Origin of the sequence: Komagataeibacter oboediens, assembly GCF_003207815.1 — a bacterium.
Taxonomy (GTDB): domain Bacteria; phylum Pseudomonadota; class Alphaproteobacteria; order Acetobacterales; family Acetobacteraceae; genus Komagataeibacter; species Komagataeibacter oboediens.
On sequence record NZ_NKTX01000023.1, the window covers coordinates 1 to 41,743 of the forward strand.

The following is a 41,743-nucleotide window of genomic DNA, read 5'->3' on the forward strand; positions in this document are numbered from 1 at the left end:
CGCACCCGGCCGAGGCTATGTAGAGCATCGCATTGACCACCTCGCGCATATCCGTCGTGCGAGGGCGACCGCCCCGTTTCGCAGGGGGCACAAATGGCATGATCAAAGCCCATTCCCCGTCCATCATATCCGATGGATATCGCAGTCCTTCCCGGCTATGTTCACGTCGGGCAATACCAGTCCATGTCACCATTCACTCCATCTCTTCGTAAAGACGGATGAATCACAACAGGCTGGTATTGTTCAAAAACTTTCGGATCAGGCTCTGAGGTACCCGGCAGCGCGCAGCCTGTCCATCACCCCCATCAGCGTGCCGTAATCCACCGCCCTGTCGGCACGCAGGAAAATCCGTTCGTCGCGGTTGCCCCGGCTGGCGGCCTCAAGGGCTGGTGCCAGTCCGTCCATGGTCACGTCGTCCTCGCCCACCGCAAGGCCGTGATCGGCCTTCACGGTCAGGAACACCGGATCATCCGGGCGCGGCGCGGGCTGCTGGGTGGATGACGGCAGGTCCACCGGCACGTTCACCGTGGTCAGCGGGGCCGTAACCATGAATATGACAAGCAGGACCAGCATCACGTCAATGAATGGCGTGACATTGATCCCGCTGGCTTCATGCGGGCTGTCATCGGCGTGGCGGATACGGGTGGCCATGATCGCGCCCCCTATTCCGCCGCCGCAAGGGCGTTGTCCGCCCGCGCGTCAAGCCGCACGACACGCCCCTGCCCCATCCGCGCCCGCCCCAGATCGCGTGAGACCAGGCGCATGACCAGAGCCGTCAGGTCCGCCACCTGCGCACGACATGCCGCTGTCTGGCGGGCAAGGTGGTTGTAGATCACCACCGCCGGAATGGCGGCGACCAGCCCGAGTGCTGTCGCCAGCAGGGCCTCGGCAATGCCGGGGGCCACGACGGCCAGGCTGGTCGCCCTGCTGGCCGCAATGCCGGTAAACGAGGTCATGATGCCCCACACCGTACCGAACAGTCCGATGAAGGGCGAGGTCGCCCCGATGGTGGCCAGAACGCCAGTGCCGCGCAGCAGCCTGCGCCCCTCGGCCGCTTCCAGCCGTTCAAGATGCAGGGCGATGCGTTCCTTTACCCCTTCGCCATCATCATGAATGTCGGCGGAACGGTGACGCTCGGTTTCGGCGGCCATGACCAGCGCGTGGGCGATGGAGGTATTCTCACGGGTCCATTCCTCGCCCAGATCAAGGGTATTGGCGTCCTCCAGCGCGTTTTCCGCCGCCCGCAGCCGGACACGCATGCGCAGCAGTTCGGCCGACTTGGCCACGAAAATGGTCCATGTCAGCACGCTTGCCGCCCCCAGCAGCAGCATCACGCACCGGACGACGGGACCGGCATTGAGGAACATGTCCCACGGGGAAAACGGAATCGGGGTCATGCACGACCTCCTGTACACTGCGGGTTTGCCATCGTGCCCGCGCGCGGCGGGCGGTCGGCAGGGTGAAGGAAAAGGCAGGCGCGCCCACGGGCGCGCCGTCCCGGCCGGGGGGCGTTGGCCATCTGCCACGACAACAGCATCGGCACTCCGGTTACGCACACCGCCCGATGCCGGGACAGTGCGGGAAGGACTGGCCCATCGGGGTGAGGCACCGGCGATGGAGGGTATGGGTTCGGGTGACTAAATAATGCGTATGATAATTATTCGCAATATAATTCCACACGAACTGCGCAACATATCATTGCACGGCCCCATCCCCGCCAGACGCACCGTCCACACGGCAGGCATTGGAGGTTTTTTTCCAGACAGACTTCATACCCTGCCGATCAGGGGCGGCCCCCGCACCGCAGGTCAGGCAGGCCATGGACAATGGATCGGCCATCGGGGGCGCCCTGCCCCACGCCGGTCATCATGGCCCGATCGCACCAGACAGCATTATGGCCCACCGCATGCGGCAGGCCATCAATGACCGGGTTATAAAAAGAAAGGGATATACCGATGCCGCCCATCCGAGGCGGACCAGCCCGACCGCACACCGCAACGTGGCGGTCTGGCCGTTCCCGTCATCCGGCACGGCAGGGACACCGGGTGGCCCCGCGTGGTCGTGGTCCGATCGGGATCAGGCACAAAGGACAGGCAGCCGTGATCGCACTGCCGCCTGTCCGGTCATGCCATTCAGAAGGATGTCGAGACCGTTCCGATCATGGAGAAGTTCGCCATCGGGTAGTAAAGCGGCGATCCGCCACTGGCAATCCGGTTGCCGTTCAGGCCGTAGGTCGGGTGCGCGTTGGTGGAGAAGCTGTAAACACCCGCCGCCTTGTACGTGCCCGTCAGGTTGGTGAAGTTAAGCTGGAACGTCGGGGACTGCGCGCGCCAGATCTTGGGGAAATGGTACCCGAGGGACAGCGTATCCGTGTAGTAGTGGCTCATGTATTCATCATTCATGAACGACGAATACTGACGGCCTGTATAATGCAGGCTGAAGTTCATGAAGAACGGCCCCTCATTATAGGTCGTCCCGATGCTGAACATCACCTTTGGCGTCATGACCGGCGTGTTGCCCTTGGTCCGCAGGTAGTCCATCTGGCCATTTTCCGCCGCTGCCGGCAGGTTGTTGTCCATGGTGGCATGCAGGTATTCAAACGACACATATGGCCTGAAACGGTGCAGCAGCGGGCGCGTGGACAGCATCACGTCAACACCACGTATGGTTTCGCCACCGGCATTGACGGTTTCACTAACCGCGTCATTGTTGGACGTATAGGTATTGAGTGTCAGCAGCCGGTTGGTGATGTTGAAGTTGTACAGGCTGACATCGGCGATCAGGAACTTGCCGGAATAACGGTAGCCCAGTTCTTCCTTGATGGAATACTGCGGTTTCACGTTTGCACCCGATGTCGTCATCGCACCGCTGGTCAGGCTGTAGCGAGTCACCAGTCCTTCGGGCGACGGCGCACGGAAATCACCTTCCGCGTTGACATAGATCTGGTGGTACGGCGTCAGGTTCCACGACCACGAAAAACGCGGCATGGGCGACACGAAATTGCTGGTCATCCTGCTGTTCGATCCCGGCAGGTAGCTCTGCCCGGTCAGTTCTTCGGTAAAGATCTTGAAGCCTGCGGTCACGGACATCTTGTGGTTCAGGAAATACTGCGTGTCTTCCACGAAACCGGTGTGCGAGCGATACGTGCCCAGGTAATTCGTGGCGTAATAGATCGAACCATCCGACAGGTGGTAATAGGTGGATGTATCGTTATCCGCGTACTGCCCGGACGTGACCTGGTTCATTTTCTGGACCGGGGTCTTGAGGGAATAGGAACTCTGTTCGTACCAGTAGCCGATCTGCCCCTCGTTGTTCTTCAGGTGCCAGTGCAGGGTGCTGACCACGCCGCCCTGCTGGTTGAGGGAGATGGCCGGCTCCGACACGTCCTGATAGGCGCTGGTCACCGCACCATCCCCGTTCAGGTCAACCGCCACCGGCTCTGACCCGGAATAGGTGTGGCCCTCCTGCAGGCGCGCCGCCGTATTCAGCGTAAAGGCCGAACGTTCGTAATACGGCACGATGCTGAGTGACAGCTGGTGGTTCAGGCGCAGCTTGACCGGCAGCGAGGTGTAGAACGTGTCCTTGTCATTGCCGTGCACGCCATAATAGCTCTGCGGGGAACTGGGGATCGGATCGGCATCGTAGTTGAGCGGGATGCTCGGCTTGGTCCCGTTCATGTCGGCTTCCAGGTTCGCCATGGTCGGGAAACGGTTCTGGAAGTTGTGGCTGTGATTGTAGCCCAGGAAGAAGTCGATCGTGCTGCCGTCGTTGAACTTCTTCTGCAGGCGGTAATCCAGATGCTTGCGGTCGCTGATGCCCGACCCGCGCCACGCTTCCGCACGGGTATGGGACAGGGAGATGTAGCTGGTGACACCAGAATGCCCGATCTCGCCCGAATCAACGCGCAGGAATTCGCGCGAGGTATCAAAGGTGCCGTAGCTGCCTGAAATCATGCCGCCGAATTTTTCCGACGGTGCGCGCGTGGTCACTTCCAGCGAACCGGCCGCAGCGGAGTTGAGCGGCGCACCAACCGAAGTGGAGCCTGGCGACATGGATTCCGCAGCGATATTGTTGCTGTCCACATAGTTCTGGATGAAGCCGGTCGCTGACGATGTGGAGCCGTTGGAAATCGGCATGCCGTTGATCAGCACGCCAATATCATTGTCGTTCAGGCCACGGCTGCTGATCGCGCCGCCATCAATGCCGCTGGGGTCGGACGATGACACGTTGACGCTGGGCAGGTTGCGGATCAGGTCCAGCGGCGCGCTGGTCGGGCTCTGCATCGCGATATAGTCCTGCGTCACCGTCTGGACTGCGTGCGCCGCCGTTTCCCGGCGCATCATGCCGCCGCCGGGCGCGCTGTTGCGCTGGGCCGTAACGCTGATGCTTTCGGGGTGGTCAGGGGACTGCGTCGTCTTGGCACTGGTGTCCGTGGTGGCGGCACCCTTCTTTACCACGCGGGCGTGGGATGTGGGGGTGACCGACGGGGCCTGCTGTGCGGAGGCGGTTTCCATGGCACCCAGTCCGCCGAGGACCGTTGCCATGACCAGACAGCTTTTTCTGCTCCGCAGGGCACGGGCCAGGGTGGACTTGGTGGCGTTCGGACGGAAGAGCACATGAAACGGCATTGGCAACGTATCCTAGCAGGGCGTCAACGTTCCGACATCGTTTCAAAAACGGACCCGTTGATAAAGGGGCCGCGACTGGGGAAATTATCAACCTGATGTTGATAGTCCCGCCTCAGGCCGGGCGAGTCCGCCGCAGAAGGCCCGCCGCCAGCAGCAGCGAAACCAGCGCCAGAACGGCCAGCGCCGAGACATAGAGCATGGGAATGCTCTCCAGCCCCGTATGCGCGATCAGCGCGGCATTGACCAGCGGCGCCAGGCTGCCGAACACCACAACACCCGATGAATACCCGATCGCAAGCCCCCGCCCCCGGCTCCCGCGCGGAAACAGCAGGCTGATGAAGCCATCCAGCACCGCGAAATACATCAGCGCCGCCATGTTGAACACCAGCGGCATCGCCAGCAGCGCATAGGAATGACGGTGCAGGACAGAAAATGCAAGCCATGGCAGGATCATCATGATCACGCACCCCAGCGCGGGCGGGCGTATGTCGTGGGTGCGATCGAAATAACTGGCCAGCTTCCACCGCAGCGGCGTGAACACCAGCTGCACCGCGTATGTGGTCAGGCTGACGACATAGACGGTGCGGGTTTCGATATGGAAATGATGCCGCGCGTAATACGGCATGTAGATCCCCAGATAGGTAATGCCGCTGCCAAGGGAAATCATGCCCGCGACCAGCAGAATACGGATGATGGTGCCCGGTCCGACAAACGGGGCTGCAACGACCGGCCCGGCGGGCGATGGCAGTGAAAGCAGCCGCCGGCGCAGCACCAGCCCGGCCATGCCCGCGCAGATTCCGCCCAGTGTCGCAATGCGGAAGCCGTAGCCGTCAAACGCGGCGGGCGGCAGCACCACGCTGAGGGCAAGCGCCATGGCGGCAGCCAGGAAGGAGGCAAGGATCTGCCCGATAGGCTGCCAGCTTGCCGCGCGGGCTTCGTGGTGGGGCGAATTCTCGATCAGGCACGACGTGGCGCTGCTGAACTCCCCCCCCAGGGAAAACCCGTGCAGCAGCCGCGCGCCAATAATGGCCACGGGCGCCAGCACGCCAATCGTGTCGTAGCCCGGCGTCAGCGCAAGCAGCAGGCTGCCCAGCGTCATCAGCCGGATGCACAGGATCATGGTCGGCAGCCGCCCCCTGCGGTCGGCATAGGTACCCAGGACCACCGCCCCCAGCGGGCGGCCGACCATGGTCAGGCCGAACGTGGCCAGCACCAGCGCCAGTGGCGAGAACGCCAGCCCGGTGGGAAAGAATGTCTGGGCGATGGAGCCGGAAAAATAGGCATATATAACAAAGTCATAATATTCGATCACACTTCCGATGACGCAGGCACAGATCACCAGCCAGCGACCGGGGACGGAACTGCCCATTTCAGGAAGAGGACGTGCCAAGATGGCTGATCATGAAGTCAATGAACGACCGCAGGGTCGGCGCATTGTACCGTTCCCTGTGGTACAGCAGATAGATGGGCCGCGACGGCAGCGCGTATTCCGGCAGCAGCGCCTGAAGCTGCCCGTTATGCAGGTCGGCCTGCACCACGTCCTCGGGCAGCATGGCCACCCCCAGCCCCGCCAGCGTGGCGCGGTGCATGGCCTGCGTGTTGTTGAACAGCATCCGCCGCTTCATGGGCACGATCACCTGCCCCTCGGCTCCCTCCAGCCGCCATTCGCGCTGCCCCCATGCCTGCGGCGACGTGGCGGAATAGGCAAAGGCCAGCCCGTCATGGGTGGCAAGCTGGTGGGGGTTCACAATTTCCTCGTGACAGGCGACGTAGGCAGGCGCGGCGCACAGGGTCATGCGGTAATCGCCCAGCCTGCGGCAGATCAGCGATGAAGGTTCCGGCGTGCCCAGCCGGATGGCCACGTCGAACTTGTCGCGCGTCAGGTCCATTGCGCGCGCGCTCAGCACCACCTCGATATCCACGGACGGGTGCCGCGCCAGATAACGGGCAATGCACGGCGTGACACTTTCAATGCCATAGGTAATGGGCGTTGTTATGCGCAGTGTCCCCGCCGGGCTGTCCTGCGCCGCCTGCGCCAGTTCCTTCGTTTCATCCACAAGACGGAGGATTTCCTTGCATTTGTCAAAATACAGGGCACCAAACGGGGTCAGGCTCTGCCGTCGGGTGGTGCGGCGCAACAGGGTGCTGCCCAGTTGTTCCTCCAGCACGCGCACGTAATTTCCCACCATGGTGGACGAAATGCCACACCGTTCGGCGGCGGCTGTCATGCTGCCGGTCTCGACAACGGCGACGAAGATGGAAATGGCCTGAAAAACGTTCATTATGAACCAACAATTGATAATCTTCTTACCGTAAGCGCATTTATCGGCCCACGTAAAGTTTGTAACGGTAAAGGTACGATATTTTGGTTCAGAGTATGAAAGTTGCTGATTCCAATATGCAAGCATCTGCCGCCCGTCCGTCTCCTTTCATCCGTTCGCAAAAAAAACGTCTTGTCGCCAGCGCGGTGGGTGCGGTCATGCTGATTATTGGCTCAGGCACCCCGGGCCGGGCGCAGGATACGGGCGACACCGCCCGGGCGCGCCATTTCATGGTGGCAACCGCCAACCCGATGGCGTCCCATGCCGCATCTGTCGTGCTGGAACATGGCGGCAACGCGGTTGATGCCGCCATCGCGGGCCAGATGGTGCTGGCCGTGGTCGAACCGCAGGCATCGGGCCTTGGTGGCGGGTCTGCCATCATGTACTGGGACAAGGGCAGCAGGAAGCTCGACTTTTACGACGGGCTGGCCAGCGCCCCGGCCAGTGTGCCGCAGGACTACGCGCATGATGCGTCGGGCCAGCGCCTGCCCACCGATGCGCTGGAACGCAGCGGCCGGGTGGTCGCGGTGCCGGGCACGCTGCGCACGCTGGCCCTGCTGCATGCCCGTTACGGCAGGCTGCCGTGGGCGGACCTGTTTACCGACGCCATCCGGCTGGCGCGTGACGGGTTTCCCCTGCCGGGCTACCTGCACCTTGTCCTGACCGAACGCCCCGAACTGTCTCGCCTGCCCGCCTTCGCGCAGTATTTTGACGACAGGGGACACCCCCTGCCACAGGCCACCACGCTGCATAACGAAGCCCTGGCGCAGACGCTGGAGCACGTGGCGAAAGATGGTGCGGAATACCTGTATAAACCCGAATTCGCCACCAAGATCGGGGCCGCCGTCGCCACCTGGGCGTATCCCGGCAAAATCGTGCCGTCGGACCTTGCCGGTTACCGGGTGCGCGAACGCGCGCCGCTGTGCATTACCGCGTTTGGACGCCGGATCTGTTCCGCTGCCCCGCCGGTGGCGGGTGGCCTGTCTGTCCTGCAGCAGCTGGCCATACTGGACCGCCTGAACATAGGCCACTACGCCCCCGGCAGCGTGGAGGCGGCCCACCTGCTGCTGGAGGCATCGCGTCTGGCGGAAGCCGACCGGCGCAAATACGCGGCCGACCCCGATTTCGTGCCCGTGGCGACGGCGCAACTGCTTGATCCCGCCTATCTGGACAGCCGGGCGGCACTGGTGTCCGACAGCCGCGCAATGGACAGGGTCGCGCCGGGCACGCTGACGCAGCATGCCTTCGCACAGCCGGTATCCGATGCGATGACCGTTCCCGCCACCACGCATCTGGCCATACGTGACAGCAAGGGCAACGCGCTGTCCTTCACCACCACCATCAACCTGAATTTCGGCGCGGATATCATTGTCGATGGCGTGGTGCTGAATAACGCCATCACCAATTTCGCGACCCGTCCGGTGGTTGATGGCCAGACGGTGGCCAACATCGCGGCACCGGGCAAGCGACCGATCACCACCATGGCCCCGACCATTGTATTCGGCAAGGATGGCCAGCCGGAAGTCATCATTGGCGCCGGTGGCGGCGCGCGCATCATTGATTCGGTCGTGCAGACGCTGGTGGGCTATCTGGCATGGGGGCAGAATATCCGCACCGCCATTGAACAGCCGCGCATCGGGGCACAGAACCGTGGCCAGGAACTGGAACGCGGAACCGCCGCCGCGGGGCTGGAGAAATCCCTGCGCGACATGGGGCACAAGCCCAAAATCGCGGTCATGAATGCAGCGGTGCAGGCCATTACGGTCGGGCCGGACGGCATGCAGGGCTGGGGCGACCCCCATCGCGACGGCGTGGCGATGGGCCAGTAACGCCACCGGCCCGCACGCACGGCTGACCACCCCCTCCCCCGTCATCGGACAGGATCATAGGATCCGGTGCAGGGGAATGCAGATCCACCCGAAATAGACGGACATCCTGACATCTTAAACAGGATGTCCGTCTGTTCAGGTCTGTACCAGATGCCTTTAGCGGTGGGAGCAGGGAAAGTATCCTGTCCAGATCCGGCCTGCGCGTGGCCCTGAATAATGTGACGGCATGGGGCCGGACCAATAAAGGGCGGCAACTCATCCGCACGAATGTGCCCCGTCCAGTCGTGGCCCGGACTGGCCGTCGAGAGGTTCAGGCAGGGGACGGCAGCCATCTGTTCATGACCGACATATTCATCAAAACGGCCCCAGCCCCGTTACCCGGACTGGACATATATCAGGACATGGGCAGAACCGGGACAGCGCCGGGTGGCAGAAAGTCTGTGATGACAGACCCGTGCGCAACGGATGAGACTGTTCGAAAAAAAACCATTGGAAAAACAGGAAGAAGTCTTGGGTATCGCCTCTTCCAAAAAGGCGACGTCTTCCGACACTTCCTGAAAAAGCATCAACAGCATCTGCCTTATGATTGCTGGATATTTTCCGGACGGGTTTTGCAAACACTCCCCGATGCCGTGTAACCGGGCTGCCCCCATGGGGCCGCGGCCGATTTCCACACGGTGCAGAATTCCAATACCGGTACGCATAAAAAAACCGGGGCCGCATTACACGGCCCCGGTCGGGATCGGTCACAACAGGACGGATACCCTCAGTTCACGTTATCCAGTGCGTAAACCACCAGGTCATCCGTCACCGGCGTCATCATGAAGTGGTGGCCACCGGCCATGATGGCGACGTACTGCTTGCCCTTGTATTCATACGTCATGGGCGTCGCCTGTCCGCCACCGGGCAGGACATCGTTCCACACCTCGCGTCCGGTATGGATGTCGAAGGCGTGGATCATGTTGTCCGTCGTCGCGGCAACAAAGATCAGGCCACCGGCGGTAATGACCGGGCCGCCATTGTTGGGCGTGCCAATGGTCAGCGGCAGGTGTGTGGGCAGGCCGAACGGGCCGTTGGCACGCGCGCTGCCCAGCGGGTGCTGCCACAGCACCTTCTGCGTGTGCATGTCGATGGCGGTAATCATGCCATAGGGCGGGCGGTTGCACATCATGCCCGTATATTCATCCCAGAACGGGGAGACCACGATGCCATACGGTGTTTCCGCCATGGCCCCTGCCCCTTCGGCACCGCCGCCACCGGGCTTGTAGTTGGGGTCATCCACCGGCATCAGTCCCAGCTTGTCCGCCTTCTTGCGGCTGACCAGCTGGTCATACATGGGCGTGTTGTTCCAGTTGGCGATCAGGATGCCGGTCTTTTCATCATAGGCCACGCTGCCCCAGTCGGACCCGCCGTTATAGCCGGGATATTCCAGCCACGGCTTGTCGATGCTGGGCGGGGTGAACTCACCCACATAATGCGCACGGCGGTATTTCAGGCGGCAGTACAGCTGATCGATGGGGGACATGCCCCACATGTCAGCTTCCTTCAGCGGTGCGAAGCCCAGACGCGGCATGCCAACCGACCACGGCTGCGTCGGGGCGCGCGTATCGCCCGGTACCATGCCCGGCGATGGCGCGGGCCGTTCTTCCACCGGCAGCACCGGCTCACCCGTGCGGCGGTCCAGCACGAAGGTCTGACCACGCTTGGTCGGCATGATCAGCGCCGGAACGCTACTGCCATCAGGCTTGGTGAAGTCCATGAGTGTCGGCTGCGACCCGATGTCGTAATCCCACACGTCCTTGTGCACGGTCTGGAACACCCAGCGCGGCTCACCCGTTTTCACGTCGATCGCGACAACGGCGGAAGACACCTTGTTTTCTTCAGGCGACCGCATGGCGCTGTAATAATCGGCGGCGGAATTGCCGGTCGGCACGTAAACCAGACCCAGCGCATTGTCGCCAATCATCGCGGCCCAGGAATTGGGGGTGCCACGGCTGTAATGTTCGCCTTCCTTCGGTTCGCCATGTTCATGCGGACGGTTGACGTCCCATGCCCACAGGAAGCGACCGGTTTCGGCGTCGTAGCCACGGATCACGCCCGACGGTGCCCAGCGGCGCTGGCCATCGAGGACTTCCTGGTTGGTGATGATCGCGCCATTGACGATCGGCGGCGGCGCGGTTTCGGCCACGAAACCGGGCACGGACTCACCCATCCCCTTCATCAGGTTGACCATGCCGTGCCAGCCAAAGCCCTCGCACACCTTGCCGTCCTCGCTGTCCACCTCGATCAGGCGTTCATCCAGCGTGGCTTCAAGGATACGGTGGTGGCAGTGCTCGCCTTCCGGCACGGTGGAGGACGTGTAGTACACAACCGCCTTACACGCCGCCGTATAGGGAATGCTGTCGTATTTTTCATTGGCGTGGAAGTGCCAGACTTCCTTGCCCGTGGCGGGGTCGATGCGCATCATGTCGTTCATGGCCGAACACATGTACAGCCCGTCCCCGACCTTGATGGGCGTGGTCTCGGCAGCCCACTTGTTCACCTGCCCCGGCGCGGGCTTGCTGCCGGTATGGTAGATGAACGCACGCTTCAGATGGCCGACATTGGACGGCGTGATCTGGTCCAGCGGCGAGTAGCGCGTGGCCCTGTCATCACGGCCATAGCCGGGCCAGTCATCATGCGCGGGGTTGGCCGTGACCTGCTCGACCATCGGCGTGGCCTCGCTGGGTTCGGCGGGCGGGCCGTCGGGAATGTTGGCGGCATTCACGCCGGGCGCCTGCGGCGCGTTGGGCGACGGAGGCGAAAATGCATCCTGCGGCGGCGTGGGCGTGCCGGGGGATACGGTGGCGTTGCCATTGCCCGGCGGCTGGTCGGCGGGGGGTACCTGCGCCAGTGCGGAGACTCCGGCAGTACCGGCAATAATGGTGGCGCCCAGCAGCAGGGTGCGCAGGATCGGGGTATGGTTGGACATCATGCGACCTCCCGCACATGGGTTGTGCGTGCCTGTTCCGCACGCCGCAGCACCGGCAGGCACAGCGCCACGCCAATGGCCAGCAGGGTGGGACCGAACACGCGCGGCAGCAGCCCCCAGCCGTCCAGTCCGACCTCCCAGAATGCCCACAGCCATGTAAAGGCGCATGCCCCCAGATACAGCAGGCCACCGGCCGGACGGCCCATGGCCATCAGCACGCCGGCCACCGTAACCACCAGACCGCAGACAACGTAGTAAAGCGAGCCACCAAGGAACGCGAGTTCCGCGCCCATATAGACCAGTGGCAGGCCGAGCAGGATGATGATGACCGCAAGTAATAGCGTCGCCCATCCTGCGGCGCTGTGCGGTTTCATGAAAGCAGACATAATGGATGTTCCTCCAGTATCATGAGGCGGAGGCTAGTCCCGCGCCCGTTAAACGCGAAAAAACGAAATCGCGAGGTTGGTCACGACTTTATTACTATTGTTTCAGAACTATAAGTATTCCGCCACAAAATGGCTGTTGCCATGTCGGATCGTGAATCCAGACCTGCCACGGTTGCAGACAAAATGTTTTTTTTACTTCCCGATGACCAGATCGGGAACCATTACGGATGCAGCCCGCGCGGGTGCGGCCAGATACAGCCCCGCCTCCGCCGCCACCCGCAGCGCACGCGCCGTTGGCGCCGATACCGCCACCAGTCCCGGCATACCCGCCATGATCGCCTTATGCGCCATTTCATACGAACACCGGCTGGTAATCACGCAGAACCCGCGCCCGAAATCCACCCCGTCGCGCAGGCCCGCCCCCACCAGCTTGTCCAGCGCGTTGTGGCGGCCGACATCCTCACGCACATGCATGATTTCGCCATCAGGCGCGCACCACGCGGCGGCATGCAGCATGCGCGCGCGGGCATTGAGCACCTGCCGTCCCGGCAGCGCCGCCAGCGCACGGCCCATCGCCATCAGGTCGGGCGGCGCGTCAGGCACCGTGCGGCGCGGGCGGTCCAGCACGTCACGCGCATCCGTGCCGCACACGCCACAGCTGGTGCGCCCCGTCATCGCCCGCCGCCCGCGCGCCAGCAGCCGGTGAAAGGACGGGCCGTCTATGCGCATCTCCACCGCCGCATGATCGTCCTCCGCCCGGACCGTGACATCTTTCAGCGCCGCAAGGTCGGGAATGATCCCTTCGGTCAGGGCAAAACCCGTGGCAAAGTCACGCAGGTCCAGTGGCGTCGCCATCATCACCCCATGCGCCATGCCGTTGAAGGACAGGGTCACGGGGGTTTCCTCGGCAATGTCCAGCGTGCGCCGGGTGGCTGGCGCGCCGGGCGCATGCACCGTCATGGCGCAGGGTACGATGGCGGGCGGCAGGGGTCGGGTCATGGCATGGTCCTTCGTCCGCCATGGCGGATCACGACGGGCCGCCTGCGCCCGGCGCGAAATGGCGGGGCAACAGGTCGCCGCATGGCGGCTGTCATGACGTCAGTCACGTACATATTGCCGGGCCATGACGTAATCGTCCGGCGTATTGATGTTCATGAACGGGTCCGGCCCACCGGGCGGTACGACAAACGCCACCCCACGCGCGCCCAGCGCCTCGGCCAGCGTGCGCACGCGGGTCACCTCGCGCCGGGTGGCGGGCGTCATGTGGCCCAGTTGCCTGGCCAGCAGGTCGCGGCAGCCCGCCGGCCATGCCGCAACAAGGCTGTGCCGTTGCCCGCCGCTGACGGCAAAGGACGGCGCGGGCAGCAGGCGGGACACAAGGTCGGCAGGGATGAACGGCGTATCGCCCGGCACCGTCACCAGCACGTCACACCCCTGCCCCGCCGCCCAGTCCAGCCCGGCCAGCACGCCAGCCAGCGGCCCCACGCCTGCAACCGTATCGGCCAGAACCGGCAGGCCATGGGCCGCAAACCGCGCCGGGTCGCCATTGGCGCTCAGCGCAATGGCGGCACAGCACGGACGCAGGCGGGCAACGATACGCCCAAGGCAGGTCTCGCCCCCCAGCACCAGAAGCGGCTTGTCACCACCGCCCATGCGCTGCGCCATGCCTCCTGCCATGACCAGGCCGGCCACGCGTGGCGGCTGCGCCCCGTGCATCACTGCCCGCATTGCGCATGGCGGCCCGGGGCCGTACCCTGCGCCGGTCTATTGGCCAGTCCATTCAGGAGGTGCGTTTCATGTCCCATCCACCACGGCAGGCGGTGATCGGCATAACCGGGCGCAGCGGGTCGGGCAAGACGCACCTGCTGTCGCGCCTGCTGCCGGTGCTGCGCGCGCGCGGGCTGGCTGTGTCCACCATCAAGCATACACATCATGATATCGACATGGACCGGCCGGGCAAGGATTCCTGGCTGCACCGCAACGCGGGTGCGGCCGAAGTGATGCTGGCGACGCCGGGCCGGTGGGTACTGCAGCATGAATGTACGGACGCGCCCCCGTCGCTGACGGACCTGCTGGCGTGCATGCGACGCACCGACCTGGTGGTGGTTGAAGGGTTTCACGCCACCACGCCCGCCTGTATCGAGGTCTATCGTCCCGCCACCGGTAAGGAACCGCTGTTCCGCCATCAGGACAACATCATCGCCATCGCGACGGATACACCCCACGACCCTGCCCTGCCCGCGCACCTGCCGGTGCTGGATGTGAACGATGCCGGGGCCATTGCCGATTTCGCATGGCGGCATGCCTGTTCTGTCGTGCTGGACTGAAGGGAGCATTGTCTCATCCGGAAGTCATATTCAGGGGTTCAGGAATTACTTTTTCATCAAAGGCAGCGTTCGCGGGAGCGTTTTGAAAACAGCTTCACCAGAAACGCCACCCGGCTGTCACGCCCGATCGGGGACATGACCTACATATCAGCGCGAAGCGGCATACCCCATGCAGGCTGCCCCGCCCGGATCGGGCTGTCCTGCGTTACGGCCAGCAGCGCATCCGCGCGGGAAAAGGCGATGATGTCAGACGCCCCTACCGTTGGCACGCGCCGGCACAGCCAGCCCTGCGGCCCCGGATGCAGGCTGACGGGAATGAACAGCGTTACCCCCGGTGGCGCATCCGCCGTGAAATCGGCCGTGGCGCATACACCGGGCCGTGGCATGTCCTGCCCCATGATCGTCCGCAAATAGGGCCACACGAACATCAATGCGCAGATGGCCGCAGCCCCCGGGTTGCCGGGCAGGCAGAATATGGTCTGGCCATCGTGTTCCAGCACCGTCAGCGGACGGCCGGGCCGGATCGCAACGCCCCGGAACATCACCCGCGCGCCCGCATCGCGCAGAATATCCAGCATATGGTCCGTATCCCCGACCGATATGCCGCCAGTGGTCACCATGACATCGGCACCGCGCCGCGCGGCATGCAGGCAGGCGGCCTGCCGTGCCACGTTATCGGTGGGGGCGGCATGGGTGGTCACGCGCGCACCGATGCCTGTCAGCATGGATGCCAGCATGGGGGCGTTTGAATCAGGGCACGCGCCCGGCGCATCCGCCGCCAGTTCCGCACCATTGGACACGACCGAGACGCGCGGCCTGCGGATGACCGCGACATCGCCCACGCCCTGACTGGACAGAAGGGCGACATGCCGCCAGTCCAGACGCTGACCGGCAGCCACAAGCCGCGTGCCTGACGCGAATTCCTCCCCCTGCCTGCGGATGTTTGCCCCGGATGCGGGCAACGGCGCCGCCGGGGCAACGTTCCCGTCCACAACCGCCATGCGCTCGGCAGCCATGACACAGTCCGCACCCGCCGGGATGCGCGCACCGGTCAGGATGGCGCGCGCATGACCCGGTGGAAGGGGTATCGCCGCATCCCCCGCCACCGTCCGGCCCGCGACCGGCAGCCGGCCATGCGCCACCATGGCGTCATGTGCAAAGGCATAGCCGTCCATGGCAGAAATATCGGCAGGCGGGCGACAGGTCCGCGCCATGATGTCGGCCGCCGCCACCCGTCCCGTCGCCTGCGCCACCGGCACGCGGGTTGCGGGGGGCATGACCCGCGCGGCACGATCGCGCACCAGCCGCAGGGCGGTGGCGTAATCCACCTGCCGCGCGAAACTGTTGGTTTTCATGATCGGACCGGGTTCAGGCCGGTTCGGGCTGGGCTGCGGGCGCGGCGGCGGTCACGCGCACCGGTATGGACTTGGCAGCGGGCGTTCCGGCGATCTGGTCAAAATGCGACAGTGGCAGCAGTGGGTTGAGTTCGGGATAATACCCCGCAATCGACCCGCGTGGCATGGGGTACGGCATCACCATCAACCCGTCCACCCGGCGCTGCGTGCCATCGGTGCTGATGGTTTCAAGGTCGGCCATCGCCCCGTCCACCAGACCGCGTGCCGCCATATCGTCTTTATTCATGAAGACGACCATGCGGGTGTTGTACACGCCCCGGTAACGGTCATTATTGGTATAGACCGTGGTATTATACTGGTCGTGCGACCGGATGGTGGACAGGCGCAGCATGTCCGGGCCGCCTATGGGCGTGTCCTCGTCCAGTCCGTCAAAGAGCAGGAAATTGGCCTTGCCCGTTGGCGTATTCCATATCCGCTGGCGTGGCGGCACCGGCAGCGAAAAGCCCTTGCCCTGACGGATGCGCGTGTTGAAATCCGCATACAGGTCGGGATAGACCTGCGCGATCCTGTCGCGGATCAGGTCGTAATCATCGACAAAGCCTTCCCAGTCGATCGTGCTGTCCGGCAGGGTGGCGCGCGCCATGCGGCAGACGATCTCGATTTCCGAACGCAGGTCGGGGCTGGTGGGATGCAGCACCCCGTGCGAGCGCGTAACGCCGGACATCGCATCCTCGGTGGTCACGAACTGCGGGCCGGTTTTCTGCATGTCGATTTCGGACCGCGCAATGACCGGCAGGATCAGCGCGTCACGTCCATGCACCAGGTGCCCGCGATTGAGCTTGGTGGCGATGCCCACGGTCAGGTCCAGCCGCGCCATCGCTTCATACGCCACGGGCGTATCGGGAATGGCGTGGATGAAGTTGCCACCCATGCCAATGAACACCCTGGCCGTACCATCAATCATGGCCTGCACGGATTCAATGACATGGTGCCCATGTTCGCGCGGCGGGCTGAAGCCGAACGCCGCCTGAAGCCGGTCGAGGTAGATGGATGTCGGCTTTTCATCAATACCGACCGTGCGGTCGCCCTGCACGTTGGAATGGCCGCGCACGGGGCAGATACCGGCTCCGTCCTTGCCAAAATTACCGCGCAGCATCAGCAGGTTGGCGATCTGGTGGATTACGCGCGATCCCTGCTGGTGCTGTGTCACGCCCATGCCGAAGCAGATGATGGTGGCGTTGGAGGCGGCATAGATCCCCGCCACCCGGCGGATCTGTTCTTCCGACAGGCCCGAGGTGGCGACGATATCGGGCCACCGTGTCGCCTCGATATCCGCCTTCAGCGCCGCAAACCCGTCGGTATGTTCGGTAATGAAGGCATGGTCCAGCACGGCCGGCTCGCCCTTGGCGGCGGCATCTTCATCCATCTGGAACAGGGTTTTCATCACACCCTTGAGGAACGCGACATCACCACCAATGCGCACGTGACAGAACTCGCTGGCGATGGGTGTTGACCCGAAGGTCGCCATCTTGATCGGGTCCTGCGGTTCGGTAAAGCGGATCAGCGCACGTTCAGGCATGGGGTTGACGGCAACGATCGGCGCGCCGCGCTTACGCGCATGCACCAGTTCGGTCATCATGCGCGGGCTGTTGGTGCCGGTGTTCTGGCCAATGATGAAAATGGCCTCGGCATGGGCAAAGTCCTTCATCTGCACCGTGCCCTTGCCGATACCGATGGACATGGGCAGGCCACGGCTGGTCGGCTCGTGGCACATGTTGGAACAGTCGGGGAAGTTGTTGGTGCCAAACGCGCGGACAAACACGGAATACAGGAACGCCGCCTCGTTGGAGGTCCGGCCGGAGGTATAGAATTCCGCCTGGTCCGGATGATCGAGCCCGCGCAGGTGGCGTCCGATCATGGCATAGGCTTCGTCCCAGGTGCATGGCACGTAATGGTCGGTCGCGGCGTCATAGCGCATGGGCTGGGTCAGGCGGCCCTGCTCCTCCAGCCAGTGATCGCTGCGGGACATAAGGTCGGTTACGGTATGGGCGGCAAAGAAGTCCGCGCCAACCTTGCGCTTCGTCGCCTCGAACGCCAGCGCCTTGGCCCCGTTTTCACAGAACTCCAGTGTCTTTTCACGGTCGGGGTCGGGCCATGCGCAGCTTGGGCACTTGAACCCGTCCGGGTGGTTCATGGCCAGCAGCGCGCGCGACCCCTTGGCCAGCACGCTCTGTTCCATCAGCACCCGTGCGGTGGCGTTCGCCGCCCCCCATCCACCGGCGGGATGGGTATAGGGTTTGAATTCCGGTTTGTCAGACATGGCAACCTCCCCGTGTGTGCACGCAGGAAACCGCCCCAATCGCCGTATTGCAATCGCAAACGGCAAGATTTTACCATAAATAACAGAGATTTATATGATCATAACCGCAGATTATCAGGTGTAGATACCCATCCGGTCTGTCATCTGTATATAACCGAATATAGTTATGGACGTCCATAGTCCTGTCATGACGGTCAGACTAGATATTGCGCGGCATGATGTCGTGCAGCGTGGTCTGGTCCAGAACCCCCATGAAGGCATCCAGCGACCGCGACAGCAGGTGCCGCAGGCGACAGATGTCCGCCAGCACGCAATGCTGTCCGTTTTCAGGCTGGCACGACACGATGGCCTGCATGTCGGCTTCCATCAGGCGCACGATATCCCCGATGATGATGTCCTGTGGTATGCGCGGCAGGTGCAACCCGCCGGACCGGCCCCTGCGCGCCTCCACAATTCCGCTGTTGGACAGACGGTTGACCACCTTGACCAGATGGTTGTGGGAAATGCCATGATGGGTGGAGATTTCATGCACGGACACGCGTCGGCCTTCATTGCAGGCAAGATAGACAAGCACGCGGATGGCATAATCGGTATGAAGGGTCAGGCGCATGACGGGGTGTTCACGGCCTCCCTGTCCCGGTAGCTGTCGCATATGCCTGTCGCGGCGATGGCGCGGTTCCCTGCTCTGATGGCGGGCACGGCCCCGTATTGTAACATGCGGCGCATGGGTATCCTGTGATCAGACATGGTGACGATATAAAACAAGTATTAAAAAAAGACCGGATCGGTACACACTGCAACCTAAAAGTGTGCTGCCACACTCCCCATAAATAATTTTTATTGTGTTATAAATATAAGTTATACGTTTCCCGTAATAATTTAAGGAAATCATCTTATTGATTCAGGTTCTTTATGCGGAAAATAAATAAAACCCTCTTTTATTATTTTTCATTGAATCAATGTTTCTTCTGCCCGGTTAACATATCATGCAGCGTCACGCCGTCCAAAACTGCCATGAATGCACCGATAGACCGCGTGATCACCCCGCGCAGGCGGCAGGTATCCGCCAGAATACACGGCTGTCCCTTGCCCGGTATGCATGGCACGATGGCCGCCGGCAGGTCGGCTTCCATCAACCGCACGACATCGCCAATCAGTATATTCTGCGCCGCCCCTGCCAGCTCCAGCCCGCCACTGCGCCCACGCCGCGCCAGGACGATGCCATTGCTGGACAGGCGATTGACGACCTTCACAAGGTGCGTTTGCGAAATCCCGTGAACATCGGCAATTTCCTGAATCGCAACCCGTCTGCCCGGGTTCTGTCCCAGGTAGATCAGGATGCGAATGGAATAATCGGTATAAAGTGTCAGGCGCATGGCACCTCATGACGCCTGCAGCGCGACTTCGGTATGATCTGGCGCAAGGATATGTTCCGCCAGCACAAGATTTGCTGCCGAAATGGGTGGAGAAATGTAGAAACCCTGAATCCGGTCAACATTCATCGCAACCAGGATGTCCATCTGCTCCTTTGTTTCCACCCCGCTTACGGTCACGCTCAGGCCAAAGGCATGGGCCAGTCCCGTCAGGTGGGCGATCACGTCACGCGCCTGCTGGCTGTGTTCAAGGTCGCACACCAGCCGGCGCGATATCTTGGCCTGCGTGAAACGGATGTCACGCAGCACCGCAATCGGCAGCGTCGCCAGCCCGAAATCATCCAGCGTCAGCTGGAACCCCAGATCAGCCAGTTCCTGCAACCGCAGCAGCACCCTGTCCGACCGGCGTCCCGCCAGCACGCTTTCGGATATTTCCAGCACGTAATCGCTGGCGTCGCCGCCCTGCCGCTTGATCTCGGCTTCAAGATCATTCTGGAACCCGACATTGAGCAGATCGAGCCGTGACAGGTTGATGGTCAGGTTGGGATAGGTGGACAGGCTGGAATTCCACAGCCGCATGTCATTCTGGAATGACTTGACCAGACGCGGGCTCATGGCCTGCGCGAGTGCTGCGTCAAGGAACACGTCGCGGAAGCTTTCCGCCGCCAGCAGTCCCCGCAGCGGGTGGTGCCAGCGCAGCAGGGCCTCGATCTGGTCGCACCGGCCGGTCTCAAGGTTCAGGATCGGCTGGTAATACAGTTCGAACTGGTCCTTCTCCACCCCTTCGCGCGCATCGGTCAGGATCTGCGCGCGTTCCAGCGCATGCTGGTGCAGGGTGATGTCGAACATGCGCGCCTGGTGACCACCGGCGCGCTTGGCGGCATACAGCGCGATATCGGCGTTTTTCTGCAGCGATTCCGCGCTTTCCTGACTGGCGACGGGGCTTATGCCGATGCTGCCGGACACATTGACCACGGTATTGCCGACCTCGATCGGCGCTTCAAGGATAGCCAGCAGCCGTTCCAGAATGGCCGTAAGCTGCGTGGTGCGCAGTGTGTGGTTGAGGATAAGCGCGAATTCGTCCCCACCCAGCCGGCATACCGCATCCTGCGGGCTGACCAGTTCCTGCAGCCGCCGCGAAATGACCTTCAGCACCACATCGCCCGCATGGTGGCCATGGATGTCGTTGATCTGCTTGAACCCGTCGAGGTCAAACATCACCAGCATGATTTCACGGGTGATGTTGCGGGCCTTTTCCTCTACCGCTGCCTGCAGCATGGTGTTGAAGCCGCCACGGTTGAACAGCCCCGTCAGCGGGTCGGTCGCCGCCAGCGACTTCAGCCGGTCACGGGTGTTCATAAGTTCCGTGATCTCGAAACGGGTCGCGACATAGCCCTCGATCGCACCCAGCGAGTTGTGCTTGGGCATGATGGTCGTCGCCACCCAGTACAGCGTGCCGTCCTTGGCGCGGTTACAGATGTTGCCGCGCCAGATATCCCCCGAACGGATGGTACGGTACATCTGCCGGAAGAAACTGGCGTCATGATACCCGGAATTGACGATCCGGTGCGTGGCCCCCAGCAGTTCATCACGCGGGTAGCGGCTGATTTCACAAAAGCGGTCGTTGACGTAAGTGATCACGCCACGCACGTCAGTAATGGCGACGATCAGGACATTGTCCACCACATCGGCCCAGAAATCGGAATCCTTGTGGGTTAGCGCACGCAGGCGATCATCGTGTTTGAGTGACATGGCGTTGCTCCATCTGTCGCCTTGAATGGATCAGGACTTTGCTTTGGCTGCGGGTGCCGGGGCCGGTTTGGCGGGCTTGGCCGCGGGTTCCGGGGCTGCGGGCTGTTCCGCCGCCGGTGCCGCCGCCTGCCTGGCCGCGCTGGCGCGGGCGGCTTCGATTTCGCGGATGACGGCAGGCGCGCCCCCCTTACGGACCCACTGTTCCAGATCGCGCGGCGCCAGCGGCTTGGCGAACAGGTAGCCCTGCATCACGTCACAGTTCAGTTTTTCCAGCAGGTCGCGCTGCTGCTCGGTCTCCACCCCTTCGGTCACCACCGTCATGCCAAGGCGCGAGCCAATGCCGATCACGGCCATGGTCACGGCCTGCGCGTTGGTGTCGTATTCGAAATCGTTGATGAAGCTGCGGTCGATCTTGATTTCCGTCAGCGGCAGGCGCGTCAGCCGCGACAGCGACGAATACCCCGTCCCGAAATCATCCATCGACAGGCCACAGCCAAGGTTGCGGATGGACTGCAGCACTTCCTCGGTATCGCGGCTGTTGTCCATCATCACGCTTTCGGTGATTTCCACCGTCAGGCGCGCGGCCTTGAGGTCGTGGTCCTTCAGCAGGGCGGCGATGTGTTCAGGCAGCGCGCGGTTGCGGAAATGCACCGCCGACAGGTTCACGGCCACGGTCGGCACATGGATGCCGTCGCGGTCCCATTTCACGATCTGGCGGCAGGCCTCCAGCAGCGACCACCGGCCGATGGCCTCGATCTGGCCGGTTTCCTCCGCCACCGCGATGAAGCGCGAGGGGAAAATGTTGCCAAGGTGTGGATGGTGCCAGCGCGACAGGGCTTCCACCCCGCTGAGTTCAAGCGTATGCGTGCGCACCTGCGGCTGGTAATGCAACTGCAGCATACCCTGCGCCAGTGAATCACGCAGTGCCGAGCCCAGCACCAGGCGGTCCTGCGCCACCTGGTTCTTTTCAAGGTTGGCGAAGCGGAAGATGCCGCGCCCGTCCTCCTTCGCCTGCCGCATGGCGGTATCGGCATGGCTGAGCAGGGATTCACTGTCCGGCCCGTTGGCGGGGAACGTGCTTATGCCGATGGAACACGAGATGGACAGCGTGTTCTGGCCGATCTGCAGCGGACGGCCGATGGTTTCCAGAAGTTTGTGGGCGATTTCCTCGATCCGCTTGCCTTCGCAGTCGGGCACCACCACCACGAATTCATCCCCGCCCGAGCGGCTGATCACGTAATCATCCTTGGCGATGGAGCGGATGCGCCCTGCGATCTCGACCAGGAACTGGTCGGCATAGACATGGCCCAGCGCGTCGTTGATGTCGCGGAAGCGGTCGATGTCCAGCATGAAGATTGCCAGCGTCCGGTTACCCGGCTGGGCGATGATGTCCTCCATCACCCGGTGCAGCGCACCGCGGTTCAGCAGGCCGGTCAGGGAATCATAACGGGCAAGCTGGGTCAGGTGCGTCTTGGTGGCGTGCTGTTCCAGCGCCAGCGCGCAGAACGGCAGGCACGATCCGACCAGCCGCTGCGGCCATGCGCCAAGCTGGTTGGGTTCGCGCAGGTACAGCGCGAAAATGCCCGTCACCCGCCCGTCGCCCGCCAGCACCGGGGCGGCATAGCACGACTGCAGCCCCAGCGAACGGCACATGGACTGGTAATTGTCCCATACCAGACGGCCGGTGTAGGACGGGTTGGCCATAAGCTTTTCCACGTCGGATGGCGACGGCACGGTGGTTTCCAGCGCATTGCGGATGCGCGGCGGCAGGGCGGACGTGCAGATCACCCGCCACGGCTGTGCGTCATCCAGCACCAGCAGGGCAGCGACGGAATTGGGAACGAAGGCCTCGACCTTGCGGCAGATCAGTTCCCCGAGATCCTGGATCAGCATATCGCTGGCCAGCGCCTGCAGCACATCATTCTGCAGGATCAGGATCTTGCGGCGCTGGCTTTCCTCCGTGACGTTTTTCATCACGCCCATGTAATAGGTCAGCTTCCTGCCATCCTTGTCGATCTGCACCTTCGACAGGGACAGTTCACCGCAGATGTATTCGCCATCCGCCCGCGTGAATTCCACTTCGCGCGACGTGCCGACAATGCGGTTGTGGCCACTTTCGCGGTTGCGGTCGATATAGCGGTCATGCTCATGACGCAGGCGCACGGGCACCAGGCAGTCCACGTTGCGGCCCATGACTTCGGCACGCGGGATGCCCCACAGGGATTCCGCGGCCTGGTTGTAGAAGATGATTTCGTTATCCTGGCCGATAATGACCGTGGCGTCGATCGCCTGCTCCAGTGCGGGCAGCAGGATTTCGGTGGTGAGTGCTGTGATCTCGGACATCTGCGTGCTGTCTTTCTTCGCTGTCATTCGGAATGGGCCACGATCGCGCGCAGGCGGTCAGGGTCGAGAATGTGTATGGCGCGCCGTTCGCGGGAGATGAGCTTCTCCCGGTGAAAGGCGCTGAGCAGACGGCTGACCGTCTCGGTTGTCAGGCCGAGGAAATCGGCTATGTCGGCGCGGGAAATGCCGGGATCGACCGGCCACAGTTCGCCCCGTCCCATCCGGGTTCCCTGCCCGATCAGGAAGGCGGCCAGCCGTTCGCGCGCCGTCTGGCGCCCCAGCATGAGCAGCCGGTTGTGAAACCCGACCAATAGCTGCCGCGTCGTACGCAGGGAGGCCGCGCACGCGCCGGGCGATGTTTCATGAAGGTGCCGCAGGTAGGGTGCGGGCACACACGCCACGCGCAGCGTGCGCATGGCTTCGGCACTATAGTGATAATGGGTGCAGGGATAGGCAGGCAGCACGTCGCCTTTATGAGCGAAGCCGATGATCTGTCGCCGTCCATCCGGCAGGGACTTGAACAGGCGCGCCCCCCCGCTCACCACATGGAAGTGCATGCTGGCGGGAGTGTCTTCCGTCATGAATTCCTGCCGGTCGCCAAAACTGCGCTCCATTCCGGCCGGATGATTATGAGGCTGCGTTAAAGACATCTTTATCTTTTTCTGTTCCCAACAGGACTGCGATAGTCGTGATTAATGACATAATTTTGCCATAAGTTAATTTGTAAAATACATGCAGAATAAACATTCGGAATTGTTTAATTTTTCGCACATCTTATATTTTCATGTAATTGTCGAACGACTGCTGCAGCCTGTTCTGTAAGTATCCTGCCATGCGCGGCCCGGTGGCTGGTCTGCAGGGTTTGGCGCGTCCCGACCGCTGAGGTCTCCACGGGCGACATGGCACGGTTGCATGGATATGCGGTCCGTCCGGCTGCCGCCATGATCTGGATCACGTCTGGCCCGGGCATGCTCCCCGTCGCCACGCGGGTCGGGCACAATGCCCGGTTTACCGCGATCCGTCAGGGGGACCGCGCTGCTCTTCTCCCTCTGCGCCGCCGGGGCATGTCGCCCGGAATGCTGCGGCACCAGTTCGGTTGCCTCGCCTGTCACGACCGGGATGGATGGCCCCGTCGCGTGGTGAATGCCCGGCCCCGTTGTCAATAACAGTAAAGCCGGGCGGCCTGCCTACACCCGCGTGGACAGTGTAAACGGCCGGTATGGTCAAGTAATCACCCGCCCTGCATTGCAGCAGTCCGGACGCGATCTTTCTTTCGTTACCTGTTATCGTTCCCTGCTGCACAATGCGGCAGGGGTGGAGCCATATGCTGGTCATGCCATAAGCATGAGCCATGACCATTGCGCAAACAGTTTAATATTTCATGAAAATATCTTGAAATATATTGAAATATGGAAATAAAATGTGTGAAAAATACATCTGAAAATAATTTTATCATGTAACGGAAATATTTTTTTAAATAATCCCCCCGGGGGTAATACCCTACCCGTCAGGCCCCGCCGCGCGCCGTGTTCCGGTGCGCGGGCAGGCCCGTCAGGATCATGGCAGTGGACGGGCGCGTGGCCGCCACATACAGCAGTTGCTGCGTTTCCAGCACGTTCGTCGTGGCCCGGCGGGTAATATCACCAATATCGACAAACACACGGCCAAACGTACTGCCCTGCGCGGTATGCACGGTCATGGCATACACGGCCTGCAGCCGCCCGATGCCACGACGGAACACGAAACGGTGCTGCCAGCGCGCGCGTTCTTCCGCCGCTTCGCGCCTCAGGCGGCGTTCGATGGCCGCCATGTCCGCGCCGGGACGCAGAATGGGCACGGGTACCTCCTCGCCTGTCAGTGTCCGTAGCACAACGTCATACACCGGCAGTTCGGTGGTCCAGCCCGCGACCTTTGACGTGGCGGGAAAGGCATGGCGCAGGATGGCAGGACGGATGTCGATCACTTCCGCCTCCTCATTGGTGGCGACGACAACACGCCGCCCTTCCACATCCATCACCGGGGTACGCGCGATCACGCGCTCGCCCGCGACAAAGGGTGTGGGCGTCTCCCCCCCATGCACCCAGCGGCGCACCATGCGGTTGACCGCATCCACCCGCGCATTGGTCCAGCACAGGTACCGGAAGGCGTCGCTATCGGCGCGGAATTCATCGGATGTGAAGGCGCGCTGCATCCATGCATCGGGCGTGCGGGGCATAAACAGGCCGGCGCCGTCATGGTGATTGGCGCGACACCATGACCAGTCCAGCGGGCCGCCCTGGCTTTCGCGTATGGCCGTCGCGGCGGCGACCAGCGGGTTGCCCGCCGCCTGCCGCACCACTGTTTCCAGATGCGAGGCCGAGCGGATGGCGAATGACGGGCTGATCGCCTCCCCCACCGGCGGCAGCTGCGCCGGGTCCCCCACGAACAGCACGAACCGGTCGGGCACCAGTTCACGCACCCAGCGCATCAGTTCCGATCCCACCATGGAACATTCGTCAATGATGATGACATCGGCGGTAATCGGTTCAGGCCGGTCGGCGCGCTGCAGCACCTCGCGCCCGCCATCCTGCGTGCCGGGCTGCAGCGACAGGACATTATGGATGGTACGGCACGGCGCAAGGCTGCCCACCCGCGCCTTCAGCACGGCGGTTGCCTTGTGGGTCGCGGCGGTAAAGACGACCTCCGCCCCCTGTTTGCGCAGGGCACGGGCGACACGCTGCATGAGCGTGGTCTTGCCCGTCCCGGCATAGCCGGTCAGCAGGTGCGTGGCGCAGGTTTCGCGCGCGGTCAGGATTTCCGCCAGCGCACGTTCCTGGCATGTCGTCAGCTCCAGGCGTGCCATGGACCGGAACACAGGAAACGGGTGGACACCATGGGGCTGGGAACATTCCTTCCTTCATACGCGAACGCACGCAGTATTAGGCGCGCTGGCGCGACAGGGCCAGCGGAAATGCCTCGGCCTATGCGCAGCGGCGACCGGCCACCCAGACTTCCTGCACCGTCAGGTCCGGCCCCATCACCACCATGTCCGCGCGGCGTCCATGCATGATCGCGCCGCGGTCATGCAGGCCCAGCCAGTTGGCGGCATGGGTGCTGACCAGTGCCGCGGCCTGTGGCAGGGATGCCCCGGCCTGTATGGCATTGCGCAGCGCCTGGTCCAGCGTCAGCACGCTGCCCGCGAGCGTGCCGTCCGGCAGGCGCGCCACCCCGTCCTGCACCATAACGGCCTGCCCCCCCAGCGAACTGGGGCCATCGCCGCCGCCGGTGGCGCGCATGGCGTCGGTCACGAAAACCAGCCGCCGCCCCATGACCCGGTGCGCAAGGCGGAACAGGGCGGGATGGACGTGATGGGTATCGAAAATCATCTCGGCATAGGCGTCATCGCTGCACATCAGCGCCGTGGCGGGACCGGGTGCGCGCGCCATGACGGGCGGCATGGCGTTGAACATGTGCGTGCCACCCGCAACCCCGCCGCCGCCACATATGCGGCAGATGGCGCGGTCCGTCTGTTCATGATCCGCCTGCGTGTGACCGATGCTGACCCGTATGCCCGCGTTGACGAACTGCTGGATGGCGGTATCGGCATGTTCCACTTCCGGCGCCAGCGTCACCAGCTTCACGGCGCCGGTCCTGATCACCGCGCTGACCCGCGCGGGCACGGGCGGCAGGGCGTGTGCCGGCTGCGCACCAAGGCGGTGGGGGCTGATGAACGGTCCCTCCAGATGCGCGCCGGGAATGCTGGGGCCGCCATAGGTGCCATTGCGCATGACATCAGCCACCGCGTGCAGCGCATCGGTTATGTCCGACCATGGCGCGGTAATGGTGGTGGGCAGCAGGGTCGTGGTGCCCTGCGCCATGTGGAACATGGACATGTGGCGGATCGCGACCACACCATCCATGGTATCCGCCCCACCGCCGCCATGGACATGGGCATCAATGAAGCCAGGCAGGATATAGCGGTCCGGCACGTTATGCGACAGCGGCCGCACGTCGGTAATTGAGGTATCGAACACGACACGACCCGGCATGACCCGGTCTGACAGGACGATATGGCCATCAATATTCACGGTGCTGCTTTCCCTATTCCCTCAGGTGGACGCTGTCTGTGCGTGTTACCGCGTTGCGGCAGCGGACACCATAACCTGACGGACATATGCCGGCCATGGCAGGGCCTGCGGGCGGATGCACCGGGACAGCGTGTCCCGCGTCCGGTCCGGGAACGGGCAGGAATTATGTCAGCAGCCCGCACGTCCTGCCGGGCTCCCGTTTCTGGCAACCTGCGCAGGGGGCACCGGGCACATCATGGTGTCAGAAGCGCGGAGAAACAGCGCCTTTATGAAAAAGGCAGCACCGGGAAACTTTTTCCTTTCCAGCAGAATGGTACCCGATGATTTTCACCCGTTCCGGTGCGGGGACGCCTCAGCCCCCTTTCCCTTTCCGGTCACCAGGCCGTCAGGCTGATAGGCGGAAAACCATGCCGCCAGTTCTTCCGCCGGCAGCGGCTTGGAGAACATGTACCCCTGCAGCACGTCGCAATCCATGTCCGCCAGCAGGCGGCGCTGCTCCTCATGCTCCACGCCTTCGGCCACTACGGTCATGCCCAGGCTCTGACCGATGCGGACCACGGCCATGACCACGGCGCGGACCTTTTCAATGCTTTCCAGCCCGGTCATGAAGCTGCGGTCGATCTTCACCTCGTTCACCGGCAGGCCCGCAAGGTTGGACAGGCTGGAGAACCCGGTGCCGAAATCATCCATCGACATGCCGACCCCCATCTCACGCAGTTTCTGCGCCACGCGGATGGTGCGTTCGTAATTGTCGATCATGGTGCTTTCGGTAATCTCGATCGTCAGGCGCTGGGGCGGAATCCCGGTTTCATTCAGCAGCTTGTCAACGAATTCCGGCAATGTTTCGTCACGGAAGTGCAGCGGCGACAGGTTGACCGATACCACCGGCACATCCACCCCGTCGCGCATCCACTGCGCCATCTGCATGCATGCCGCGCGCAGGGACCATTTACCGATCGCCTCGATCTGGCCGGTTTCCTCCGCCACGGTAATGAAGCGCGCGGGCGACACGAAGCCAAGCGATGGATCGATCCAGCGCGACAGGGCCTCCACCCCATATAGCTGGCCGCTGCGGGCATGGACCTGCGGCTGGTAGAACAGGCGCAGCCGGTCATGGGTGATGGCGTCGCGCAGGGCGGCGGCAAGGATCAGCCGGTCGCTGGCCTGCTGGTTCATGCGCGGGCTGAAGAAGCAGCAGTGGCCACCGCCATTCGCCTTGGCCTGGAACATGGCGGTTTCGGCGTTTTTCAGCAGGGTGTCCCCGTCCTCGCCATTTTCGGGGTGGACGGCCACACCCAGGCTTGCGGACAGGCTGACCGGCACCGCGCCGATATGGGTGGGCGTGCTGAGCACCCGCAGGATCGTGGCGCTGAGGGAGGATGCATGCTGCTGTTCGCCATTGGTAACAATGGTGAACTGGTCCCCCCCGCTACGCACCAGCGTGTCGTCAATGGTCAGCACCTCTCGCAACTGACCTGCGATGTAGGCGATCAGCTCATCCCCCGCCGTGTGGCCAAACACGTCATTGATATGCTTGAAGTTGTCTACACCCACAGTCAGCAGCATAAGGTTGCCGCGCACATGGCGGCGCAGCATGCGGGCCATGTTCTGGCGCAGCCAGCGGCGGTTGGGCAGGCTGGTCAGCAGGTCGAAATCCGACAGGCGGTTGATATGTTCCTTCGCCTCATGCCGTTCAATGGCCAGCGTGCACAGGTGCAGGCTGGTGGCCACCGCCTTCTGGCACGCGGCATCGGGCAGCGCGTCGGTACGAGAATAGCAGGTGAATACCCCCGCTATGCGGTTGTTGCGCAGGATGATGGGGGTGGCGCGCGCGGCCTTGATGCCGTTATGCAGCGTCTGTTCACGCAGGTGCTGCCAGCGCGGGTCGTGGGCGATGTCGGGACATTCGGTTACGTTGCCGGTGGCCGCCGCAATGCCGGAACAGGCCGCGCCATCGCCAATGGGCAGCGTGTCATACAGCTTGACCAGCGACAGCGGCAGGCTGGCGCGCCCCTTGCATTTCAGGTGTTCGTCCTTTTCCACCAAGTAGATGGCGGGCATGACATCGGGAATGTAGTGTTCGATGCGGCGGCAGATGAAGTCCATGACCTCATGCAGGCTCAGGTCGCTTGAAATTGCTTCCAGCGTGTCGCGCTGCAGGCTGTCCAGGAAATGCTGTTCGGTAATGTCGGTCAGGACGACGACAATGTTCTCCACCTCACCGCTTTCGCTGAAGACGGGGTTCATCGCCGCAGACACCCATATGTCGCGGCCGCTGGCGTGGCGGGCGCGGATTTCCAGCGTGAAGCCGCGGGCGTTGCGGGCACCTTCATGCAGCTTGTTCAGGATACCGATATCGGTCGTGTCCCCCGCCAGGATGACCGACAGGCCATGGCCCGTCACCCGTTCGGGGCCGAAGCCGAACATGTCGCTGAAGGCGCGGTTGACGTAAATGATGCGGAATTCGGGATCCAGGATGGCGACGCCCCGGTCGGTTTCACGCACAACCAGCGACAGCAGGCGGATCTTTTCCCGGTCATCCACTTCCTGCGAGATGTCGCGGATCAGCGCCATGTAGCCGATCTTGCCATCCACCGCGATGCGCGACAGCGACAGGTTGGCCCAGAAGCTGGTGCCATCCAGCCGTTCCACCAGCACCTCGCGGCTGGTGCCGACGATCTTGTTGATCCCGGTTTCGCGGTTGTGGCGGATCAGGTCGTCATGGGTGGAGCGGATGTTGCGCGGCACAAGCACGTTGACATTGCGCCCGATCACGTCCTGGCGTGCGCAGTGCCACAGCCTTTCCGCCGCGCGGTTGAAAAAGGTGACGGTGTTGTTTTCATCAATCAGGACAACACCAAGAATGGTCTGTTCCAGTGCAGGAAGGACGGTAACCTGCATGTCATCTATCATGTCGCGGGGCATCGGGCTGCTTGTCTCCTGCTGACTGAAAACGAACGGGATGGGGGTGAACGGCGGCACCGGTTCCAGACATTTCCGGGCCGTTGCAATAGGCGACAGCCAGCATGGTGTTTCATGCACCCGCAGGGGTTAAGAAAGGGTATATGAAAGTATATATAAAATATTGTATTATACATTCATGTATTCACGCATGGCGCAGGCAGGTTGCGGCCGGGGGCGAACGGGCATGGCGCGGCGTTACATCACAATGAGGTGTGCACGACGGCCCTGTTGCCGCCGCCACGGGGGCGGTATGCTGGCGCAACCGTCATACCGCCCCCGCAGGGGGCGGGCACGGCAATGGAACAACCCCGGCCGGGCGGCACGTGCCCCCACATGGCCATGGCAGGAACGTGCATGGGACCGACACCGGCATATCACGCAATGATGATGGCAGGGATCGCCCCCCGCCCCGCCTGCCCACATGGCGCGGCAGGCCCCATGCCACGGGGGTGGCCAGCATGACGTGGGCCACCGACCATATCCAGCCCCATGGCTGGCTGCTGGCATGCGACGCGCGGCTGGAACGGATCGTGCGCTGGTCCGCCAATGCCCCGCGCTGCGTGGGGCGCGACGGGATGCTGGACAGCCTGCTGCTGCGTGAGGTTGTGGGGCGCGAGGCCACCCACAATATCCGCAACGCCCTCGCCACCCATGGGGAGGCCCACCGCCGCCCCGCGCTGGTGTTCGGCCAGGAAGCGCCCGATGGCAGGCGCTATGACGTGGCCATCCATACCGCGGGGCGCGACATCCTGCTGGAATGGGAACCCGCGGCCCGGCCTGATGGCGACGGGTCTTACATGTCGCTGCTGCGCACCATGATCGACCGGATCCGTGAAATCACGGATTTCGACCGCCTGTTCCGCACCGTGGTCCGGCTGTTTGCCGGGGTGCTGCGTTTCGACCGCGTGATGCTCTACCGCTTTGCCGAGGACGGATCCGGCAAGGTCGCGGCGGAATACCATGCGCCAGACCTGGAAAGCTTCCTTGGACAGCACTTTCCCGCCAGCGACATCCCCGATCCCGCGCGCAGGCTGTACAGCACCAATCTGATCCGCGTGATCGGGGATGCGGCCGCAACACCCATTCCCGTCATCTCGCCCGCCGGCATGCCGCCGCCGGACCTGTCGCATGCGCACCTGCGGGCCGCGACATCCATCCATTCCGACTATCTGCGCATGATGGGGGTGGCGGGGTGCGTGTCCGTCTCGCTCATGGTGGATGGACGGCTGTGGGGCATGATCGCGGGGCACCATTACAGCCCCCACATCATGAACATGAGCCAGCGGATCATCGCGCGCATGTTTGGCGAATTCCTGTCGCTGCAGATTACCAACCTGCTGCGCACCAAGCGGCTGTCCATGACGCGGCAGACCCATGCGCTGATCGAAACGCTGCTGAAGGGCGCGGCCCCGGTGGCGGACATGCCTGCGTACCTCATGTCGCACCTGACGGACATGCTGTCCTTCGTGCAGTGCGACGGGGCGGCGCTGTGGGTGGGCGGGCAGTGGACCCTGCACGGTGCGCATCCGCCGCCTGAAGCCATGACCGGGCTGCTGGACCTTGCCCGCCAGCGCGCGGGCACGCAGATCTGGCACACCGCCTGCCTGTCGGCACTGATTCCGGATGCGGCGGATTACGCGACACAGGCGGCGGGCGTGATGATCGTCCCGATTTCATCGCAGCCAGGCGACTACCTGCTGGTCTTCCGGCGCGAAGTCGTACGCACCCTGAAATGGAGCGCCGACCCAGCCAGCCGCCCCCGTGCGGAAGCCGAGGACGGATATTTCGGCCCCCGCACCAGCTTCGCCATCTGGACCCAGCAGGTCACGCGCGAATGCCTGCCCTGGTCGGGCGATGATGTGGAGGCGGCGGGCCTTGTCCGTTCCGCCCTGATCGAGGTCATGGGCGCATACCACCAGCTGCAGCTGAGTGAACGCGCCACGGCCGACCTGCGCCAGCGCATGCTGAACGAGGAACTGAACCACCGTGTGAAGAACATCCTGTCGGTGGTGCAGTCACTGGTCAGCCAGCCGCTGGAACCCGGCGGCACGGCGCAGGACCACGTCGACCGGCTGCGCGGGCGCATCCGTGCGCTGGCCCTGGCGCATGACCAGGCGGTGCGCAGCGAGGGCGGCGGCCTGCTGCGCGCGCTGCTGGATGCGGAACTTGCCCCCTATCGGGAACGTTGTTTCATCACATGCGACGGGCCGCCTGTCTGGCTGACGGGCCGCGCCCTGTCGGTCCTGGCGCTGGTGGTGCATGAACTGGCCACCAATGCCGTCAAATATGGTGCGCTGGGCCATGCCCGCGGGCGGCTGGACATTACATGGCTGCATGATGCCGCGCGGGATGAATGGCGCATTGCATGGCGCGAAAGCGGGGGGCCGGGCATTACGCCACCCGCGCGCCGGGGCTTCGGCTCCGTCCTGATCGAGCGTGGCTTCCCGCACGAGCTGGGGGGACACGCACATGTCAACTACCGTCCAGGCGGGCTGGAGGTGGTCATGGGCCTGCCCGCCCGCCATGCCACTGCCGCCCCGCCCCCCGCGGCGGAGGATACCGCCCCCGCCGCAGCCACCCCGGTCCCCGGAAAGGAGGAGAACGTGATTGACGCCGATATCCTGCTGGTCGAGGACCAGTTCCTGATTGCGATGGAAGCCGAATGGGCGATCGAGGAAAGCAATCTGGGGCAGGTCCGCACCGTGGCTTCGGTATATGAGGCATTGACCGCCATCCGTACCCGCCTGCCTGACGTCGCGATACTGGATGTCAACCTTGGGGATGAAAGCTCGATCGAGATCGCGCACATGCTGCGCGCGCGGGGCGTGCCGTTCATTTTCGCGACAGGCTATGCCGACCGCACAATGATCCCGCCCGACCTGCGTGATATCCCGGTGGAGCGCAAGCCGTATTCCGCCACCGCACTGGCCGAACGCATCCGCCAGCTTGTCTCGTGACCGCGCGGCTTACCCGTCCCCGCCATACCATCCGTCGTGACAGGAGTGCTTATATGCCCCGCATTTGCGCAATCCTGATGGGGGCGGCCAGTGCCGCGTCCCTGCTGTCCGTCGCGACCGCACGGGCTGCGCCCCGCACCGACCTGCTGCAGGTGCCGCCGGGATTCCATGTCAGCGTGGTGTCCGACCACGTACCGAACGCGCGCGAAATGGTGCGCGGCGCGCGGGGCACCATATTCGTGGGCAGCATGGGCGCGGGCAGCGTCTATGCCCTGACCGGCGTTGACGGCGGTGGCCCGGTGCAGGTGCGGACCATTGCCCGTGGCCTGAGCCTGCCCGTGGGCGTGGCCTATCATGATGGCGACCTGTATGTATCCGACATGCGGCGCATTGTGGTGCTGCGCGATATCGAGGACCATCTGGACACGCCACCAAAGCCGGAGGTCGTGGCCGACAACCTGCCCTACCGCCCCGGCGACCATTCGTGGAAATTCATTGCATTCGGGCCGGACAACCGTCTGTACGTGCCCATTGGCGCGCCATGCAACATATGCGACGTGGGACATGAATTCGGGCGCATCATATCCATGAACGCCAATGGCACGGACCGCCGCGACGTGGCTTACGGCATCCGCAACTCGGTCGGCATCACGTGGCAGCCAGGCACGGGGGTAATGTGGTTTACCGATAACGGGCGCGACAACATGGGTGATGACATGCCGTCCGATGAACTGAACCGGGTGGACGTGCCCGGTCAGTCCTTTGGCTACCCCTACTGCCATCAGGGCAACATCGCGGACCCGCAGTTTGGCAGCCGGCACCCGTGCAGCGAATTCACCCCGCCCGCCCTGCTGCTGGGCGCGCATGTCGCGGCACTGGGGCTGCGGTTTTACGAAGGCACCGAATTCCCTGCCCCCTATCACGGCAGCCTGATGATTGCCGAACACGGGTCATGGAACCGCAGCCAGCTTTCGGGGTACCAGGTGGTCAGCGTCGGTTTTGCCGCAGATAACAGGCCCCAGCCCCCCACCGTGCTGGTGGGGGGCTTCCGTCAGGGCCAGCGCGCATGGGGCCGTCCGGCCGATGTCCTGCCCCTGCCGGATGGCAGCATGCTGATCAGTGATGACCTGTCCGGCGCCATTTACCGCCTGACATATGGTGACGCCGTGCCGACGCACTGACCCCGGCGTCCCGGTTTTCCCTTTTTCGTTACGGAGGTTCCCGCCATGTCCCCGCGCGCCCTCGCACTGTCCCTTGGCCTTGCCCTTGCCGCCCTGCCGGTCCTGACCCCCGCCAAGGCCACCGTACCGCCAGCGGCCCCGCATCCTGCCATTCTGCCCGACACCACGCAGCCACCCCCGCCCCAGCGCACGTACCGGCATTTATGGACCGATGACAGGGGGATCAGCCATATCACCACCTGTCCGGTGCATGACTTCTTCCTGAAAAGCATGTCACCCCCCGCTGGCCCGCAGTGGCAGGACCCCATGGAACCACAGGTGGCAACCATCATGGTGACCGTGCAGCCCGCCCGCTGGAACGGCACATGGCACCCCGACCCGAAGCCCCAGTGGATCGTGCCGCTGCAGGGCCGGTGGTATGTCCGCGCCATGGATGGCACACGCGTGGAAATGGGACCAGGCGATATCCTGTTTGGCGAGGACCAGAACGTGCGCCCCATGGAAACCGGCCCCTATCGCGGGAAAAAGGGCCATGACGCGGGCAATATCGGCAATGGTCCGGTCACGCTGATGGTCATCCAGTCAGCCAATGCGCCGATCCCTAACCAGCCCTGCCGCTATCATTAAAATAGCTGGACGTTATCCACAGATTCCGGGGATAGGGAGAAAGATAACCCTGTGGAAAAAAATGGGAGATCCGGATTCCTGCCGTATTTTCAACGGGTTTTCCCATGCTCGTGGAGTTTGCCCCGCGCGCCACGTGCCCGGAACGGCCCCTTTTGCGGGCCTGCGTGGCTGCGCATGTGGTTTTGGGGCTGTGCAGATCGTTGCGGGCGGAGGATAATGATCCGTTTTCGCAATGATGGTGGGAAGCTGCAGAATGGGTCAGTTCGTTATTCGCGGTCAGGTCATCAACCCGGTCACCCCCGACCAGGCAACGCTGACAGACTGCGTGGTGCATGTTGGGGCGGATGGCCGGATCATTGCCCGCCACGCATCCGACAGCCCCATGGCCACACAGATTCTGGACCATGCCGCCCGGCAGGGCATGCCGGTCCGCACACTGTCAGCGTCACAGATGCTGATGCCCGGTTTCACGGACCTGCATGTCCATGCCCCGCAATGGCCGCAGATGGGCCGCGCACTGGACCTGCCGCTGCGTGACTGGCTGGAACAGCGGACCTTCCCGCTGGAAGCCCGCTTTGCCGATCCCGCTTTCGCCGCCCCGGTCTATGACGAAATGGTCCGCACCCTGCTGGCCAACGGCACGACCACTGCCGTGTTTTTCGCAACCATCCATGAAGAAAGCAGCCTGCTGCTGGCCCACACCTGCCTGCGTTACGGGCTGCGCGCCCTTGTCGGGCTGGTGGCGATGGATGATCCGGCGCTGTGTCCCCCCACCTATCGCAATGCCAGCGTGGAACAGGCGCTGGCCGCCACGCGCCGCTTCATCCATGCCGTGCGGGCGCTGCCGGGCAACGAAGGGGAACTTGTGCGCCCCATGGTCACGCCGCGCTTCATCCCGGCATGCACGGATGGCCTGCTACGGAGACTGGGCGAACTGGCGACGGAGGAAGACTGCCTGATCCAGACCCACTGTTCCGAAAGCGATTGGGAACATGATCATGTCCGCCAGCGGACCGGCGTGAACGACACGATGGCGCTGGACCGCTTCGGCCTGCTGCGCCGGGGCACGGTGCTGGCCCATTCGTGCCACATGACGGCAGAGGACATGGCGCTGGTGCAGGCGCACGGGGCGGCGATCGCGCACTGCCCACTGTCCAATGCCTATTTCGCGGGTGCGGTGCTGCCGCTGCGCGCGGCATGGCAGGCTGGCGTGCATGTGGGGCTGGGTACCGACCTGTCGGGCGGGTATTCGCCATCTGTCGCGGTCAATGCCGCCATGGCCGTGACCGCGTCGCGCATGCTGGATACCGGCACCGACCCCGCCCGCGTGGCAGCGGACCGTGGCCGGCCGGGTGCGCGCCTGACCTTTGCCGAAGGACTGTGGCTGGCCACACGCGGGGGGACGTCGGCGCTGGATATCGCGGCAGGGCAGTTTGATGCGGGGCAGGCATTTGACGCCATCCTGATCGACCGCACGGCCCCCGGCAGCAACATCCTGCCCCCCGTTCATGGCGAAACAGACCGTGTGGCGGCGGACGTGGTGCAGCAGATCCTGTGCAATATCGGCAGACCCAACATCCGGACCGTATGGGTGGCGGGGCGCAAGGTGCATGACACAGGGGCGTGAACAGGACTTAAACACGCCTGTACCGTTCTGGTATGGGCGTGTCAGGAACTTTCGTATGATTTTTCAATCAGGGGTTTGGCACGCTCCAGATCATTGAGGTTACGCAGTGTCACTTCAAGGTCACCCGTTCCGAAATGGCCCTTGTTTTTAACGTTGCGTGTGAAGCCTTTTTCCAGCGCGACGGTATCCGGGTCGACCTTCAGGTAAAGCCGGAGCACATCAAGGGTTGGTTTCACTTCCAGACAGACAAAGTTCTTTATCCGCCTGAATGCAAAATAACAGTTCAAGGTTTTCTGCGTAACGTCATCACCTAGTGAAAGAAGATAGGCGACTGTATCCGAGTACAGGTTTGTAAGCGCCTCTCCCGCATCAGCCAGACTTTCTGAATTTGTCTTGTGGCGTGTTGCCCCTTTTGCGCTACCTGCAACAGCCATGGCACCATCCGTCATCGGCATGGATGGGTTTATTACCGGCTGGCTGACACGGGATGATGATACGCTTGTCAGCAGGTCCAGCATCAGTAGATCCTGCCCAAAACGTCTATAGCGGATCAGTTCAATATTTCGCCCCATCTGCTTGATGGCGTGCAGGTCATAGCGGGTGAAATCCGCTGCAATACAGATCAGGCGTGGCGCACTCCATTCAATGGCATCGGCTTTTTCCTTGCCCATATTTTCCTGCACAAGAAGCCGGAAATCGGCCTTATGATCCATCAGCCAGTCAAGGTAGAACAGACCCTGATTGATGACGTTTTCATTTATATTTCTTTTGTACTCGATTATAACGGGATAACTGTTTTCATCCAGTCCCAGCGTATCCATGCGACCGCCGTGGGTTGTGGAGTATTCGGATGCCAGAAAGCGGACACCCAGCAATGTTTCCAGATTCTTCTCGAAAAGGGTCTGTAATGCCCTCTCAAGCGGCGCTGACGATCCAGACAGTTCGCTCGCTTGATTATCGCTGATCTGGAAAAGTTTAATATCACTCAAAAAACTGCTCCGGCCTGATAATCCCCGTTGGTTTTTACCGTAAACGAAAGCGTTCACAACCATTGCGGCGCGGAGAGGCGTCATGCGCCTGATCAGGGGAAATCGAACGGATTTGCCTATGGCAACCCGCTGACCCCTTCCACCGCCCAATCCCAGTCATACAGGTCAAGGTCATTCATCGTGGTGCCTTCGGCCACGCGCAGGTTACCGTGCTGGTCACGGATGGGACCACTGAAGGGCGACCAGCCGCCCATGATGCGCGCACGCACGGCGTCCGCCCGATCACGCACGGCCTGCGGCACACGCTGGCCCCATGGGTCACGGTCCACGCCCTCCCCCATCATCAGCAGTTGCGGGACAGGCCGCCATGTCCCCGCGAGCCGCGCGCGCACCTGCGCTATGTAGAACTGCGCGAAATCCAGCACAACCGACGCCACGTATGCATCCGGCCCGAACTGCCGTATGTCCTTGTTCCACATGGCTGCCCACAGCCCGCGTTCCTGCGCCACATGCAGGTAGCCCGCTTCGTCCATGATCCCGAACAGGAAGTCGCACCCTTTGTCCGCCAGCGCGTTGGCCGCCTGGATCGCCGCCTGTGGGTCGAACCAGGCGTTGATGCTGATGACCTGCATGGTTGCATCGGGATTGACGCTGCGGGCGCCCATAAGAGCAGCATTGGCCCCGGCATAGGCCGAAGGCAGCGGAAAGGACGCAATGAAGCCCAGCCTGCCGTCCCGGCTGAGCAGCCCCGCCGCAACCCCGATCACGTAGCTGACATACCAGTGCGCGATATAATACCAGCTGACATTGGCGCGCAGGGGCCGCCCGTCGCACTGCATGAAGGCCGTATCGGGCGCGCGGGCCGCCACATCGGTCAGGAAGTCCCCATAATCCGCGCCGGTCATGACCAGCTGCGCCCCTTCCGCCACGAATTCACGCAGCAGGCGCGTGGCGTCGGCGGAATACGGCATGCTTTCCACGTACACCGTACGCAGTTTTGGAAAGGCACGGCGCACGGCCTGCACCGCGACATGGTGCATTTCGGTCCAGCCGCCATCACTGACCGGGCCGACATAGCCCAGCGCCAGCAGGGCATCTTCCTCCGCGACCGGGGGCATGGGCGCAATGGTGGAAAACGGGTCCGCCAGCCCCGCCAGAAGCCGGTCCGTGGCGGTCGGGGCCGCGGCCTGTCCCTTACGGGTTACAAGACCGGTGGAAAACGCGGCCCCCGCGGTGGCCAGAAGCTGCCGGCGCGGCAGGATCATGCATGCAGTCCTTGTCACAAGGGATGGAAGATGCGCGCACGTACCTTCCGCGGCACATCACCTGCTGACATACCCGGTACGCATGCTAACCATGCGCACGCCAGACACAAGGGGTCATGCAGCAGTAATCGCGGAAGGTGGAACCGCGCCCCTGCCCGCCGGTGCGAAGTACGGGACGCAGGTGCTAGGCGATTTTCTGTATCCGATGCGCCTGCTGCGCATGCTCGCGCAGCATGTCCTTCAGCGCCGTCATGGTGGGCTGGCAGTTTTCCACCAGCACCCTGCCGTTCACGATGGACGTGCCCGCCACGGCGGGGCCGCAGCGCAGCCATGCCTCCACCGGGTCGGTTATCGCCCCGGCCAGCGCCACCTCGTTCGCATGCCAGATCACCAGATCGGCACATGCACCCGGACGCAGGTGCCCGATTTCATCGTCCCAGCCCAGACAGGCGGCACCATCACGGGTGGCCATGTCCAGCGCTTCACGCGCGCCCATGGCCGCAGGGCCATGGCTGACCCGGCCAAGCAGCATGGCGTTGCGTGTTTCCATCCACATGGAGGCATGATCCGTCGTGGCCGACCCGTTGCAGCCCAGCCCGACCTTTATGCCGCGTTCGCGCATGTCCAGCGCATCCGCGCTGCCGCCGCCGATCATCATGTTGGAACTGGGACACTGCACCACGCTGATCCCGGCCTTCGCCATGCGGGTGACTTCGGACGGGGATGGATAGATGTAGTGCGCGACCCATGTACGCGGGCTGGCCCATCCCATCCGCTCGAACTGTTCGGTGGGGGTGCAGTTGTACATGCTCAGGCAGAAATCATCTTCCTCCATATCCTCGCCCAGATGCGTATGCAGGCGCAGGTCGAGGCGTTCGGCCATGGTCAGGGATTCGCGCATGATGCGTTCGGACGCCGAAAACATGGAGACCGGACCCAGCGCCACGCGGCCCATGGCGCCGGGCGCGGGATCATGAAACGCGCTGACCAGGCGTTCGCAGTCGGACAGGATCGTGTCCTCATCCTGCACAAGGTCAGACGGAGGCAGGCCGCCATCCGCCTGCGCGCGCGTCATGCTGCCACGCGTGGCGTAAAAGCGCATGCCGATATCACGCGCTGCCCGGAACTGTTCATCAATCAGGCGTGGCCGGGGGTGGATGTACATATGATCCATGGAGGTGGTACCCCCCCCCCAGCAACAGTTCGATCATGGCGATATAGGTGGACACGTAGACGGAATCCGCATCCAGCCCGGCCCATAGCGGGTACAATGCCTGCAGCCATGCGAACAGCCGCAGGCGCGTCGCAGGCGCGTACGAACGCGTCAGGTTCTGGTACATATGGTGGTGGGCATTGACCAGGCCAGGGGTGACCAGCCGTCCACCCGCATTGATGACCCGCGCAGCCTGCGGTGGGGACTGCTGCGGGCCGCCTACGGAATGAATGCGGTTTTTTTCGATGGCGATCCAGCCACCGGGAATTTCCCAGTCCTGATCAAGGTACAGATGGGCATCACAAATCAGAATATCAATCATTACTCAACCATACTGTTCCAGTTCCCGCCACGTACGGACGGGGGAAACCGCCGCATCGGGATGCTGGAAACGCGAATACTGAATCAGTCACTATTACATTGTTATTTACAAAAATTATTTAAGTGTTTTTTTGAACATGCCATCATCATTCGCGCCTGTCCATATGTATAGACAGACGCATTCGCGGAAATGACAGAAAAGACAACCCCGGATTGTGAAAAGACATGCCGTATGGAGAGGAAAGCATATCCCTCTGGTTGTATTGTTTACAAACAATTAACTAAAAATCGGTTTTTTCAGCCTGAAATAGGCATCATCCTGCATTTTCTGCATAGATTAATTACACATATGTTAATTTATCTATATTGGTTCATATCATTAACCACGAACAAAATCCTGATTACATTCCCATCGCAAGAACAGCCATATGACAGTTTGTAGGCATAAGTTCCTATCCTGCAGACCTAAGCGATGTAGGATAAGCTGGTATTTGTGGATCATGAATCAGGTCAAACCGGGAACATACATTTTCATATATGGTATTCTGTAACCATTATATTAATATTTTTAAATGATCTGCCTGCCGAAACGAATTTATAACATTATGTTACATGCGGCGTTCGCGCCATTTATGGCGAACAATGGCAGGAATGTGGCGTTTCCGTCATGATGACATACCATTCACCAGTCAGGGACGCATGCGATGCATGGCAGGTCCCGCAGCATCCCTATGATCAAAAATTCTATAATAAATATAGGTCGAGCATACTGATGCCGGCAACCGGAGGTTGCGGTGACTATACCACGCGCCATTCTGCCTCGCCATGATGGGGTCACGACACGAAAGTGTACTTTACGTACGCTTAGAGTGAACCCAACAAGAACGTTGAGGCTGTTCTGCTGAGAGTTCGATAGACAGTTGGCCG

General features: G+C 62.6%; 30 protein-coding genes and 1 pseudogene. 7 read left to right on the forward strand and 24 right to left on the reverse strand.

The annotated features are described in order from the left end of the window. From CFR80_RS10370 to CFR80_RS10400, 7 genes are all read right to left on the reverse strand, one after another. Positions 1 to 193, reverse strand: a 193-nt coding sequence (locus CFR80_RS10370) for a transposase (RefSeq protein WP_146221631.1), incomplete at its 3' end; no start/stop codon positions are given. 65 nt (positions 194 to 258) lie between these two features. Next, entirely contained in the window at positions 259 to 651 is a 393-nt protein-coding gene (exbD, locus tag CFR80_RS10375; protein ID WP_110507310.1) for a TonB system transport protein ExbD, read from the reverse strand. 11 nt (positions 652 to 662) lie between these two features. Beyond that, positions 663 to 1,397: a tonB-system energizer ExbB gene (exbB, locus tag CFR80_RS10380; protein WP_010515019.1), complete on the reverse strand. Its 735-nt coding sequence runs from the start codon at positions 1,395 to 1,397 to the stop codon at positions 663 to 665. Between the two features lie 386 nt (positions 1,398 to 1,783). After that, positions 1,784 to 1,966 carry a hypothetical protein gene (locus CFR80_RS10385; protein WP_110507311.1) on the reverse strand — a complete coding sequence of 61 codons (183 nt, stop codon included), beginning with the start codon at positions 1,964 to 1,966 and terminating at the stop codon, positions 1,784 to 1,786. A 166-nt stretch (positions 1,967 to 2,132) separates the two neighbouring features. Beyond that, on the reverse strand, positions 2,133 to 4,628 hold the full coding sequence (locus tag CFR80_RS10390) for a TonB-dependent receptor (protein ID WP_110507312.1): 2,496 nt from the start codon (positions 4,626 to 4,628) through the stop codon (positions 2,133 to 2,135). A 112-nt stretch (positions 4,629 to 4,740) separates the two neighbouring features. After that, a complete protein-coding gene (locus CFR80_RS10395) occupies positions 4,741 to 6,018 on the reverse strand; it encodes an MFS transporter (protein ID WP_232275754.1) in 1,278 nt (425 codons plus the stop codon). Continuing rightward, positions 5,999 to 6,910 carry a LysR family transcriptional regulator gene (locus tag CFR80_RS10400; protein WP_010515024.1) on the reverse strand — a complete coding sequence of 304 codons (912 nt, stop codon included), beginning with the start codon at positions 6,908 to 6,910 and terminating at the stop codon, positions 5,999 to 6,001. Before CFR80_RS10400 ends, CFR80_RS10395 begins: the two co-directional genes overlap by 20 nt. Positions 6,911 to 7,026: 116 nt before the next feature. Here CFR80_RS10400 and ggt point away from each other — a divergent pair, with 116 nt between their 5' ends. After that, positions 7,027 to 8,778: a gamma-glutamyltransferase gene (gene ggt / locus CFR80_RS10405; RefSeq protein WP_258367767.1), complete on the forward strand. Its 1,752-nt coding sequence runs from the start codon at positions 7,027 to 7,029 to the stop codon at positions 8,776 to 8,778. Between the two features lie 338 nt (positions 8,779 to 9,116). Continuing rightward, positions 9,117 to 9,416: a hypothetical protein gene (locus CFR80_RS18895; protein WP_146221632.1), complete on the forward strand. Its 300-nt coding sequence runs from the start codon at positions 9,117 to 9,119 to the stop codon at positions 9,414 to 9,416. A gap of 128 nt (positions 9,417 to 9,544) precedes the next feature. On the opposite strand, the gene CFR80_RS10410 is transcribed toward CFR80_RS18895, so the two are convergent. From CFR80_RS10410 to mobA, 4 genes are all read right to left on the reverse strand, one after another. Further along, a complete protein-coding gene (locus tag CFR80_RS10410) occupies positions 9,545 to 11,749 on the reverse strand; it encodes a pyrroloquinoline quinone-dependent dehydrogenase (protein WP_234448187.1) in 2,205 nt (734 codons plus the stop codon). Next, entirely contained in the window at positions 11,749 to 12,135 is a 387-nt protein-coding gene (locus CFR80_RS10415) for a hypothetical protein (protein ID WP_010515029.1), read from the reverse strand. The genes CFR80_RS10410 and CFR80_RS10415 overlap by 1 nt, the downstream gene beginning before the upstream one ends. A 192-nt stretch (positions 12,136 to 12,327) precedes the next feature. After that, the gene (gene fdhD, locus CFR80_RS10420) at positions 12,328 to 13,134 is read right to left on the reverse strand and encodes a formate dehydrogenase accessory sulfurtransferase FdhD (RefSeq protein ID WP_010515030.1); all 807 of its coding nucleotides are present in this window, start codon (positions 13,132 to 13,134) and stop codon (positions 12,328 to 12,330) included. Positions 13,135 to 13,233: 99 nt separating this feature from the next. Beyond that, entirely contained in the window at positions 13,234 to 13,851 is a 618-nt protein-coding gene (gene mobA / locus CFR80_RS10425; RefSeq protein WP_010515032.1) for a molybdenum cofactor guanylyltransferase, read from the reverse strand. Positions 13,852 to 13,931: 80 nt separating this feature from the next. Between mobA and mobB the strand changes: the two genes are divergently transcribed. Beyond that, the gene (mobB, locus tag CFR80_RS10430) at positions 13,932 to 14,462 is read left to right on the forward strand and encodes a molybdopterin-guanine dinucleotide biosynthesis protein B (RefSeq protein ID WP_029329557.1); all 531 of its coding nucleotides are present in this window, start codon (positions 13,932 to 13,934) and stop codon (positions 14,460 to 14,462) included. Between the two features lie 140 nt (positions 14,463 to 14,602). Here mobB and CFR80_RS10435 read toward each other — a convergent pair whose 3' ends face one another. The 10 genes from CFR80_RS10435 to CFR80_RS10480 all read right to left on the reverse strand — a co-directional run bounded on the left by CFR80_RS10435 (position 14,603) and on the right by CFR80_RS10480 (position 30,597). Further along, complete coding sequence (locus CFR80_RS10435; protein ID WP_010515035.1) at positions 14,603 to 15,817, reverse strand: molybdopterin molybdotransferase MoeA; 1,215 nt, start codon at positions 15,815 to 15,817, stop codon at positions 14,603 to 14,605. 13 nt (positions 15,818 to 15,830) lie between these two features. Beyond that, complete coding sequence (locus CFR80_RS10440) at positions 15,831 to 18,137, reverse strand: FdhF/YdeP family oxidoreductase (RefSeq protein ID WP_110507315.1); 2,307 nt, start codon at positions 18,135 to 18,137, stop codon at positions 15,831 to 15,833. Between the two features lie 199 nt (positions 18,138 to 18,336). Further along, entirely contained in the window at positions 18,337 to 18,747 is a 411-nt protein-coding gene (locus tag CFR80_RS10445; RefSeq protein ID WP_010515038.1) for an RrF2 family transcriptional regulator, read from the reverse strand. Between the two features lie 346 nt (positions 18,748 to 19,093). Then, positions 19,094 to 19,513, reverse strand: coding sequence for an RrF2 family transcriptional regulator (locus tag CFR80_RS10450; protein ID WP_010515040.1), 420 nt, complete (start codon positions 19,511 to 19,513; stop codon positions 19,094 to 19,096). A gap of 6 nt (positions 19,514 to 19,519) precedes the next feature. Next, a complete protein-coding gene (locus CFR80_RS10455; RefSeq protein ID WP_010515042.1) occupies positions 19,520 to 21,262 on the reverse strand; it encodes a putative bifunctional diguanylate cyclase/phosphodiesterase in 1,743 nt (580 codons plus the stop codon). Positions 21,263 to 21,292: 30 nt separating this feature from the next. Continuing rightward, positions 21,293 to 23,605 (reverse strand): EAL domain-containing protein, encoded by a 2,313-nt coding sequence (locus CFR80_RS10460; RefSeq protein WP_244987484.1) that lies wholly within the window; start codon positions 23,603 to 23,605, stop codon positions 21,293 to 21,295. 23 nt (positions 23,606 to 23,628) lie between these two features. Beyond that, the gene (locus tag CFR80_RS10465; RefSeq protein WP_258367768.1) at positions 23,629 to 24,219 is read right to left on the reverse strand and encodes a Crp/Fnr family transcriptional regulator; all 591 of its coding nucleotides are present in this window, start codon (positions 24,217 to 24,219) and stop codon (positions 23,629 to 23,631) included. Between the two features lie 893 nt (positions 24,220 to 25,112). Continuing rightward, positions 25,113 to 26,447 carry an ATP-dependent DNA helicase gene (locus CFR80_RS10470; RefSeq protein ID WP_042658759.1) on the reverse strand — a complete coding sequence of 445 codons (1,335 nt, stop codon included), beginning with the start codon at positions 26,445 to 26,447 and terminating at the stop codon, positions 25,113 to 25,115. A 118-nt stretch (positions 26,448 to 26,565) separates the two neighbouring features. Then, positions 26,566 to 27,672 carry an N-acetylglucosamine-6-phosphate deacetylase gene (gene nagA / locus CFR80_RS10475; RefSeq protein ID WP_010513226.1) on the reverse strand — a complete coding sequence of 369 codons (1,107 nt, stop codon included), beginning with the start codon at positions 27,670 to 27,672 and terminating at the stop codon, positions 26,566 to 26,568. 327 nt (positions 27,673 to 27,999) lie between these two features. Beyond that, complete coding sequence (locus CFR80_RS10480) at positions 28,000 to 30,597, reverse strand: EAL domain-containing protein (RefSeq protein WP_050017514.1); 2,598 nt, start codon at positions 30,595 to 30,597, stop codon at positions 28,000 to 28,002. 251 nt (positions 30,598 to 30,848) lie between these two features. Here CFR80_RS10480 and CFR80_RS10485 point away from each other — a divergent pair, with 251 nt between their 5' ends. The 4 genes from CFR80_RS10485 (at position 30,849) to CFR80_RS10500 (ending at position 37,028) form a co-directional block, all read left to right on the forward strand. After that, entirely contained in the window at positions 30,849 to 33,593 is a 2,745-nt protein-coding gene (locus CFR80_RS10485) for an HWE histidine kinase domain-containing protein (protein WP_258367769.1), read from the forward strand. Between the two features lie 53 nt (positions 33,594 to 33,646). Then, positions 33,647 to 34,774 carry a PQQ-dependent sugar dehydrogenase gene (locus CFR80_RS10490; protein WP_110507316.1) on the forward strand — a complete coding sequence of 376 codons (1,128 nt, stop codon included), beginning with the start codon at positions 33,647 to 33,649 and terminating at the stop codon, positions 34,772 to 34,774. A gap of 45 nt (positions 34,775 to 34,819) precedes the next feature. Next, a complete protein-coding gene (locus CFR80_RS10495) occupies positions 34,820 to 35,401 on the forward strand; it encodes a cupin domain-containing protein (protein ID WP_010513229.1) in 582 nt (193 codons plus the stop codon). 253 nt (positions 35,402 to 35,654) lie between these two features. Continuing rightward, positions 35,655 to 37,028, forward strand: a complete 1,374-nt coding sequence (locus CFR80_RS10500; protein ID WP_010513230.1) for an amidohydrolase family protein — start codon at positions 35,655 to 35,657, stop codon at positions 37,026 to 37,028. Positions 37,029 to 37,069: 41 nt separating this feature from the next. Here CFR80_RS10500 and CFR80_RS10505 read toward each other — a convergent pair whose 3' ends face one another. From CFR80_RS10505 to CFR80_RS10515, 3 genes and pseudogenes are all read right to left on the reverse strand, one after another. Continuing rightward, a complete protein-coding gene (locus CFR80_RS10505; RefSeq protein WP_232275545.1) occupies positions 37,070 to 38,101 on the reverse strand; it encodes a DUF5655 domain-containing protein in 1,032 nt (343 codons plus the stop codon). 32 nt (positions 38,102 to 38,133) lie between these two features. After that, positions 38,134 to 39,282: a BMP family ABC transporter substrate-binding protein gene (locus tag CFR80_RS10510; RefSeq protein WP_010513232.1), complete on the reverse strand. Its 1,149-nt coding sequence runs from the start codon at positions 39,280 to 39,282 to the stop codon at positions 38,134 to 38,136. A gap of 184 nt (positions 39,283 to 39,466) precedes the next feature. Then, positions 39,467 to 40,817 (reverse strand): annotated as a pseudogene (locus CFR80_RS10515) (amidohydrolase family protein). Between the last annotated feature and the right edge of the window lie 926 nt (positions 40,818 to 41,743).

Excerpts from the sequence above, each read along its gene's own strand:
- exbD (WP_110507310.1), bottom strand. The coding sequence starts at position 651 with ATGGCCACCCGTATCCGCCACGCCGATGACAGCCCGCATGAAGCCAGC.
- exbB (WP_010515019.1), bottom strand. The coding sequence starts at position 1,397 with ATGACCCCGATTCCGTTTTCCCCGTGGGACATGTTCCTCAATGCCGGT.
- CFR80_RS10385 (WP_110507311.1), bottom strand. The coding sequence starts at position 1,966 with ATGGGCGGCATCGGTATATCCCTTTCTTTTTATAACCCGGTCATTGAT.
- CFR80_RS10390 (WP_110507312.1), bottom strand. The coding sequence starts at position 4,628 with ATGCCGTTTCATGTGCTCTTCCGTCCGAACGCCACCAAGTCCACCCTG.
- CFR80_RS10400 (WP_010515024.1), bottom strand. The coding sequence starts at position 6,910 with ATGAACGTTTTTCAGGCCATTTCCATCTTCGTCGCCGTTGTCGAGACC.
- ggt (WP_258367767.1), top strand. The coding sequence starts at position 7,027 with ATGCAAGCATCTGCCGCCCGTCCGTCTCCTTTCATCCGTTCGCAAAAA.
- CFR80_RS18895 (WP_146221632.1), top strand. The coding sequence starts at position 9,117 with ATGACCGACATATTCATCAAAACGGCCCCAGCCCCGTTACCCGGACTG.
- CFR80_RS10410 (WP_234448187.1), bottom strand. The coding sequence starts at position 11,749 with ATGTCCAACCATACCCCGATCCTGCGCACCCTGCTGCTGGGCGCCACC.
- CFR80_RS10415 (WP_010515029.1), bottom strand. The coding sequence starts at position 12,135 with ATGTCTGCTTTCATGAAACCGCACAGCGCCGCAGGATGGGCGACGCTA.
- fdhD (WP_010515030.1), bottom strand. The coding sequence starts at position 13,134 with ATGACCCGACCCCTGCCGCCCGCCATCGTACCCTGCGCCATGACGGTG.
- mobA (WP_010515032.1), bottom strand. The coding sequence starts at position 13,851 with ATGCACGGGGCGCAGCCGCCACGCGTGGCCGGCCTGGTCATGGCAGGA.
- mobB (WP_029329557.1), top strand. The coding sequence starts at position 13,932 with ATGTCCCATCCACCACGGCAGGCGGTGATCGGCATAACCGGGCGCAGC.
- CFR80_RS10435 (WP_010515035.1), bottom strand. The coding sequence starts at position 15,817 with ATGAAAACCAACAGTTTCGCGCGGCAGGTGGATTACGCCACCGCCCTG.
- CFR80_RS10440 (WP_110507315.1), bottom strand. The coding sequence starts at position 18,137 with ATGTCTGACAAACCGGAATTCAAACCCTATACCCATCCCGCCGGTGGA.
- CFR80_RS10445 (WP_010515038.1), bottom strand. The coding sequence starts at position 18,747 with ATGCGCCTGACCCTTCATACCGATTATGCCATCCGCGTGCTTGTCTAT.
- CFR80_RS10450 (WP_010515040.1), bottom strand. The coding sequence starts at position 19,513 with ATGCGCCTGACACTTTATACCGATTATTCCATTCGCATCCTGATCTAC.
- CFR80_RS10455 (WP_010515042.1), bottom strand. The coding sequence starts at position 21,262 with ATGTCACTCAAACACGATGATCGCCTGCGTGCGCTAACCCACAAGGAT.
- CFR80_RS10460 (WP_244987484.1), bottom strand. The coding sequence starts at position 23,605 with ATGTCCGAGATCACAGCACTCACCACCGAAATCCTGCTGCCCGCACTG.
- CFR80_RS10465 (WP_258367768.1), bottom strand. The coding sequence starts at position 24,219 with ATGGAGCGCAGTTTTGGCGACCGGCAGGAATTCATGACGGAAGACACT.
- CFR80_RS10470 (WP_042658759.1), bottom strand. The coding sequence starts at position 26,447 with ATGGCACGCCTGGAGCTGACGACATGCCAGGAACGTGCGCTGGCGGAA.
- CFR80_RS10480 (WP_050017514.1), bottom strand. The coding sequence starts at position 30,597 with ATGCCCCGCGACATGATAGATGACATGCAGGTTACCGTCCTTCCTGCA.
- CFR80_RS10490 (WP_110507316.1), top strand. The coding sequence starts at position 33,647 with ATGCCCCGCATTTGCGCAATCCTGATGGGGGCGGCCAGTGCCGCGTCC.
- CFR80_RS10495 (WP_010513229.1), top strand. The coding sequence starts at position 34,820 with ATGTCCCCGCGCGCCCTCGCACTGTCCCTTGGCCTTGCCCTTGCCGCC.
- CFR80_RS10500 (WP_010513230.1), top strand. The coding sequence starts at position 35,655 with ATGGGTCAGTTCGTTATTCGCGGTCAGGTCATCAACCCGGTCACCCCC.
- CFR80_RS10505 (WP_232275545.1), bottom strand. The coding sequence starts at position 38,101 with ATGACGCCTCTCCGCGCCGCAATGGTTGTGAACGCTTTCGTTTACGGT.
- CFR80_RS10510 (WP_010513232.1), bottom strand. The coding sequence starts at position 39,282 with ATGATCCTGCCGCGCCGGCAGCTTCTGGCCACCGCGGGGGCCGCGTTT.